Raw genomic sequence first — 55,454 nt, 5'->3', positions numbered from 1 at the left:
TCGCTGTACAGTTTGCTCTATCTCCTCTAATTCCCACGATCATGTAACATACAAATCACTCTCCATTATTAATCGATATCTAAAATTTTTAGGATATCTAAGAAATGCACTTTGTGAATATTCATGTACTTATCTTTAATATGGATTAATTTAGTGTTTGCATCCATTTTTGAGACGGTCCCTGATAGCGAATCTTCCTGCTTATAAATGGTGAATACCTTTGTCTGATTACCCTGCATAGCTTCAGTTAGGGAGTTTGCGATTTCCTCTAAATCAAATTCATCTCGCTCGGGTTGTTTTGACTCTTTTTTTTTGTAGGTGTTTTTGTTTTAGCTGCCATTTTAACCTCTCCCTTAACAGAGCATTCGTTTGTATATATCAGAACATATATTCGCTTTTTAGCAAGATAAAATGGCTGGAAATAAAAAAGGCTATCGTATTTGATAACCTTTAAAATCTTTCTTTGAAATTGACAGCTATAATATTCTCATCTCTGTGGACCATTCTAATTACGTTGTAACCCTGTTCCTTTAAAAGGTTTAGAGCCACATCATCTTTTAGTGCTTCATGTACTTCGTGTGTTAGATGTAGCTTGATAAACCTATAATTGGTACATGGTCAGGTTCACGTTTAATAAAAATTTTACTGGTACTATTATATCGTAATTTTTAATCCACACCCCTTTACAAATAGTTCTACAGAGACAGTGAAAACCCTTCCAGTTAATTGATAATCGATTTATATATACAAAACATATCAAATTCCCTAAAATGGTAAATAGTAGATAGATAAATTGAGGTGGAAATTTATGAATAAATGCCCTAATTGTTTAGCCAGTAACCCTTTTAAGAAAGTATATAGAGATGGTTTAGTATTTGTAAAATGTGAATATTGTAATACAATCTTTGAAGATACTTCAACGAGAAAAACGAGAGAAGTGTCAGAGAGAGTACGAAACGAAGTCCAAAATGATGTGCAAAAAGAAAAATCTTCAGGTAAGGCTCTAGCAATTGGGATAGGACTTATGATCCTTTATTTTATTATTGATACTATATCTAAACTTTATTAAATTATAAAATAAAAGTTTGTTATATGAACAAGGGTATTTATGCTATCTCGGTCTTTCTGTTAAAAGAATGAAAAAAGCCCCCATAAAAGTTAGATTGATGTCTAACTTTTACGTGGCAGTTCAAGTCGTTATTAAAAAGAATAATTTATTTTAAACAAACTTCCTTATCATTCAACCAATGTGCAAATTTCAATAAAATGTCCATCTGGATCTGCTACATATGCAACTGTTTGTCCCCATGGTTTTGTAGCTGGTTCCTTTATGATTGGTACACCCTGTTCACGGAGTTTCTCGATTGTTGCAGACACATCTTCAACAACAAATGCGATTTCAAAAGTTTGAGTTGACGAAGTTAATTCAGGTACATCTAAACCTATTTCTTCTTTGACAGATTTACGCGTATTAATCGATAGAGTTGTTACACCAGTGTCGAATTCAACATATGTATCTTGTTGCATTTTGATTTGCAAACCTAGAATGTCTTTGTAAAAACTCATCGTTTTTTCAAAATCATTTACGTAAAGAATGATATATTTCATAGTTAGTTTCACTTGCTTCTCTCCCACTTTTGGTTTAAATACCAGATTATAGTTTATTAACCATATAATTAAAGTATTGCTTGGACAAGTATAACATTCGATATTTATTTCTTTCAACTTGCAGGCATTTTTAGCCTTTTATATTAATTAAGATACCTAATCTCTTAAAAAAATATGGGCTGGCCATGTCTGTCATGCTCCGAACAAGTTTGTTCAGCGCAGGTCGGTCGTCGGTCGGTCTTTCTCTAATATTTTGGTTTTTATAAATACCAATATAGGAAAGCCTTACCGGGCCGACCTACTTCCTAGCTTACATCATATTTTTTCTTTCACAAAACATGATACATGTTTTCATTTGTTCCTTTTGTTACATCTGTTCCTTTTGTTACTCAATCGCGCCCGATTGTTGAAGATCGTTTCACCTAAACCACCAGCAATTGTAATATAGGATTGAGAAGAATACAGATTTAGAAAGTCTCCATATACAGGTTTTTATTCATATAACATCCCTACAATGTTTTCTGCAAAATTTTGAAAAGTCTTATTGTAAACTCTCTTTATATACCTTTGTATAAAAAATGTATAAACAATATCCAATGAAAAAGCCAAGTAACGTTTGTTTTACAGCGTTTCTTGGCTTTTGTGTCTACCCAAACTTTTATTTGGGAACGTTATTTCGTTATTGGATGTACAGATATACAGCTCAACTTCTTAACATTCATCTTGATAAATTTGAACTGTTTTAGGTTTTAAATTAACTATATTTTTAAATACTTTAAGATTTTCTATATGTCTAAAAAATTCATCTAAGCTTTCAAAATCCATTGACCATTCTGTAACTTGTAATTTTTTAAATTCATCAATAGGAGTAAATAATAGTTTGCAATGAAGCTGGCTCATTCCTAAATATTCATCATCTTCGTATTCAGTAAACTGGCGTACAAACGAAAAATGAAACATTTCTTTACGGTAAGTACCACATTCGAATAAAATTTCCTTTTCATCTTCTCCTACAATATCTTCCTCACAAAATTCTTTAAATGTTGTCCAAATTGACGATACTGAATCTGTATCAACATTTATTTTTCCTTTCAAATAACCTTCTACTTCTTGAATCCTCACTATTTATCGCCCCTCTTGTTACTTGTTCAACCTTTATTAAGAATAAAGAGCCAAGTCTAATTAAGCAAATAAAGTTACCAAAGCGTCGTTTGGTAATATATCTTTAAAAATTGTTATTCAATAATATGGCCCGATTGTTGAATAAATGTTTTAAAAAGAAGCAGCCTTTCGGCTACTTCATCATCTGACTCAAAATATTATTTCTTACTCTAAAAATTGTCGTGCTAGATAACCCCATATGCTTGCCAATTGCACGTATGCTATCCCCATCTAGCAATCTATGAAGGACTTCAACCTCTCTATCGCCTTCTACAAATGGAATGTGTTTCTGCACTTCTGCTATCTTTTGCTCATATTGCTTAATTCGAAAATTCAGCGAATATACACGACGTTGTACTTCTGTAAACACTGGATCACTAGTTCCACCACTTGCCTTTGGTAATGTTGCTTCAAGGCCATACATAGCTGTTTTAGCTCCAATGTAGCTATTGTTATTCATCTTCGCTACCGGCTGCTTTGCTTCCTCAATTGTTTCAACCATCCAACGATAATTCTCAATCCACTGAAGTAAATCCTCTTTCGTAACTTTAATTTGCCCTGTTAACATAGGTTTGCCCTCCTACGGTCAATATTTGAAATTTTTAAATTTTTAATCTTAAATTACTAGCCTAAAATTGACCTCCAATATTCAATTACTCGTGGTACAATAATCCAGCAAGGAGGTTTTTATACAGTTATGGAAATATTATTTGGAATTATACCTATTTTCTTTTTATTAGTTTTCTATCTTGTACCAATAGTATTTATAGTCTGGTTCGTGCTTAAAATCATTAATATTCAAAAAGAACAAACTGAAATTCTATTAAGAATTGCTGAAAAGTTAGAAAAGTAATGTAGTATGGAGAGCTTCTATAAAAAGCTCTCTAACTTCTCACAAACCGCAAAACTACCACTAACTTTGATAACTCTATAGTTTGGATACCTAGTCATGTATTCCAGTACCAAGCGTCTGATTTCATCGTTATCCTTCGCCTGTTGAAATATCCAAGCAGGCAGAAGGACTTTGTGGGGTACGTTACTGTTCAATGATCAATTCCTCTTGAGTTAGTTCATCTTCAATAACTGAGTAATCCGTAACATCGATAACATCGCTCATATCCTCGGAAACCTCTGTTTTAATCGTTTCATCAACCTAGATTGACTTAGGAGCATATTTCAATACTTCTTTCAGTACAGTTTTCTTAGCCATCGCGTCATAATTGGTTTTCCAAGGGCTTGTCCAACCTTTCTGAACTGCTTGTGAGAACTTGTGAGCATGCTTTTCAACACGTTCTCTTGTCCAGTAAACAAAGTCGTATCCACCATTTTTCAAGTGGTATACAGCGTAGTAACCGATTGGTTCACCCTGTGGGTTTTGAGACGGAACATGAACAAGATCTTTGTGTAATCCGTTTGAGTAAGAAAATTCATCTTCTTGGAAAACTTCATATGCATAAATTGCCTTGTATTGCCCACTACGTACTGCTAAATCGATTAAGCCTTTATAACCTAATAGGAACTAACTTGTTTGCCGTATGGGATTAGATAGGCTTGTCCTAGCCCTGTGTTTGGCTCCACTCCTAATTGAGCAGATTGCATAAGTGCAGCTAGAAGACTGAATTGGTCGCAGTCTAGTAATTTAGGAGTTATGTTCGAACTGCTGTTAAAGCGATTCGAGCAATGCGATCAGCATCCATGTGTTTTGGTAAAGCATGTTGGATTTCAGGTCCCATTTTTTAACAAAGCATTTCAGGATGTTTCAGGAGAAGCTTGCTTTGATACTTGATTTTGTGACTTTGCTTGATATGAAGAAAAGTGTATGGCGTCCTGGTACGTATATACATTATCAAGAGTCATATAACAATCATATAAAACCACCTATCGGCAATCACAAGTTACAAAAACCCACAAAAATGACTCTTCAAAGGGAATTAATTGATAAATTGGTTTCTTATAAGTTAAAACGTGCAACCATACAGGAGATATTTAGAGTTTTTAAGTCAGCTGTTTCATATGCTGTCGAGGAAGAAATCCAGCCGAAAGATTGTTTTACGAAGATGGATTTTAGCGCCGCACCTACTGGGGATAAAGCAAATTTTTATACTGAGGAAGAATTAAAAACTTTTCTATCATGCGTGAAAGATAACGATCCTACTACTAGATATACTGCTATTCTTACTTTAGCAATGACCGGAATGCGTAAAGGCGAAATGATGGGAATAACATGGAATGACCTTGATTTTAAAGCAAAATCTATTACGATAAACAAAGCTAGAACAAGAACAGGTCTTGGTCCGCCAAAAAGCGATAACGGTTATCGAAAAGTAAGTATGAATAATGAATTATATTCGCAGTTAAAAATTTATAAAGCCTGGTGTATAAAGAAGAAATGGGAAAACAGCATGCCATAAAGACGAGGATTTTGTTTTCATTTCACGACAAGGTTGTAATCCAATAGGATTAACTTATGTTGAAGATGCATTAGACATGATTTGTACTAAATATAACTTAAGAAGAATTTTTCCACATGGATTAAGACATACAGTTGCTTCCATTTTACTGGCACGTGGGGAAACACTTGTTACAGTGGCAAAAATACTTGGAGATAACTCAAATACTATATTAAAAGTATATGTACATTCATTTGAAAAAGACGAAATTAAATCTATCGATCTAATGAACCAGTTTGCAAATGGATAAAATAAAAGTTAATAGCGATTTCTCATCAAATTGGGGTACTTTTTGTGGTTCGCTTTTACTGTGACCCCTCCCCTCCCTTATATATCAACGTTTTATTCTTTTTTCCATCCAAATGATGTAGTTCGCATGGTAGATAACGCCCATTTGGTCTGTCTCTGCATATCGAATCTCAATCTGTTTTTCACTCACAAACATTTTCTTCACCTCGTCCTACATTATAGCGTAAAAATGTTGATTTGCTGTGGTTTTTGCTCTATTGATTAGAAGAAGTTAAAATATGTATTTCTACGAAGATTTAAAATTAGATCAAAAAAATATTTTTAAAAAATGTTGGTTTCCTTTTTTACCAGTTGTACACTGCTTAATTGGGGTACACTCGGGAACAAACATTAAAAAACGAAAGATGCTGGGCAGGTGCTAAAAATATAAAAATCACTTCTCTTAATGAGAGTGATTTTTATATTCTTTTTATTATAATGACAACATCTACCAGTGTTGATACAATTCATTCTCAAAGGATAAACTTTTACTAACTTTTTCTTTTTGTTCATTTAGCAGGAAGATTAGTATCTTTGATCAAACTTTCTATTAAAGCAAAATTATGCTTTCATAATATGAGTTTGCCTCCCTATAATTACCTCAGCAGCTTCCCTTGTAATCTCACCTAAAGTTGGGTGAGCGTGAAGTGTTAAAGATATATCTTTAGCAGTCATGCCCGTTTCGATTGCAAGACCCATCTCAGCAATCATATCAGATGCACCATCACCTACGATTTGAGCACCGATTAATACCTCATCTTTTTTGCGTACAACAAGTTTCACAAAACCTTCTGCTGTGTTTAAAGTTAATGTGCGGCCGTTTGCAGCAAATGGGAATTTTGCTACTTTCACCTCGATACCTTCTGCTTTTGCTTGCTTTTCATTGTAGCCAACAGTTGCAAGTTCTGGATCCGTAAAGCAGACAGCCGGGATTGCTAAGTAATCTACGATTGACTTTTCGCCAGCAATTGCTTCTGCAGCTACTTTACCTTCATAAGAAGCTTTATGCGCAAGTTGTGGGCCAGATATGATATCGCCAATTGCATAAATATTGGGTACTGAAGTACGGCATTGTTTGTCAACTTTTAATAAACCTCGTTCTGCGAATTTGATGCCTACTGCTTCAAGACCCATTTCATCTGTATTTGGACGACGGCCTACAGTGACTAATACATAGTTCGCTTCAACTGTTTTTTCTTCTCCACCAGCTTCATACGTTACAACTACGCCGTTTTCATTTTCTTCCACGCCTTTAGCTGATGCGCCAACAATAACTTCCACGCCTTTTTTCTTTAAGCCTTTTTTCACAACTTGTGTCATTTGCTTTTCAAAACCAGCTAAGATGTCTTTGCCACCTTCAATGATTGTTACTTGAGAACCTAAGTTAGCGTAAGCAGATCCTAGCTCAGTACCGATATAACCACCACCAATAACAACTAATTTTTGTGGTACTTCTAGTAAAGAAAGTGCACCAGTTGAGTTGATTACGCGTTCAGTGAATTTGAATGTTGGAATTTCAACTGGTCGAGAACCTGTCGCAAGGACTGCATTTTTGAATGTGTAAGTTTGTGAGTTGTCGCCGTCGATGACACGTACAGTGTTTGCATCTATGAAGGATGCTTCACCTTTCACGATATCAATTTTGTTGCCTTTTAATAGACTTTCAACACCACCTACTAATTTAGAAACTACGCCTTTTTTGAATTCTTGCACTTTTGTCCAGTCAAGTTTTATTCCTTGTGCAACAACACCCATATCATCTGAATGCTTTGCTTGCTCAAAACGGTGACCTACTGAAATCAGTACTTTTGATGGGATACAGCCGACATTTGAGCAAACTCCTCCTAAATACTCTCGCTCTACAATTGTTACGTTTTGCTTCATTTGAGAAGCACGGATAGCCGCCACGTATCCTCCTGGGCCTGCACCAATCACAAGTGTATCAATATACTTCATCTATTATTTCCCCCTCATTACTTGTTATAAAATGAAAAACATTATCCCAAAAAAATTCATCTTTCACACAATTATGGTGACCTTTTGTTACAACTTTAATTACTTGTTTAAAATTACTATCTTTTATTAGGACATCCACATTTGAAATAGGCACTTTTTTGTCCTTAATTGAGTGTATGGCTAGAGCTGGGGACTGTTGTGTTTTTAATATATTTTCTAAACACCATTCTCTTCTTGCTTTTAAAAAAACACCTCCCCGTAATAAAAACCAACTGACAAATAGCCAGCCAAAAGGAATATACGGTATTTTTACTTTCTCTGCCATTGATTTGCTAATACTTTTTAATGATGTAGGCATTGAATCGGTAATAAGTGCTTGTAACCTAAAATCTGTAGAATTCACAATACTTGCAGCAATCCCCCCCATTGAATGTCCTAAAACGTAGATCGCATTACTATTAATATCTGGTCTCGTCCATACATAATCTATCGTTGATGTTATACTTTGAACAAACGATGCAATACTTACTTGTTTTTGTTTTGACTCACTTTCCCCATGACCAATAACATCCACAATTATTACGTCATAACCGTTAGCTAATAAGGGATCGACATACCGCAACATGTCTGATTTATTAGAGCTCCACCCGTGAATCAGTAGAAAACAACCTCTTGCCTGCTCACTTTTAATAAGCCATCCTCGAACTGTCCCAATGCCGAGTTCTATTTCAATGTTTTCATAAGTCGAATTCGGGTATTTTTTACACTCTTTCATTTTCGGTGTAAAAATATGAAGAATGATATATCTCCTTAGAGAGAAAATAATTGTTATGAAAGCAACGAATAAGAAATATTTCATAAAAACACCTCCACACAAGATACCAAACGGTCTCTTTTTGATTATAAAAAAGACGGCTTTAATGCCGCTAGTTAGCAATCATTGCGATATATTGCCTCAAATTATTTATTATGATCTCTGTTAATTGTCCATCATTCTTTAATCTATCTAAGACGAGCCCGCCTTCAAGTGTTGACACAATATAAATCGCAGTGTCGTACGGCTGCACTGACTGCTTCAACTCCTGATGCTTAATTCCATCCTCTATAATATTCATTATCCACATTATCAACATATCCATAGCTTCTTTGATCGATGGCAGTAATGTACTCCCTTCTAAATCATCCATTTCTATAGCTGCGTTAAAAATAGGACATCCACCTACTATGGGTTTTCCTGAACTTAATTGTAGAAAAGCCTCCACAAATGCGATTAATTTATCTGTTGCATGTTCGTGTATTGAAACACTCATCTTTAAATGCTCCTGCATGATTTCAGTTGAAAAATGAAAAGACTCAACCATCAACTGCTCTTTATCCTTAAAGTGTCGATATATCCCCCCTTTTTGAATATTTGTTTCCTGAATAATGTCACTCATCGTTGTTGTCATGTAACCTTTTTTGTTAAAAATCGCAGAAGATTTTCGAATAATATTGCGCCTAGTTAATTCACCTTTTTTCATTTAAACCTCCAAAAAGATACTCTTTAGTCTCTTTTAATATATAAGAACTTGAATATAATTTCAACAACTATTTAACATGCAAGATGTGATTTATCAATCAGCTTTTTGTACACTGCTTGTTTGAGATAGTCACGAACTGCAGCTTTAAGTGTTTTGTTAGTAAATTTCATAGTATCATCATCCTTTTCAATTAAATCATTTTTCTCATTCATAGCATTTTCAATTCGTTTCAAGAAACTATCCCACCGTTCTTCACTTAATTTTCGATGTGAACAATATTCCCTGACCAATCCTGGTACTTCTTCACTCGCTCAATACCCAGCCATACTGTTTCAATAATGTTGAAATGCCTGAACTGCATTTTCTTCTGCAACTCCATTACGAACACCACCACTTTTGCTGTAGCAAATTTCTACCTCAATAGAAATACGATTACCTTTCTTTAAAGTGTTAGGATCATTACTGCCACCGCCGTCTCCGCAATGCCAAGCGTTACGATTGAAAGGAATTGCTTAAATAACCTCTTTATCATCAACTGAAACATAGAGAGACTTTGAACTTGCTTGTTTACTACGTATGAAATTGGATTACCGAACATGTGGCCAACCTTTGTATCTATTATTTCAGCATCTAAAGGATTATTAAGAGTATTGTTCACCTTGTCGTCAACACGAACTACATGGTCATTACCTTGCGCATAATCGGTTGGTTTACGTGTTAAAATTGGCACTGCTAATAGTTCAGCTTTATACCAATTGTAGTAGAGTAATCATTTGTTACGTTCTGCTTTTGTTTCTGAAATTAGCTTATCGAGTAAAAGAGGTGTAACGCCTTTCTCATCGATATAAGCAATGTATTCGTTCACTGTACCACTTCCTTATTTTGAATTGACCCCTTTCACACTGGCAACATCATAATCATCCAGCCCATACCACACTTATTCTCATGATCTACAACCATGCGTAATAAAGCATGTAGCCAGATAACCCTAAGTCTTCTATGATCTCTGTAAACAAAGAAAACATACTTTCTCTATGCGTATCGTAAACTTCACGGACGACAAGAGCTGTACGTTTTTCTTCTAACAACCTTAAAAGTATTTTGAGTGCCACACGATATGATTTAGAAGAACCATACCCACCGACTAAAAGTTGAGTTTTGCAACTCCAGTCGAATAGGAAATCATCCCTTCTCACTTTCTCTTGATGACAATTTCCATAGGTCCTTCACCTTTTTCATCAAGCTTTTCCATTTCAGCTTTAGTCTTATCAATGTTCAACTGCATCTGCTCAAGTTTAATCCTGAGCTCGTCATCCTGATCTGCCCTCTCAACAAACTGACGAATAGAAGAACGCAACTCCCCAACTGCTCTCGATTGAGCAGTGAGTAGTTGCGCCTGTCGTTCCCCTTCGAATTGCAAGTTGTATTCTTCTTCGATTGTAGCTTGCTCCACACCACCACCTTCTTCCTTAGAACGTGGGTAGTATTCGTACTTTGCCTTTTTGAGCTCCTTAATCATTTCACCTTTATCTGTAACGTGCATGATTCGTTGTGCCCTTATGATTGCAGCATACTGAATCTGTATTTGATCCCAGATTAAATCAGCTGGAGAACATTCGTTCATGGCTTCCATGATTTCAAGTGTTACTTCGGGCAGGAACTTTTGAAAGAAACCGTGTGTAACAGCATTCTTATTTTGCTTAGGTGCACCATAACCCTTTGCATTGTTGTTGCCTACAGGAGCACCCCTACTACGTTTAGTAACGTTACCATTGGATTTGGTAACGTTACCTTTCAATTGATCATCCCATTTATCTTAGTTTTTCCACTTTCGAATTTGCGAATCGGATAATTCTAACTGCTCTGCAATATCCTTCAGGAGCATTTGCCCTTTGCTTTCAAGCCACATTTGAAATGCTTCATCACGTTTCGGATTTCTTGGTCTAGCCATATCTCATACATCCCCACCTCGCGCCGACCTCCCTCCGAGTTTACATCATATTTTTCCTATCACAAAACATGCTACATGTTTTACATTTGTTCCTTTTGTTATATTTGTTCCAAACGTTACATTAACAACTTTATTAAAAGCTTCTGTTAGTTGAATACGGATGTTGGTATCCCTAACCAAAAATTTGTGCAGCAATAGCAAACAACTCTTTATTCCTATATGGCATTTTAATAGAGTTCTTTATCATTATTGGAGGATTACTAACTTTAATAAATCCACTTTTCTCCAAGAAGAACATTAACTCGTCATTACTGGATGACACATCAATCCTTATCTTTCCTTGATGATTAATAACTAACCCATCTATTATTAAAGCAGCTGTTTGTGAATTTGGTGCTACAATAGGTCCTATTAATAGATTTTCTGGACCTAATATAGATATTCCAAATCCAATAATCTTCCCCTTTAAATTTCTAACAACTAAACATTGTTTGGATTGATTTATCCTGTTAAGAAGCAAATTCCCCCTCTTATCTCCAAATGCAGCTGAATCTAATTCAATAATTTCATTAATGTCTTTCTCTTGGTAGCTCTCTAGAGTAATTTCTTGAAGATTATTAAACAATCTAGTTGGAATATAATTATCGCTTAAATACTTATGTACAGAATCGACAGTAATAAAACCCAAATTTTCATATAAAGGTTTTCCATTATCTGTTGAAATTAACATTATAGAGGTATTTTGAGAAACACTGTCTATACACTTCTGAGTAGCATTCTTCCCTAAGCCTAAACCTCTATATTCTTCATTAACAATAACCATACCTATTGAAGCTAAATCAGTATCATAAGGTATTATTGCAGCACTCGAAACAATTTTCCCCACAGCATTTTTATGTCCGTATATTTTACCAGATGACAAAATAGTTCTAATTTCCTGTTCATCATAATCCCAGCCAACTGATGTAGAAAGTTCTACTAAGCCTAAGACATCATTTTTATCAAATTCCACTAATTTCAAAACTTTTTTATTGTCTGTATACATTAGAAATCCCCCTACTTTATTTCTATTCTTATCATAATTTACCATCTACCCTTGTTCAACTAAATTGCTCCTTCAGTTGAAGAAACAATACTTTTAAAAATAACAAAAAAGAAGTAACCTTTCGGCTACTTCATCATCTGACTCAAAATATACTTCCTTACTCTAAAAATTGTCATACTAGATAATCTCATTTGCTTTCCAATTGAACGCATGCTATTCCCATCTAGTAATCTATGGAGGACTTCAACCTCTCTATCCCCTTCTACAAATGGAATGCGGTTATGCACCTCCGCAATCTTTTGCTCATATTCCTTAATACGATAATTTAGCGAATATACACGATGTTGTACTTCTGTATACACTTGATCACTTGTACCTCCACTAGCCTTCGGTAATGTCACTGGATCCTCACCAACTATGGCAACAACGAGATCAAAAATATTCATCAGTTTTCTCCCACCTTACTAGTCTAATTTTTTATTCTCAATTTACAACTATACAATTCATGCTGAGTTTCCTAAAATAGTAATTAGAAGAAGAGATTGAGAGGTTAAAAACTAGTATATTTAGAAGGCAAAATTAGTGAATACCTATACTTTTTCGTTATGTACGCACATAATAAGATTGCTTAAAATGGTAAATGGCTCATCAAAAGTTAAGGAGAGGGATTTATGAAAAATTGCCCTAACTGTTTAGCTGCAAATTCATATAAAAAATTCTACAAAGAAAATATAGATATATACGTATGTGAATATTGTGGTGCAGTTTCAGAAGATTATACAATAATAGAAAAAGAAACTTATTTAGAATATAATCATTCAGAAAAAGTCAGAGAGTCAGAAAACAAAACCTATTATTATAGAGAGGTAGCTCCATCAAAATGGCCTAAAAAAATCGCCTTAATTTTGATTAGTATAATAGGGTTATTGATAATCGGACAATCGATAGAAATGATCTTTTCAGAAGAGGTAAAACCGACAAAACAAGTTTCAACCATTACGCCCGAAATGTTTCAAAAGCTCAAAATTGGTATGAGTGAAGATACCGTAAAAGAAATCGTAGGATATGGTGCATTGCACAAAGATGAAAATAAACTTAATTATAGAGGAAAAAACGGTGTAGAAGAAAATTCTATGGTAAGTTTAGAATTTAATAATGGCAAGCTAGAAGCTATTTATGAATTTGGATTGATTACAAAAAGGAAATATTAATATGGATATCTATAAATCATTTCTTACAATACATATAGAAGAAATTTTTTATAATTAAGACCACGACGGCATATCATTTAGCTGTCTTGGTCTTTGTTGATCTGTAGCCGCATTTACAATTCTTTTCTATACTATTCAAAGCTAATTTCCAATACAAAAAAGAGCACCAATTTTGGCACTCTAAAGACTCGTAAATCTTCTTTCGTTATTGGAGAGATTGTAATAATTTGAATTAAATAAGTTTGCATTAGGTTCATTAGTAACTTCCAAAGATATATATTTTTGTCCATCATTCTTTTCATAAGCAAAAATTAAATACTTTTCTATGACAGTGCTCGTTTTTTCTTTTGCTCGTCCACCAATTATAGCACCTAACGAACCAAAAACATTATCCCCCGCTATAGCTCCTCCAGCACTACTTACCCAACTTTTTTGAATCTCAACATCTGTTTTTATTAGAATATCGGTAACTTTATTTATATCTAACTCGATTGTGTCTTGACCCCTTTCAAAAATGACTTTATCTGTGCATCTGTACACAAAGATTTCAGCACCTTCAGCAATTGGTAAACCAGCTGTATGTTTTACTTTAATACATAAATCTGCATTGAAAAGTTGTTGTCGAGCTCTTGAACCAAGTACTTTACTCTCTGCATCAAATTGTTCTCTCTTTCTATTAGCTTCTCTTTGTTTGCGTGCTTTTATAGCTTCAGCACTATAGGTTCTTCCATAAAGTAGAATTAAAAATCCCCCAAATAGAGCAACAAGTACCAATACAATAGCTGAAATTATAATGTCCGCACCATTATATCCTTTGGTGTTTAAAAATGTGCTAGATAAACCATACAAGAAATATATTCCAACTAATGAAATGATTATTAGGTGAAGAATTCTTTTCATCTAATCCCTCCTTATACACAAATATACATAATTCGGGGAGAATTCACCAGAGCTGTAATGATAGTTACAATAGCTAAATTTATTTCTTTGATATATCAGCTGATGGAAATTGGACAATGACATTATAATAAGTAGATAAATTGTAGTTATCTTCTAAAATGATAGCGTTAACATATGTTCATTAAAAAATGCCCTGGCTCAAAATTAATTGATTGCTGGGCATTTTTTAACACTGTAGTTGGGAATTTTTCAGATGTTAATAAAAATCATTACGCTTATGAAACGATTAAGTGGGATAGTTTTCAAACCTTCAAAATCACTATTTTCATTGTTTCATTATTGAATGTCTCCAACATAAATACAGCCGAACTCACAGATTTTTTTGCAATTGCACTTGTGATTTTCATTTTATATGTCTATATGGGGCATTGTTATTCTGACAGCTAATTCTACAACGGGCTTTGAAAAACATTTTGAATAATCCGATTTTTCTAATCTCCATAGTCGTTTGCAAGTACAAAGGATGCCTCTCCTATTCGAATCCAATCTAATTCATCAGTACCCTGTAAAGCACTGATAAAATGATAATCCGTACTATATGTATCAAAGCCGTCTTTATTAGGAAATTCTCTCCAGACTTCTGCTTCTTTTGTAGGGTCAAACCTAAATATTTTAAAATCCCTTGACTTGCATGTTGAATTTGCTTAACAAAAAGTTGATAATCCTCAACGACCTTGATAATTGATTAGGGTATATCATTTGAAAAGACTTAGGCATTCGAATTAAATATTTTCCCTTGGGGAGCCCAAACATTGGGTTACTTCCGTCACCCAGCTATCAACACTATCTTCATCATAAATATACGCTGCGTATCCATGCAATAAGCCATCTAAAGTTAATGACCACCCAAGTTAATATCCCCTATTCAACTTATTGCTTCTACCCTGTAACCTCATAAATGGGTTTTCTTTATAGTCCAAATACAACTTTTTGCGGTGATTGCGCCACTTCTTCCACTTCTTGGGATGCTATTGGTTTGTTACTACGGGGCGAAACTTAGTCTGTCCTTTATTGACATGTCTAATGAGCTTTCCAAGCCCAATCGGCTGTATAGTTCGGAATAATATCAATTAGTACGAAAATAGACAAATTTAAATATTTTATTAGAATTTATAGCTTTTTTTAATAGAAATTAGCTTATTAAAATAACATTTTCAGCTAAACAAGCACTTTATACCTACATTATTACAAAAATGTTTTTTTGTAAAATAAAACTATTGTATTATTTATCCGTAGTTTGAATAATTATTAATCTATTGCTATCATACTAGTCGCAATACAATTTCAAAATAAGGAGACGATGGATGATGAACACTAAATTTACAAAATTAAGCAAAAAAGGTCTGAGTGCTGCCCTATTAGCAGCCGGAATCATAGGGATTTCGACAGCTCCAAATGCATATGCACATGGATTTGTTGAAAAACCAGCTAGCCGTGCAGCCTTATGTACTCAAAATTATGGGGCACTTAACTTAATGTGTGGAAGCATAATGTATGAACCACAGAGCCTAGAGGCGCCTAAAGGATTTCCGCAAAGTGGACCGATGGATGGAAAAATTGCATCTGCAGGAGGTCTTTTTGGTGGTATCCTTGATCAACAAACGACAGATCGCTGGTTTAAGAATACAATTACGGGAGGTCCCAATACGTTTACATGGAAGTATACTGCACCACATTTAACAAGCAAATGGCACTATTATATTACTAAACATGATTGGAATCCTAATAAACCATTAACCCGCGCTGATCTTGAGCCAATTGGAACTGTAGCACATAATGGTTCTGCTGCATCGACTAATTTAACTCATACTATTAATGTGCCAACAGATCGTAGTGGCTATCACGTGATCCTAGCCGTTTGGGATGTCGCTGACACTTCAAATGCGTTCTATAATGTGATTGATGTAAATTTGGTGAATAATGGTGGCAATGTAGATACGGAAGCCCCAACTCAGCCAAATGGATTACATACAACAAAAGTTACTTCTACTAGTGCCGAGCTAAAATGGAACCCTTCTACAGATAATGTAGGTGTGAAAGAATATCAAGTATTACGTGATAGCAAAGTAGTTGCAACTGTTCCAGGAACGACATTCACAGATAAAAATTTGAATTCCAATACAAAATATACTTACTCAGTAAAGGCAGTAGATGCAGCTGGGAATGTTTCTACAGTAAGTGAATCTCTAGTTGTAGAAACATTGCATGCTGCTCCAGATACAGAATCGCCTACTCAACCAACTTCACTACATACAATGGGAATCACTTCTTCAAGTGTCGACTTAATGTGGGGTGCTTCAGAGGATAATGTAGGCGTTGACCATTATGTTATATATAGAGGGACCACAAAAGAACAAATGACTGCTGTTGGGACTTCAACAATCACATCATTTATGGATATGAATCTTCAATCAAATACTTCCTATATATATGCAGTAACTGCTGTAGATGTAGCTGGGAATGAATCTATTAAAAGTTCCATTTTAACTGTAACAACTAAAGAGCAAAGTACTTCTTATGAGCAATGGAGTCCATTCAAGGCATACAAAAAAGGTGATAAGGTAGAGTATCAAGGTAAGAATTATGAAGCGGTTCAAAGCTATCAAGGCTATGGAGATCCAAATTGGATAAACGCTTTGTCTTTATGGAAAGAAATTAAATAAAAATTAGTTTTCTAGTAAGAGAATTCAGTATCGTTTTGTTCCAATAGAAATTATTGAAGTAAAAGCAGCTTGCATGCAAGCTGCTTTTTACACGCTAATAATCCAAGGAGATTACACAACAAGTTCGCTACATATAATTTCAATGAAGAAACCGTTTGATGATTGAAAAGAGTTTTCACCGCAACGTTTAGACTATTGCTGTAAGAAATAACCCCATCAGCTGAGGTTCATCTAAATTAATTATGGAGCTGTAATTTCTACCAAACTCCATGTTTCAGAAACTTCATTGTAAATTGCTTTATATATGCTTATTGTACTATTTACTTGTTGAACACCAAATAGGAGGCTAATTTCACCAGTAGTTGAATGGATGTCCACTTTAAAATCAAAGTTATTGTATGGAACTGTCTCATCAGGACGAAATTCTTCTTGTACCATTAAGCCAGACCATCCTGCCAATTGCATATGGACTGTTTCTGAAAATAATACAGAAAAGCCATCTTTATTATTTGTTGTTCCCAAAGTAACTAAAGGTGCACCTGGCACGCTATTCTCGTCTTATACATTTAGATGCTTTATAACGAGCCTTCACCGTACAGGCGACTTTCATCGCATACGGCGATCCGTCAACTATACTTCTATACTTATTTCCCCGTAAACATAGTAGTTTTATTTCTAAATATATTCAATAGAATTTCAACAAGGTAAAGAACTCTTTACCTTTAAAATCGTACTCAACCTTCTTAATACCATAAACAACATAACTAAGGTTGCCTAACTGAGGTAAAATAAAGCCCACCTAATTATTATAGGTGAGGCCACATTAAAAAAACTTATTTAACTTGGATCAAAAGTAGTTGTATAGGATTTTCAGAAGGTAAAGAATTTTTAACCTTTACCAAAATTGAATTTTTATCATCAACCTCACCTTTTCTGTACGACATTTAAATTTTATGAAAGAAAAACCCCACCTAATAAGGTGAGGTCCATTCTTATTCCCAATTAACTCCGTTGAATGTTGCAATAATGTCTCTTGTCATTTTATTACCAGATAAATTTTGTTTATTGCCCTTTGTAAATGTAATTTTTTGACCAATGCTTGCATTGTTGTCCAGTAAAACTACGATAGATTTATCGGTGTCATTCCATATTGCAGAAGTAATGAGATCTTGAGAGTCGTCATCAAAATGGCTAATCATATTAGATCCATCGATAACTTTAATTAGACTATGAGAAAGATAAATGTCTTCTCCTACTTCAAATGTAACTGAATTAGCACTAGTTCCACTTACAGAAGTTTTATCTAGCCCTACTAAAATGCTATTCTCGTCTTATACATTCAGATGCTTTATAACGAGCCTTCACCGTACAGGCGACTTTCATCGCATACGGCGATCCGTCAACAATATTTCTATACTTATTTCCCCGTAAAACATAGTAGTTTTATTTCTAGTTGAAATCAATAGAATCACCACAAGGTAAAAAATTTTTAACCTTCATTGGCGAATTCTCGATGCTGAAGGTGTATTACGGTCTCTTTTCAACAAATAACAAAATTAGTGTGGCGATTGGACCTAATATAAGAGAAAGTAAGAACCAATTTAACCCTCTTCTATTCTTCCCTTGCGCCAATCCAGCATTGATTAATGCTAATGTACCCCAACCTACGAAATATTGATTATCCATCATCTGTCCCCCTAATTCATTTAACATACTGACCGTTCGTAAACATTTTTCACAAATTTGATCATAACATATCCAAATGCTTCATATTGTGATTATGAACGTTTCGTTTTCAAAAGAATGTGATGGAAGAACAACTGACGAATGCGATGCTGGCTACCCCTTCATTTGAATGATTTTTTACGTTTTCCCTCCATTGCCTTTTCCCTATATCCCCCGCTAAATAATCAGAAAAAAATACCATTTTTGAGATAATTAAGGTAAATACAATAATGAACTGTTATACTATAATATCTTCTCCCCATTTTATGAAAGGTGGTACATTTATGAGTAAAACTCTTGTAAATTTACAAAATGAGCTTATAGCTGAAACGAAAAAAGGATTCCCCATTCTACTATCTGGCGTCCTAGTCTTTTTAATTTTCACCCTCATGTATTTTGTTCTTCCAATAGAGGCTGTCCGTTTAATTTGGATATTTGGTTTGGGCGCTATTTTCCCTATTGGCATGTTCATTGGTAAAATTCTCGGCGTCAGTTTAAATTCTACAGACAATCCTCTAGGAGTTTTAGGAGGAATAGTGGCAGCTCCTCAAGCTTTTTATATACCTGTATTTATCATCGTGTATATGAAAATACCTGAATACCTTCCCTTCACAATTGGTTTACTTGCAGGCTCTCATTTTCTTCCATACATATGGATTTATAAAAGTAAAGCCTATTTATTCGTTACTTTAGGAACCTGTTTTTCGGCCCTTATCTTAGGTGGTTTCTTTGTTGATTATGCTTTCACACTTGTACCTTTAGCTATTTCGATTGTGTATGGGATTGGCGTTGCTTTAATTCAAGGAGAACTTAAAGCCAAATCAGTATCGTCATCTGTTATAAGGTGATTTTTAAAGAAGAAACTATATAAGTAAATTCCGAAAGAGTTATTTGCTTTATCATTGTGCTTGATGCTATATTTTCCGATGATTTGTTGACTTTTTCCTTTTTATGTTTTATATTTACAATATCCATGTGCTGTTTAATCTCTAGTCAGATTAAGCAGCTTTTATTATTGCTATACTATGTATCGTTCTTGCATTCTCTTCACAATAGTCTCTTGTTACCTTTATATAAAAAAATTACCAGGCTCAAGTCATTGAGTACCTGGTTTTATTTCTGATGAGCGTAATAAAATTGTTAGTCCCATCCCCCACACGAAAATTACACCATAATAAAGTCTTTGTAATAAACCTGCTGGCAAAGGAAGGAAAAATAAAAGACCGATAAGGATAAGTAAAGCTATAAGTACTATTAAGTTTGAATAAGTCCACTTTTTACCTTTAACCAATGATTTTGCATAGATCCCCATTCCAATTAAAACAGTCATCATGCCTATTTGAGCTAAAATCGAATGCCAAAATAAATGAACATCTGCTGGTATAACACCAGAAACACTATTTCCTAGTGCAAAAATAAGAATACATACTGTTGCTAATTTATTGATTAAATTCTTTTCTAAGTATTGGGATAGATATAATATGCCAACTGAAAATGATAAACCATTTATAATAAACAATACATTCATCCAAAAATGATACGGCGAACAAATTTCATGTGGCGCAATTGCGTAAGTATATTTCCCACATGTAGTCACTCCTAAATCACTCATAGCTTGTTGCATCATATTATAAGGTACAAGTGAAGTCATAATAAAAATCGGCTCTATCACAAAATATAAAATGGTAACAATCCAACTCACTATTCCTATTTTTTTAGATACATATATAACATTCATCCCCCTTTTTATAATTATATAGTTATTTCTATCATTAATTACCAATAAATAGCCATTGCAACAATACGCTCTTCCTTCTTACCATATAAAAAAGGCCTTCATCCAAAGATGAAAGCTTCTATTTAGGCAAACTACGTTTTATATTTAGATTGATCAAGCCACTTAGATTGCATTCTAAAATTCCGTGGTTTCATTACCAAAACGGGCTATTTGCCTCTCTTTTCGTACATTTAACATTTGAGGTATGAAAATTCCCAATAAAATACATACAATTCCTAGCCATTGCAGAGGAGACACGACCTCATGTACAAGCGTAATTGAAGCGATAACGGCTGTTGGAAGCTCGACAGCTCCTAAAATTGTTCCTAAACCCGTCCCTACTTTTGGAATACCAATAGAAAAACAAATAACTGGTATAACGACACCAAAGAAACCTAGGATTAGCGCATATTTCCATAAACCAGCCTGCAATGTACCATCCATCAAGTATGTTGGGGGGAACATTATGCAAACAAAAAGTGTTGCACTCGTTGTCATAAGAAAGCTTTTTGAATAAATCGGAACTTCGGTAGAAACACGTCCACTTGCAAATATATATAAAGAAAAAGTTATAGCTGCTAGTAGTCCAAAGAGTATTCCTTTCATAGATAATTGTTGTCCTAACCCTTCAAAAATACCCCCAGCGAACATCGTTCCTACAAATAAGATAATGATCGACAAAACCTTTTCGCGACTTGGGAAAGTTTTATTAGCAATCGCTTCAATGAGAACACCCATCCATGTGAATTGAAATAACAGCACAATCGCAATAGATGCTGGCAGTTCTTTTACAGAAAAACCGTAAAAAATACTCGTTAAACTCATCGTTGTCCCAACCGCTAACAGTGATACTATATTTTTTAAGGATACTTTATGACGAGAAAAAGTAAGAACGAGTAATAATAGTCCAAACCAACCGAAAACATATTGTCCCCCTAAAAGTTCAGGAAAAGTATAGCCATTTGAAAATCCAACTTTCAGAATGGAAGATAGGATCCCATAGCTACAGGCACCTAATAAAACCACTAAAGAAAACTTCAACTTGTTCAAAAAATCCCTCCAAAAAATAAAAAATCTCGTCGTCTATAAATAGACGACGAGCGAATGAAACAGAGTGAAAACTCTACAAAATTCCGCCACTCACGAACTTGTGAGCGTTTGCTTATAAAATTAGGACAATTGTATAAAAAAAGCTTCGAAGTGTCAATACTATTCATTTTCTCTTGCTAGCAAATCCGATACTCCCCTTTGAAAATTATTTTAGTTACTATGATAAGCCAAAGCCTTGATACATATGGTTTTGGCCATTTTACTATTTCTAAAAATCTCCTTTCCTCCACTGAAAAATTCTTTTTCATCAGCCATGATTATCGAAAAAAAAGATTGTAAAATAGCAATCTGTGATTTATATTGGAGATTATGATTTTTTTTCTAAATCTCAAAATCATAACCAAATTCAATTTATATAAACGTTTTAGGAGGGAAGTGGATAAATGAAGATGTATCTTTATCCCCTACTAGTCATTATCGCAGCTAGTAGTTTTGGTATCGTTTCAACTATTATAAAACTGGCCATGCGTAGTGGGTTTTCTGTCTCTGAGGCCGTGACAAGTCAGTTTTTTATAGGCTTTTGTATAGCGGTATGTATCTTCTTAGTTACAAACAGATCCAAATTGAGCTTTAAAGGTGTTAAAATTCTTATATTCGCAGGTATTTTAACTGGATTAACAAACATTTTATATGGTCATTCTTTAAACTTCTTGCCCGCTTCGTTGGCAGTTGTACTACTGTTTCAGTTTACATGGATTGGTATGTTGATTTCTTGTATTACAAAACGACAATTTCCAAGTAGAATTGAATTAATCTCTTTAATCATATTGGTAGCTGGTACTATTCCGGCTGCTGGCATCATTGATGTTGATTTATCCCAAATCCCTATGCAGGGATGGTTATGGGGGCTAGCAGCTGCCCTTTGCTATTCCTTATTTTTATATGTGAATGGAAAAGCTACTGCCAGTATGTCCACATCTAACCGTTTAGTATTTGTTTCGTTCTTTGCCTTTATGATTACGGCGGTTTTTCAATCTCCAGAAATTATTTGGAATGGGACTTTGTTTAACGAAGGACTTTGGGTTTACGGATTGGCATTAGGATTATTTGGTATGATTATACCTGTGTTCTTATTCACTATTGCCGTTCCTAAAGTTGGATTAGGGATGTCATCCATTTTAAGTGCTGTTGAATTACCAATCGCAGTGATGGTATCCATTATCTTATTAAGCGAAACGGTTACAACTTTGCAAATAGCAGGTATCGTAACAATTATTATTGGTATTTGCTTGCCAACCATATTAGATAAAGATAGCTTGTTAAGAAACAACCAAACAACATACAAAAAATCAAGCAAAGAAATAGCAAAAGAATCTTCAATTTGAAGATCCTGACAGGCTTTAGGCAAACTCAACGCATTTTGAGTTTGCCTACAGTCTTTTTTCTTTTACCGTTGATTTCCACCACGCATTAGTCCTGGTTGAAATGTAGCAATTGCTTTAAGGGAATTTTTTCAAAAATATCATCATTTATCTTCCCCATATAAAACGTAAGATGGATATCACAATGAGCTAATGCAACATGATCCGTTAATTGTTTAGCAAACTGATCGATTAACTCTATATGTTCTTTTTTTACTTGTTTTTCGGAGTATACCTTCACCGTGATTAGATTCTCTCTTACATCCTCTTCAAATACCCTTGCATGAGGAGGCAAGTTCAGATCCTTTATTTCAGAAGCTCGGTTTTCATCTACTATAAACATTCTATAAATATCTTTCCCCAATCGAATATCCCATATTTCCATATCTTTAAATCTTAATTTCCGTTCAAAATAATCAATCATTTTAACCTCCACATTAAAATTTTACTATTTATATCCAACAGTTCATTTACATACATAATATCTTCTTCAACTACCCCGATTCGCAAGTACAAGTTAAATAATTTGTATACATATCCCATTTAGGAATGGTAACAATACAAATAGATAAAATCGTAAAGAGGTGTCTTGACAACAATATGAGAAAGGTATTAATTGTTTTTATACTATCCCTTGTTCTTACTCCTTCATTTCAACATTCTTCCGCTAAATCAACCGAGGACTCTGAAGAACTAAGGTTACAGGATATGCTTATGAATATGCTTGCTCCTTATATTGAAAAAGATTTGACTAATTTTTATTATCCAAAGATATCTAAGGAGTTTTCACCTCATGTCACCCCATGGAAAATTGACGTGATTGAAACAAGAAGAGTAAATGGTTTTCGTGGTTTTATATTGGAAATCACATTTGAAATTGAACCTACCGACGGCGGACATAATATCCCCATAGGAAAAGACCGTATGACCTATGAAATTTCTTACGGACCTGAAATTAAATTGATTCATCACACACACCTAAAAACATATACATTACCACCTGAATAAAAAAAATCTAACTTCAGCATTTAGAAAAAATCTTCTAAGAAATTTTATTAATTATTAAAAGCCACTGCTCATTACAAGCGTGACTCCTCATTTAGCGCGATATATTCACTTTTCAACATTGAAAAGAGGACCAGATCAACATATTTCCCTTTTTCAAATTCATGTTGTCTTAAAACACCCTCTTGGCAAAAATTTAATTTTTCTAGCAATCTGATGGATGCTTTATTTTCAGGTTCAACTTTCGCTTCTATTTTATTTATTGCCATCGATCTAAAGGCAAAATGAATAATCTTGCCTAAAGTCTCTTGCATGATACCCTGCCGCCAATAAGCAGGGTTCAAATCATAACCAATTTCTATACGGTTATGTTCTTTTTCATAATTCAAATAGCCACATGTTCCAATCACTTTTTTCGATTTGGCTTCTTCGATTACCCATCTTAAACCGATTTGTTCCTTAAAAATTTTTTCATACCAATTGATTTCAACCATTGCGTCTTCAACTGATTTAAATAAATTTAATGGAAGATACTTAACCACATTTTCATTAGCATAAAGCTCAAAAAGATCATTACGATCATCCACTGTGCCTTTTCTTAAAATGAAACGTTCTGTTTCTAATTTAGGGAAATCTTTAAATTCGAACCCACTTTTCATAATAACTCTCCTTTTCACCATAAAATAGCATAATTGAATAGGTACATATTCGATTTAGATAATTTATAAAATGATTGATGAACCTTACACTCTCTTTTAAATTTTAAATTCTTACATATTAAAAAGCCACATCTATTGTTGGATGTGACTTGGTAATTAATTATTTATAATAAACTTCGTGACTTAACATTGTTACCAGATACTATAAACTTTTCACTTTCTTCGTCAAAAAATAGATTGAATCTAAATTCGTTCATTATGCTTCCTGTATAATCACTAAGTCTTAATGTAGGACTGACCCAAAACACAACTTCATTTTCATCCATTTTCCAACCTTTTTCAAAGCCTTTGTGCTTTTCTTCAAGTCGTTCTTCAATAGATTGTCCGTTATTACTCATCGTATTTTTTACTAAATCAATAAAATTAGTTTGTGCCTTCCTATTCATTTACCTCACCCCCACTCACACTAATAATAGCGCTTATGGTATTATATGGTTACAAATGCAAAATTAAAACATTTAAGAACCTATATTCTGTAAAAAAAGCATCCATACCCATATTAGTGAAGTCGAACGATATTACCAAATGATACGAAATTTACGTGAAGATTGCATGATGACCAAAATAATTGTTATCCCGACAACGGGATACCATAATAGATGAGTAGGGACGATGAATATGAATACACCAAATAGTACAGCTGTTAAAGTGCTAATTGTAATGGCTTGGACATTCGTAAATTTATTTTGAATAAAATAATATAAAGTGAATGGTAGTGCTAACGTAAATATCGGAATATACATGAATACAATAAAATGTTTAATGAGCGATATTGAAAGTACCGCTATGATAAAACCTATTGATGTAGTAAGCGTGTGTCCTATAAATAGGTTACCTGTGAAATAGCTATATAGCAGAATAAGCATAATCGCTAAACAAGTAGAAATCCCAATAATTAAAACAAATGAATGGCCCATAAAGAAGGCTGCCATGGAGAAGCAAACTAAAGAGACCAATGGCAATAGTAATAGTAAAGGATTTTGTCCGCGTTCTATATTCATAACATTTGTAAAGCCTACAAGAAATAATAAAGTAAAAGGAATCGCCAAATACCCTAATTCGATATGGCTACTAAGATTAATATAATTCACCTCAAGACTACCAAACATTATGATGACAAGTGCAGCAAAAATTTGACTAATTAATCCCCAAATGCTTGATAATTTAAATGCTTGAGTAAGCTTATCGGCTATTATAATAACTACGATGCCAATTAATAGAGCTATATATAACAATTTTTCCCCCTCCTAAAATACATTTAAAAATTCGTATCTAGTTCTTCTTGAGTAACTTTATTCATGAGTGTTATTTTCCCTTCGTTTAGAACGCATACCATTTAATAAAGTGATTTGGCCCGAATGGAGAAATTGCTCATACTCTTCACTATTAACATCATATAGTGCAAGTTTCCCTTCATCGTCATAGTGAATTCCCCATCCGTATTTCTTTACTAAAGGTGAGGCTCTAAAACACGCTTTAGACTTTTGGAAAAAATTTTTTCTGATTTCATCTAATGAATCTGAGTCAATTTGATTTTTAATCAAATACGTTTGGAATTGCACGTCTTCCTCAGTGTATTTGTATGGGTTATGTCTAATTAAATCAAATTCAATTGAAGCTATAGTAGGCTTGTTGTTTCTTGGGACGGGGGTAACAGCCGAAGTGAATTCCGAATCCTCTGAAATTTTAATAAAGGTATTTTTATAACTCATCGAATAAACACTCCTTTATATTACCATAATTGTAAATAGTATAAAATTAGAATTTCATCTCTAATAATTTAATAAAGCTTTGAAACACTCTTACAGTATTCTTCTAACTCTCTCCGTGTATATAATGATGTAATAGGGTATTCGCTTGAAGTTTCTATCGAATAGGTTAAATGAACGACTGCGTATTTATTCATCTTTTCAATCCAAAAAATCACATCATCATTATCTTCTCTTCTAGCCACCGCAATTGCCTCTTTCCCATAAAGAATATGTTGTTGTGAAAGTTCTTTCTTTAACTCTTCATTTAATGATTCTGACATACTTTTTGAAATCAGCCACCACGGATCATTCATAAAATGATTGACACTTTCTCGCATCTTAGATCATCACCTCCGCTTATTAAATTTCATCTAGCCATAATTAAAAAGAAGCAGCTACTTGGCTACTTCATCATTGGTTTTCAATTTACTGTTTCTGCTACCAAACATCGTCATACTGCCTTACATAGCCGTTCCCATACATAAAGTAGGTCGTTATGTACTTGTCGCGTGAATTATTTTATTAATTGGCTCATAATAATTTCTTCGCCAATCCGTCCTAGTAGTCTCTTGTTCGTATCTTCAAATCCTACCTTTAAATATAACTTTTGTGCTGGTATATTATCTTTATCTACAACTAAGACAAGCTCATCACAATGTGGGAATTCTGATTGAACAAACTCAACTAGTAATGTCATTCCCTGTTTTGCGTAGCCTTTTCCTTGTTCAGCATGATTAATGGATAGTGCCGATAATAACAAAGCATTCGAATTATTAGAGTATTTCCTTACTCTTTCATTTGAATTCAAAAGAAAAAAACCAACAGGTGTATGGTCACTTAAAATGACAATACGATACTGTCCTTCATTGATTTCCTGAAAATTGCTTGGAAGCGCAGAGAATTGTTTTTGTTCCTCTGTAAGGACGAAAGAGTTTAACTCTTCCTTATATTCACTTGTGAAATGCTGTAGTTCAACCCTGTTCAATTTTTCCATATGACAATTCCCCCAATCACTTTTTCTATACTTTACCATCTTTCGTGATTTTGGTCATTCATTTATTTGAAATTTCTAAATAAATAATGTCGTTCCACTCCATTTATGACCTGTTTGGGATCCTCCCCGTTGACTTTCAGGAATACCGAAACACTTTTGCTTACTCAGTGGAACATCACATAGGTATTTGTCATATGCTATAGAATGTTCTTCTACTGAAGACAATGATTCCGCAACAAATGTTTTTTGTATGGTGGCCATCGCTAAGCCTAAGCCTCTTTCCCTACTTCACAATATCATTGGAATGAACACCTCAATCCAGTAATGGGATAGAAATTTAGATTTGCACACACTTTCCCTTAATATGAAAGACTTTTTATTTTATTTCTTTTTCTATAAGATAGGTGCTAACTACTTTCGAAGGGTGTGCTTATATGTCACATAATTTCCAACTTACATTGCCAAAAATACCTACTGATTTAGAAAAAGCCAATTTTCAAGATATTTTTTACGAGGAAGAACCTTTTTTATCAAATTGCATGATCGCAGATACAGTCATTGATAAGGAGGCTGTTGAGAGATTAATCGTATCTAAAGTTATTTTTAAAAATGTCACATTCATCAATTCTTCCTTTAAAAAAATGGATGTAACGGATGTCATTTTCGAAAATTGCGATTTATCTAATTTAAACTTAAAGGAAAGCCTTATACATAGAGTGGTTTTTAAAAACTGTAAATTATTAGGTGTGAATTTTTCCGAGGCTAATCTTGGAAACGTTTTTTTTGAAAATTGTATGGCAACCTTAAGCAATTTTCCTGAGGCTCGTTTAAAACAAGTAGTATTCGATAACACCAACCTACAAGGAGCGAATTATTTTGATTGCTTACTCAATAAAGTGGCATTCCATGAATGTGATATTAATGAGGTAGATTTTACTGAAACCTCTTTAAAGGGGATAGATATTAGTACGTGTACCTTTAAAAGACTTCAAGTATCTCTCGAAAGTTTGAATGGGTGTGAAGTATCTTCTGAACAAGCTATCGGGTTTGCTTCACTACTCGGGTTAACGGTTAAATGATATGACCAAGCAATGTTTTAAAACTACTCAAAACAGCCTAGCATTTAAAAATATTCATTTTACGTTACAAGTAGCCATTGAAATTTATTTCCTTTTGGCTACTTTTTGTTTTATGAAAAAAGCATTTCGCCTTTTATTATAAGGTAATCCGACTATTAGGAGGTATCATAATGACCCTAAAGATTATTAAAACACTTTTATCTATTATTATGGTGTTCATGTATTATTTGGGCTTTTGGACAGAAACCTTCACAATAAAAATAGTTATTTTCTTTCTTATGCTCATCTTTATTTTTGAGGCAGGAATGGAATCGGGGAAGAAACAAAATAACAGCATGTAATCAGAAAGTTTAAGGTACTTTCCTTCCCCTACCCACCTATTCAACAAGTTCACATCAAGAAAAGAACCTGTTGCTTTTGTATGAGCTATATTTTCATTATTGTTCTTTTAGCTTTCTTTATAATTTTTGATGTTTCTTTTGTATCAGATTCTTTACTCCATTTTTCACAAAGCATCATGACGAAATCAGGTTGAGTTTTACTGGCATCATTTAACCAATTCCCTACAGAATCTTGTACATACTTTGATGGATCTGATTTCAGTTGATTTAAAATAGGAAGGGCTTTACTAGGGTTCTGTTTTAAATCTTCGATATGCTTGGCCCAAACACCACGAGGACGAATAACTTCCATGGAAAATCTCCGTATATTTTCATCCTCTTCTTTTGCCCATTCGGTTAGCAACTCAATACTTTCATCAAGGTGTTGCGCTATATCCTCTCTAATAGACATCCAGGAAATTTCTCGAACTCCAAAATGATGATCGCCAGCAAATGGATAAATATAAGCTAATTTTTCTTTCAAAGAGGTGCTTCCATTTTTATTCATAAACGCTGCCCAACAGCGAACACTATCTGAAGGATGCGTCGCAAATTTTTTAATAATTTCTTCTTTCATTTGGTCATTTTCTTCCTCTATAGCTGTATTCAATAGTTCGCCAGTTAAACGAATAGCTTTCATTCCCGATTCAGCATTCTGTTTTAACATTTCTTCTACTATATTTTCTAATTGATGAGATAACCCTACTTTAGGTAAAACATGTTTTACTAACGTAATATGATTGATCCCCAACCATTCAGTTAAATTAACACTCTCTATTTCTCCTTCATTCAATAACGTTAGCACCTCCTCAGGGATTTCACTAACCTTTCTAGCCCCTTTTCTGTTTCCTATGTCTATATGAATTTGCATGAAGACATCCTCCCACTATAATCAATTTTCCAAAGTAAGTTTATTATACTAATAATTTCTAATAAATTTAAACAAATTCATTCATTCCCTAGAAAGAAATGACTTACATATGGACAAATAGAGAAAAGCTTTTGACAAAGTAAAAAAAGATTAGGACTCAAATTCATTGAGTTCCTAATCTTTTTTATAGTTTTTCCTCATTGGGCTCCACATGAACATGAACTTCATATACGCCCTGCTCATGAATCATTTTATCTTCAACATGACAAGCTACATCATGAGCCTCTGTAATATCTAAATTTGCATTGACTAGAATGACAACATCGATCACTTCGTTATTGCCATAATTTCTGCCTCTAATTTCTTTAATCCCAATAACACCGTCTAACTTTAAAATAATATTTTTATAGTTTTGAAGGATTTCTTCATCAAATCCGTCAGATAGTTCATGAGAAGCTTCTTTGAAAATATCCCAAGCGGTTTTACAAATTAAAAAACCTACAATAATAGCTGTTACTGTGTCTAACCATGGCATATGTAATTGTGATCCAAATATCCCTACTGCTGTTCCAATACTTACCCAGGCATCTGATAAGTTGTCTTTGGCAGCGGCCATAACGGCTTTACTATTTATCTTTTCAGCCAATTTTTTATTATAACGATATACAAAATACATGACCAATGCTGATCCAAGGCCTACATACGCTGCGAAAATGTCAGGTGATTCTTTTCCACCTTGAAAAATGGAAGTACATGCACCAAATAATACTTGAATACCTACTGCCATCATAATAAACGAAGCTACCATAGAGGCAATGGTTTCACTTTTCCAATGACCATATCGATGATCATGATCGGCAGGTTTTTGTGAAAGCTTAAGGCCTATAAGTACAGCAATCGAGGCAATAATATCAGTCGTATTATTTAGCCCATCCGCCTTTAAAGCTTCTGAGTTACTCATGTAGCCAATTCCAACTTTTATTACGGACAAAATTATATAAGCAATAATACTTATAATGGCACCACGTTCACCTAATTTAAGATTATTGTATTTTTCTTCTTCCAATTCATTACCTCCCACTTACGTACTTTTTTATAATAACAGCCCTACCCCGAGTAGGTCTACAGCAACCTTTTTGCCTAAGCCTACATAAGTGGAAGGGATATAAAAGAGTTGTTTGCAGGAAAAAATCATTTCCTAAAGAAGCAGTCTTCGGTCACTCCAACATTTATTTCAATATATTATTTTTACCCTTAACTTTCTTCGTATGGATCTCCTCTTATAACTAAAGGTTGTTGTAGTTTTTTATGCTACAATTTACATATACTGCATCGAGAGGTGATTAGATGGATAACAGAAAATTAGTCTGCAAGGCTTGCGGGAAAGATTCTTTTGCAACCGGTCAACTTGGTCATGGGAAATTATCCACTGATAGTAATGTCAGACCTATAGGCTCTTTTATGGCTTCGGGCTCCCCACTTATTTTGTCATTTTGTAAAAATTGTGGTGAAGTGGCATCATTCAAGGTAGCCAAGCCTGAAAAGTTTTGATTTGAGGAGCTTGTGTTGTGTGATAAATGAATGGATTTGGGGGTATCACTCAATTCTTTGACCATACACTACTAAAATGTTAACGATTTTGTTTATCAATCCAATTTAGGCGTTCACAAAGTAAAGAGGGAGCAAAACTGATAAAAGCCATCGAGAATTGCTTCTTCTCGATAGCTTTTGTTTCAGGAGACAGAGTTGTCTGTCCTTCTTTATGTCGTATTCTTCTATTAAAGGCAAGACGGGGCATTTTACATAAACTTTCAAGTAGCCACTAAGATGAATTTCTTTTTGGTTACTTTTTTCATTAAAAGGCTAAATCAATCCTTTTCTATTGATTTTTTTCTTTCAACTATCGCTTACCCCATCTAGCAAATGATTCAACTGCTCAAGCTCTTTCCCTATGCTCCGCTACTCCAGATGTAATCAATATCTTTCAATCAATTTTCCATACCCAATCAATTTGTCTCAGTTTGTCACAATAAAATTTCTTTTTTATAGCTCTATAGGTCTGGATAAATACCTTTAAACTTCCTATAACGATACATACTATACATATAGAGAGAAAGGAGGGATACTTTATGAGTTATTACGGAGGCAATAACGGCGGCGGTTACGGTTCAACATTCGTTCTAGTTGTTGTTCTATTTATTCTATTAATTATTGTCGGCGCTTCAGTTTTATACTAATCTCCCATTACTCATTTGTCCTATATAGGAACAAATCATAATGATAGATAGCCCTATTAGAGCCATTTATCCATCCCAAATCATCTGACTAAACATCTATTCCCCCTTCCCCCAACCATAACAATATTTTCACATTTTCATATGACCCTCTATTCATGAACAATTAGAGATTGGGCGAAGGGGATTAGGGTAATGGTTATGATTATGGCTCTAAATCAGCATTCAGTTTAATTATTATCGATGCAAGCTTATGTTCAAATAGTAAAACCATCCAACACTTCTCTGATGATATTGTTCGCCTCTAATGTTCATAACTACTAATACCATTCATTGTGTAAAGGGTCACATTCCTCTTTGTGGCCCTTTTTAATTCAAACCTTAACAGTTCATTAGCTCTAGGAATATCAAGCATTTACATCCGTTATGGCAGGGACATTAATTTCCTTGACACATGAAGCGGGTGATAAATTAACCACACATTGCACAATAGCTACAATATCTTGGACAGGGATACGTGTACCTTCATATAATTGGATGGCCTTTTCGGCTCCTTCCTCATAAGGGACTTCTGCTGCTAGCTCCCCAGGATTAATGCAAGTGACAGAAATTCTGTCTTCTCTTAAATGTTCACGTAAAGCATTTGTAATGCCTCGTAAACCGAATTTAGATGTGACAAATGAAACCTGTGCATTGTTTGTATGGTCTAACCCTGCCGTTGAACCAATTAAAATAACCTTTCCATTTTTCGCTTGTCTTAAATTCGGTAAAAGTGCCTGAATATATGTAATAGTGGACGTTAGATTGATATTGATTAAATTTGAAATATCCTCGACTTCATCTCTATCAAATGAATAATCATCCTCGAAGCCACGCTTTTCCCAAACCCCAACATTATAAATTAATACATCTATAGCGATATCTTTTAATTGTTCTTTTAATGACGGTATTTGTTGTTGGCTAGACAAATCAATAGAAAGCCATTGACGATTTACGCCATCATTGATTTCTAAGCTTTTAGGTTGTGTACGTGAAACTACCCATACAGTATCCCCCTTGGCAGGTAAGCCTTTTACAAAAGCGTCGCCTAACCCCTGACTTGCTCCAAATACAATAATATTTTTACTCATTTTTACCATCCTTTCCATATCAGCATTAATTAGTAGATTATAGTAACTTTTACATTAAGTCCATTATGAGCTAGACCTAGGTCATCATCATTAAAAACAATATGTATGAAATATGAACAAGCACATAGTCTAGGAGCCGCTATTTATAATGGCTTGGCAAATAAAGCTTAAAAATGTAAAAAACCAGGTACTCCGCAGAGCGCCTGGCTTCCTTGTATTAGATTGAGATTTAAACATAGTTATTGGGGTAATTCAGAGGATTTTTCAAACTCAAGTATATACCCATCTATTTTTGCTTTTTCTAATACTTCTATATATTCTTCTTTTCTTTCATCTAGTCTAGAATCTTGTGTGTTTTGATAACCCGGATATAGATTGTAATCTACTGGTTTACCCATAAGTCCACCTCTTATTCTCTATTTTTTTACTCATTATAGAATATATTGATATTTTCTGACAATTACTTTTGCTATTTTTGATTACAAAGACTGACATGACATCCCAACTGTCGCCTTATAGAAAACTCATATCTATACTTTATTACCTATACAAATTATATTTCAAAAGACTTACAACGCATAGGTTATGCCATGCTTGCTTGTCTTAAGGAAATGGGGTAATAGTCCAACCAACAAAAAATAGAACCGTCATAAACAAAATAAGATAGCCACCAATAAAGATTCCCCACTTGCCTAGAGAACGACTGGGTCTCGAAAGGATCGCAATGAATCCAAAAATGATTGTCAAGGTAATGAAATTCTTACTAGTAAATGGAGCACCATAGCCAATGATAATCCAACTATTAACCATGATAAGTGTCCAGAGGCCAATGCTAACACTAGCCCAGCCAAAAACATTGAAAATGGTTTGCTTTAACGTACCCAATTCCATAATTTAACCTCCCCTAGTTTCATATGCTTCATCATTGTTAAACTTTGTAGCTGTTCAACCTCAGCTTTAGGTCCTGTAACGACAACCCCATATGTTTTCATATCATGCTGTTTTAAATAATGGATTCTCTCTTTTAGGTCCAGATTTTTATGAGCGGAAACAGCAGTAGCCGTCTCCTCATAATCAACTAGAAAATTTAAGATGGATAAAAACGTTTGTTCATGAGAAGTAGCACCTTTAAATGGGGACCAATTTGTTTGATCTGGTTGTACAGGATAGCCAATAGGCGATACAACATTCCCATTTGCACTTAGCATGGTGTCTTCTACTCCTGTATAAATGGCTGCCCATGTGACATCTACATTTGGCATTTGCTGAATAACTTGATCTACTGTATATAAATCATTGAAAGAAAGATATGCTTCTACAACGGTTTCATTGGGTAATCCTTTTAATTTCCTTTGCTCCTCAATTGTATTAAATTCTCCTCGATTATTAGGATGTACTAGCCATTGATTCGTTTCTGTTGGATATTTTGGATACGATTTTTCCAGTTTTGAAGTAATCTTCTTTCCCACTAAATTATTTAACATAAAGCGTGTATCATAATGCTTCACTGGATAGACCTCGTCACCGATCTGCTTGTATTGCTCAAATGATAATCCCATTGAAAAGAGCGAGAATTCCATATCAAATTCAAGTTCCTCCAATGTCGTATTCGGTTCCGTTACATAAAGAGTCTGACTTGTCACATCCATTAAGGTTGTAGACTTTGTGCCAAAGGCATAGTACAAAAAAGTTAGCATATAACAAGTGGGGACAATTAAAAGGGCAATCGTCAGCGTTGTTACAATCAGCTTCCACTTGGATGATGCAATGGCTTTTTTTATAACATTTGTTGAAGGTGCATCCCCTTTTTCACTTTTCTTTGCTTGCTGTAATAATTGTTGATAAGAATCCACCTTTATTCCTCCCTTGTTATTAGTGTGCGCATTTTTTTGCGACCTCGCGCTAAATGACTTTTCACCGTATTCACGTTTAATTGCAAGATGTTTGCAGCTTGCTCATTTGTACAATCATGTACATCACATAACAAAATAATTTGCTTTTCGATTGGTTTAATTTGTTCAAGTAGGTTGATTAATTTCAAAAAAGCATCTTGTTCAACGATGATTTGCTCTGGTGTATTGGAATGCATTTGATCAATATTGTCGGAAGTTACATACCGCTTCTCTTTTCGTGTACTGTCGATATATGTATAGTAAGCTACTTTAAAAAGCCAAGGTTTGATGTCTTGAATTTCTTGACCAAGAAGGGTAATATGCGCTTTTGTAAATGTGTCCTGAAGCAAATCCTCCGCTGCACTATGATTTTTCGTAAGTGAATATAAATAGCGATATATATCATTCATATAGGTGATATATATTGTTTCAAGTTCCATCTCTTCCCACCTTTCAACCTACCCTCGTATATAGGTCACAAAAGGTTGCAAATAATTTAAATTTATTTTAAATGGTTACTTCAAAAAAGTGGTAACACATTAAAAAACGGCAAAAATCCATACATAATAAATGGATTTTGCCGTTTTATCTAACAAATGGTCTTTTATATAAATTTTACGTATAATTTGACAATAAACAGCCAATATAAAATGGCGTAGTGTCTCACTACTTAAAGAGCTACAGTGATTTCGATCGCTGTGGCTTCTTTTCTTTAAATGCTGGATCACTATTTAATTGAATGGTTACAAATATAAAGAGCTCCTAGTACTAGGCTTGTTCGATGAACGCCTATCTCAATAACTTCATGTATAAGTATTTATAAATGACACACACTATGTTGGAGTGTATCGCACGCACTATTTAAGGCTGTGGCGCTAGTTGACCGTCGCAGCCTCCTTAGAGTGATGAGTAGTACACCATTATAACTTACATAAGAGGTGTTTCGGTTGACCACATTAGCAAAATTATTGTATTTCGCTTTCCTTGTAACATTATTTTTAATCACTATGATTTGGGACTATTTCATAAATGATAATTGGGCTTTGCTCGAAAATTTATTCTTTTCCTTTTGGGTAGCGAGTTTTATATTTATAGCATTGCTACTTAGAAGTAAAAAAGTTGACACGGAAAAAAGCTAAAAATAGAAGCTGATTAGAGTAATTGAACTGCCCCGTGAAGGTTAGACATCTATCTAACCTTTACGGGGCAGTTTATAATATCTGATCAGCTTTTTTCTATCTCTATTCCCTCTTCATTAGTCGATAAATCTTCTACTAATCTACCCATCTATTTTTTAATCAAAGGTAGATGATGAATACAACTAGAGAGTGTAACAAGGAGCTACATATTATATCAAGGTAATCTGCAGATTATATATTTTTTAGTTGCAAGGAGGTGAATACATGCCTTTAACTACTGGTCCTATTGAAAACACAGGAAATCAACCAGCTAATGCAAGTAGTGTTCGTGTCAAAGTTCTTAATCTCACTGGAGGTTTACTAACTGGGGTAGTAAGAGTTTTTAGACTAAACGGTTCAAGACAATTATTGTCCACTACTCCTTTTGCGGCAGTTGCCAATGGTTCTACTTTTGTAACGCCAGGTGTTGGAAGCTCGCCTCAGTATGAAGTTGAAATCGTTCCCAATCAAAATGGTGGAATATATAGCGTTTATGGACGCACAGCTTCTGGTACTATCATTGCTGCCCAACGGTTTGTAAATTCGGAATTAACACAGACTTTCTAGATTTTAGTTCATGCCGAAAAGCCTTATACATTCGTATAGTATAGGGCTTTTCATTTTTCCTTTGTACCAAAGAATCGTCTTATTTTAAACATTTATTAAAAAGAATAAGTGGATGGCTGCAAGAATTCCCATCGGATAAATGATAGCTCTTGAAAACGAGTTTTTAAATCCATTTCGAGGATGTCTTTCAAATAATAAGTGTAGGATTGTATGTGTGATAAAGAATATATCGAGAACCCAAAACGTTATGGTTTGATAGGGGCTGAATAGTAAGGAAAGTATAATGACATAAAGAAAAAGATGAATCCCTGTGAATACTTGATAAGCCTTTGAATCTTCCATATCCTTTAATACGATAAATAATCGCCACTCCGAGCGCCTTATTGCATCCATTTCATGTAAAAGAAATATAGATAGGTTTAATAAAAAAAGGATTAGCAATAAATTAGGCATATAAAACCTCCTCCACCTTTATACACCCTATGTTACTATAAAACCATTTTTCAAATTTCAAGTAAATCCTCTAAAATATGTCGATATAAAGTCGCGAATCATGTTGAAATAGGAGTTTGAATGTCACATTCTCCTTTTTATGATACAATTTACATATATTACATAACGAGGTGATGGCGTGGAAGATAAAAAGTTAGTTTGCAAGTCCTGTGGTAGTGATTCTTTTACGATTGGACAAGTTGGTGGCGATTTTAATCAAGGTAATGTTAGGCCTATTGATTCTGTCTTTTCAGTTGGCTCCCCATTTATTTTTAACTTTTGTAAAGACTGCGGAGAAGTAGCCTCCATTAAGGTGGAAAAACCGCAATATTTTAAATAATCCCTAGTGAAATGGGGTCACTCCCATCTCAGTGACCCTTTAGTGGTTTATTAGCCCCTATATTTCTCTCCAGTACTTTCATTAAAATCGCTCATCCAATCTGTATGCTTACTTTAGCGTTCAACGCAAAACTCTGTTGTAGCTAGCTCTTTTCCATTTATTATTACCGCTAGCTTATGTTGACCTGGATAATGCTTTCGGGTTGTTAAATCTTTAAAATGGTGATTTCGTGTGTATCGGTGACTCTCTTTTTCGAAGGTGCGTTCCGTAATTTTGAATAGCTTTCTTGAAGTTGCTCCATTTGCTTTAACAAAATCTATCGCATATTCGATTCGAAGCTTCTGTGGTGCTGTAGAATTAGTTTGAACCGTAAATGCAAAATCAAGGGTTTGTCCAATCGCCAACCTAACTTTTCCTAGCGCTAACTCATGGATTGTTACATCTGGAGAGATGTCAAAGCCGAACAAGAAAAGCACCTCAGCATCTCCTTTTCGCAATAAACCTCGACATCCATGCTTAATAATCCAATCTGTGATTGAGCTCTCTCCGTGCCATTCATGAGCAAGTCGTTTCACTAGTTCGGGATGATCCTTGGCAATATCATTTAAATTATTGGCGACACTTTTCTGTACATAGACAGATGGATCCTGTTTGAGCAGGTTCAATATCGGTAAGATTGGTGACGGGTCCAATTTGTATATTTCCAATGCCGATGCCCAAGGTAACCTAGGGCGACACCCCTCACTAGCTAATCGTCTAATATGAGGATTAGCATGGCTCGCCCACTCTAACATTTGAGCCATCATCTTCTGAGGATCTTTTAAAATAAAAGGCCGAACAGCGAACTCTGCGCTGGAGAATTCCGTAAACACCTCTAATCCATGAATGGAAGCCTGCCAATCATCTAGTCCATATACTTCTACAAAATCAGGCAAAAATAAATACTCCACTCCCTTACATGTAGGTGCAATTTTTATCAATATTGATAATGCCTCACAGTAGGATGTCGGCAAGGTTGCCCGTAATGAAGTACTGATATGCCTAATACGCTGTTTGAATTTTTTCATTTCCCAATCGTCATCATGTATTAAATTCATGAACTTATGTGAATCAAAGGCAGAGTATTCAGCCTGTACGATATTGATAAATTGATGGAAGAAATCTGTTGTATATTTACCCTCAAATGTGTCAGCCATGACCCATCCCCCTTTTCGCTAACATAACTTCCACTTCAAAGTTGTGTTTGTCTTGTGCCATTTTTTTCTCCTTTTATGCTCTTTATGACGTGGTCAATGTACTTTTTATTAAAAATTCATAAACATTGACTTCAAGTTTTACTATACGGGATAATGGTGACAACTACTGTCACTATTAATTTTGTTTTTAAGGAGGAGCTTTGATGCACAAGGCGCAAAGACTTATTCAGCTCATGATGAAGGTCAACGAACGTAAAAAGTTTACCATTCAGGAGATGGCTGATGAATGTGGTGTTTCACGCCGAACAATGATTCGTGATTTAATGGAACTGAGCGAACTAGGTGTACCGCTTTATTCCGAAGTTGGGCCTAATGGTGGTTATCGTGTTTTGCGTGAAAAAGTGCTACCACCTATTAGCTTTACCGAGCATGAGGCAATTGCATTGTTCTTTGCTTGCCAATCATTACATAATTACAAAGCTCTCCCCTTCAAAAATGAAGTAAATACTGCATTGGATAAATTTTTCTACTATTTATCAGGTGAGCTCAAGCAAAAGATTGAAAGTATGCAGCAACGTCTTTTATTTTGGGTGCCTCCTCATGAATTAGAAGTGCCCTTTTTAAAGGGATTACTGGAGGCTGCACTTGAACAGCAGGTTGTCACCATCTTGTATGAAGCGGCCACTACTAAAAATAGAACGATTCAGCCTCTTGGAATCTATACGATGAACGGGCTATGGTACTGCCAGGCTTATTGCTTCCTAGCTGAGGATTATCGAGTTTTTCGCATAGATCGAGTGAAAGATTTTTCTTTAGCTGAAGATCAAAGCCTGAAATTGGACATGACAAATGAGCACATTAAGTCATGGATCGTGCCAGCGGATGAAGTACATATGTTAGATCTTGAGGTAGAGTTAACACCAGAAGGAGTAAGACGTTGTCAATCAGAACTATGGTTATCTCAGTGGATGGAGCTTCGTGAAAATGGATACGGGTCGATACTCGCAAAAGTGAACTCTTCCTTTACACCATGGTTAGTCCATTTTTTTCTAGGCTTAGGTATGGAGGCCAATGTCAAACATCCCCCAATAGTACGGGAACAAATTAAAAGTAAGCTACAGGAACTGATGAAGCAATACAATGAAGAATAAAAACCAGGTTCTCAGTTGAGCACCTGGTTTTATCTTTTTTTGCCGTAGCTTCAAATATTCATGCTCATTTTTCTACTTATCCCCTTCATTCCTAGATGCTCATAAAATGCAATGGCATTGGCATTAAACTCCCAAACATTTAATTCTATAGATGTAGCTCCCCCTGCTTTTGCCCATTCCTTACAACCTGTAAATAATAATCCTCCAACACCTTGCTTTTGTAGAGCCTTTCTCACACCAAAATCATGAATATAGCCATATTTACGTCGTACTAAAGATTGAAATGAAGGCGAATGTTCAATGCTAATTATTGCAAATTCTACGACTAATTCATCGTTCTTGGCGATAAAAATAGGACTGTTTGATCTTCAAGCAAGTCTTTAAAATAAGATTCAGGCATAACCGATTCAACGCTTTTAAAAATGGCTGGTTCTTCCCTAACATGCTCTTCATGCCCTTCTCTCACAAGGCTATTCACGGCATAATAATCATTGCTAGTAGCTGTACAAATAGAAATGCTCACAGTTATCCTCCTCCAAAATATCCCTTTTAGTATATTGTAACTTATGACTCATTTTGAACCAATCATTTATCGAGATAACGGATGACGAGCTTTTCCACCTGTGTTTTCAATGCCTGGTTAGCATAGCGGAGGACTACATCATTACCTGCCGTTGCAATTTGGACATCGCTAAAATATTCGTCCACACGATGCCAACCTACCACTCGTATATGTTGCTGGTTAAGCTGCCTTTTGAGATCAAAATATTCTTGGCGTAAATCTTTTAATAATGCATCCATTAAAGGTACAAACGCGATTTTCATTTTAAATTGTTCAGCAAATCGGTAATCATGCTGTACTGATTTTACAGCTAATTCCAACAATAAATACTTGTGTAATAGCTGGCGTTGTTCAGCTTTAATCATAATAATCAGCTTCTAGTTGAGCTGATTGAATATGATGGATTGGAACACGTCTCGTTGTCAGTAGTGTTTCAAGTAACAGTTCGTTTGTAGATAGGTTAATGGCATGGATGATTCCCGTCCAATGCATGATTTTTCCATCGTTCCAAACATTTAATTGAAGATCTTGCTGCTGATGATAGGCTATATCGATTGTTTGCTGTAACTCTTCCAGTTCCCATTCTGTCAGCTCTCTTGGTTGCGTTGTATAGACTTCTTTGCATTCCCTTAGCAGGTCCAAATGCTCCGGCATCATCATAGATGCCCATTTTATATTACCTCTGTCTTTTATCATCCAATCACTCCTATGCCAAATGACCACCAACTAAGCGATCACGCTTGATGGCTGTCCCTGCCCCAGTAAACGAAACCGCTCGTAACAAGGCTGTTGCTCCAAACCTGTTGCGTATGGCATCCATCGTAGGTCCGATGAGCTGCCGTTGTGGTTTTCTTTCATCAAATAAATCCAATTGGATACTATGCTCTCTCTCAAGATTAGATATCCTTACCGATAACTGCCTTGCCGGCTCTCCCGCAAAGTGTTCATCCAGCAATTCTATGCACGTTTTATACATGACAAGTGTTTCATTTGTTGGTGTATCAATCGTTCTAGATCGATGAAACCCTTTGGTCATCGCATTCCGACTATATGAAAGACCCAAGCTAATTGTACGACCAACAAAACCAGCATCTCTCGCTCGCTTCATGACATCCTCACACATTTCTAAAAGCACTACCGATAAATCTTTTCGTGTATGATAATCTCTCATTAACATTTGACCCTTTCCAAAACTTAATGCTCCATTAGTAATTAACGGTTCCCCTAGCTTTGATAGATCGATTCCCCATGCATGATGATATAGCTGATTGCCCATAACACCAAATTGCTCTTCTAAATCATTCAAATCTGCATTGGCTAACCCACCAACTGTTTGAATTCCCATCTTATTTAGGTTGGCTTCCATCTGTTTGCCGATTCCCCACATTTCGGACAAGGGTCTGACTGGCCAAAGCTTTTTCGGTATATCACCGTACGTCCATTGAGCAAAACCCGTTTTCTTTGCTTCAAGGTCCAATGCCAATTTAGCCATTAGCATATTGGGACCTAAGCCAACAGCACTTGGTACATTATATTGATCCAAAATAGCGGCCTGTATTTCTCGAGCCGCTTGTTCAGGCGATCCCCAAAGCTTTTCAGTACCTGTTAAATCGACAAAGCTTTCATCTACACTGTAAACATGTATGGCGTCTACAGGAACATAATTAGCGATGAGCTTAGTAATCGTCATGGACATCTGTATAAAAAAGGACATTTTAGGTTCAAATAATTGGATATCGGGATGTTTAGGAATTTCGAAACGACGACTACCGGTCTTGATTTTATATTTTTCCTTCATCAATGGTGAGGCAGCAAGGACTACACTGCCTGGTTGATCGAAATTGGCTACTACAGCGACAGGTGTTTCTAAAATATCGATTCCATGTAGCATGGCGATACAGCTGGCATAAAAGCACTTCATATCTATACACATAATAGGTCTATTCGGCATTTCCTCATAGTTCATACAACCTCACGCTCTTTTCGGAAAACAGGAGTAACCGCGAGAACATTTCTGATGATAAAGGAACGCTTTGCTTGCCTCGTAAAACAAAATGCTTGAAATGAATCGCCAACAATTTTAATGACTCTTACACGTCTTTTTGTTACGGAACCATTTTTGGCTATATACATAATGTCCACTAATTGATTGCGTTGCATAGCTTTAATCAGTTGCTCTCTCATCGTAGTTTCCTCCACTATCTCTCAAAATTTGATTTGATGTACCTTTCATTTCCATTCCTACAACTGTGCCTTTTAGTAACAGCTTCAGGCAACCTGAATTTATCCAAATTTACGAATAGATTTCCCTTCACTTATCATATGTAAGAACACTTGTTTGTATACATATTAGAACAAACATTTGCTTTTTAGCAAGATTAAATTTTTGGAAACAAAAAAATGGAAAAATAAAATTTTAACATTCATTTTAATTTGTAAGATGATACAGGGATTAAAGGTGAAATTACAGAAAAATATGGAATAAAAGAAGCGAAAGTAACGTTGGAGATGAAACGGCTTTGGAGTTCACCATTTGCTCAACGCAAACATGTGACGTGGAAAAAGAATGGATCATCCATTCATTAGATCATATCGTGAAGGCTGATTTTCAATTAAATAAAAAAGTAGAAATGCTGGTTTATCAACATTTCTACCTACTATTGATTCATTTTGAGCAAATCCTTTATATTATTCTGCGAAGTTGCCCATAGCAATCGAGATTCTATTCCAGCTGTTGATTTGGTTAATTAGAATTACTAAATCTACATATTCTTTCTCTGTATAATAATTACGAACTCGTTTATATAAATCATCAGGTACACGCATTTCAGACACTAAAGTAATGTGTTCGGTTAACTCTAAAGCGACCTTTTCTTCTTCTGAATAGAATGTACATTCTCTCCAAGCACTTAGACAAAATAGACGCTGTTCAGTCTCCCCCATTTTTTTGGCATCAGCGGTATGCATGTTCAGACAGAAGGCACATCCATTTATTTGTGAAGCACGGATTTTAATGAGCTCACGAAGCTTTCTATCGATACCATTCTTTTTCGTGTATTTCTCCATTTCCATCATTATCTGCATAGCATCAGGTGCAATATTATAATAATCTATACGTTGTTCCACGTTACATTCCTCCGATTCAATTAAATTCCTTGATGATAGTTTAGTAAAATTCATTCTTATTCCATCATGCTATTCCTTGGGCATGAAGAAATGGAAAACCATTTGTTCCGATTAAATTTACTGATTATACTGACTCCCCCATACAAAATTAAAGACAAATATAATCGTCGATTAATTTAATCGTTGATTATATTTGTCTTTAATATATGCCTGTTTTTAATTTTTGTCAAATTGATTTAATTTAGATGAAGTATTTTTGAGGTATGATAATATACAAGATACATGTAAGTTTTCTAAAGGGATTAGAAGTAGGTGAATAAATGAAATATAGTGTCATGGTAGAGTACGCATTACACAGCCTTGTCTATTTAATAGATGTACCACCAGAGGAAAGTATTGGAATAAAGGATTTATCAGAATTTCAAGGGCTATCAGAAACCTATTTATCAAAAGTATTAGGTAAGCTATCTAAAGCCGGGATTGTCAGTTCAGTATCTGGTGTTAAAGGAGGATATAAGCTTAGTAAAAAGCCTGAAGATATTTCTTTTTGGGACGTTGTAAAAGCTGTAGAGGGTGAAAGTCCCATATTTCACTGTAAGAACATCAAAGCAAATTTTGCCAACCAAACTGAAAATTGTGATTCCTGTGCATCAGGTACATCCAATTGCACCATTAATATAGTGATGTTAGAAGCTGAAGAGCAAATGCGGAACTATTTACGAGGTAAAACAATTGCATGGTTAGAGGAAGAGCTTAATCGTACCTTGCCAAGTGAACGTATAGCAATGGCAAAGGAATTCTTCCACAAGAAAAATAATTAAATCAAAAAAGCACCAATACCAAAACAAAGCACAGCCTCCTAGCGACTGTGCTTTGTTTTTGCTTAATTATTTATCCCGCAATGAGCGAACTGCCTAAAAATTATTGATTAAACCTTACAAGGCGATCAATTGGAAGACGTGAAGAACCGTAAGCAGGTGCCGCCGCTTCACCAATTGCTAATAATAAAATAGGTATTTCATTTGCAGGTAATTCCATGTACTCCGCAAACTTAGCTTTATCAAACCCACCCATCGGAACTGTATCATAACCCATTTCTTTCGCTAATAACATAATTTGCATCGTTACTAGGCCAGCATCAAAGTGGACGATGTTCTCTAATGTTTTTGTCGAAGCTGACCCATACATTGTTAATGCGTCCTGTGCCAGTTTTTTCGCAATTTCTTCTGGCATATAGCCTAACTCCACATTTTTTGCATAGATTTCCTCAGCGTTTACATACATCTCCATATCTCCAATGACAGCAATAATAGCAGAGGCTGTTTCGATCTGCTCTTGATTAAATGAAAAGAAATTAATATTCTTTTGGATTTCCTTATCATCAATGACGATAAATCGCCATGGCTGCATATTGCTCGAAGAAGGCGCTGAAATAGCGTCTTGTAGTAGCTGCATAATGGTTTCACGAGATATTTTAGTATTCGCATTATATTTACGAACAGATTTACGCTCCTGCATAATTTGTTTTAATGTTGAAGTTGATAACATATGATTTCCCTCTTTTTCAAAAAATTTAAACTGCTTTAATTGTTACATCAATATTTCCCATTGTCGCTTTTGAATAAGGACATACCGTATGTGTTAGCTCTAATAATTGCTGTGCCTCTTCCAGCGTTACTCCTTCAATATGTCCTTCGATATTTACAGCAAGTACATAGTCAAAAGTAGCTTGCTCCATTAACTTAACGGTAACTTGAATAGTTGATGCATGTTTAAGCTTTTTTTGGCGTTTAATCAAATCTAATGCACTATTAAAGCAGGCACTATACCCCGCAGCAAATAATTGCTCTGGATTTGTCACATGGTCTAATTTTGAGCCTGGTGGTGCAATTTTTAAAGATAGGGATTGATCCTCTGCATAGGATGTGCCACTACGGCCACCCTCATTAATCATAGTCGTTGAGTATAATTCTTTCAAATCGAAAACTCCTTTTCTATATCCTTTATTTTAAATTGTGCACAATTTAATTTTTACAAATTGAATTGTACACAATTTAATTGCGTTTGACAAGTAGGAACTTTATTTTTAATATAAATGTTAATAGAAGAACATAAAGAGGGGATTTTTATGCCTAATCATTTAGATAATCAACTATGCTTTCTTTTGTATGCCACATCCAAGGAAATCATTAAACACTATACATCATTATTGAAGCCATATGATTTAACTTATACAGGCTATATCACCATTTTAGCGTTGGAGGAAAACGAACAAATAACGGTGAAAGAATTAGGACAACGTTTATTTTTGGATTCAGGTACCTTAACACCATTGCTGAAAAAATTAGAGGCAAAGGGTTATATTTGTCGTGAGCGTTCCAAAGATGATGAACGACAAATGCAAATCTATTTAACAGAGGTAGGCAATGATGTTCGTCGCAAGCTACCTGAGGTATCGCGTCAAGTCATGCAACAATCGAATATTTCAGAGCAGCAATTTATACAACTAAAAAATGTTCTTCAAGACATCATACACAATGATTGGACCATGAAAGATAAAAATTAAGCAATGAATAGTATCACCTAAAACTTTTGATTCATGCTAGTGACAATCATTTTATACCATTAACAGATAGAACCGTAATTGGACACTGCATCTCATCCAACTACGGTTCTTTTAAACATCTGGGCAATTTGTAAAATACATTCACGTATGTCCCCTCTCTTAATTCGGCGATTCATACCCTAGCCGAAATAATGGCTTCTTTTTTGTCAGCATATCGATGCTCTCGTAAAATATCTAATTATTATTGGGCTCATGGACAAAATCAAGTACTATAATGATAATAGGACGTTTTTTAAAGGAAGATATACATGAAGAATAGATTTTCAATTGGAGAAATGGCTAAGCTCCATAAAACAACTATAAAAACCCTTCGATATTATGATGAAATTGATTTATTAAAGCCTATGCACACAGATAAAAACAACGGCTATAGATACTATTCAACAGAACAATTTGAGCAATTAAATACTATAAATTATTTGAAGGAATTAGGTTTTTCATTAAAGGAAATTAAAGGACACTTAGATCACAGGGATATCGATGACTTTTTGCATCTCTTAGAGGAACAGAAACGATTAACCGAAGAAAAGATTCAAGAACTGGAACGAATTAATCGCAGGTTCCAAGATCGAATTAAGGATATTAAAGTGGCACGAGAGATAAAGGCATTGGGAGTCCCATTCATAATGGAAAAACAAGAGCGAAGAATCGTGCGATTAATGGAAAAAATCAGTTCCGAGCCTCAACTGGAAGTTTCTCTGCGACAATTAGAAAATTTGTCGAATATGAATTCTTCTATATTTATTGGAGGCGTTGGCCTAACCGTAAGTATTCACCATCTATTAAATAACCAGTTTCATGAATACAATTCGATATTTATTTTAGTCGAGGAGGAGGATAGGCAAAGTCCTTTATTGGCCACGCTTCCTGAAGGAAAATATGCCTGTATTTATTTTAACGGCAATCATAATCATTCTCCCGCACATTATAAATCCTTACTGAATTTTATTAAAGATCAAGGTTTCCAAGTGATTGGAGATTCCATTGAAAGAACCATAATTGACCATTACATTTCAGGAAGTAAAGAAGATTATTTGACAGAAATACAAATACCAATAAAGTATTGACCCTCCCCTTACCGGAGGGTTTATTTTTTTACGTAAGGACAATTTTTTAAGGAGAATGAATTATGCTAGGAACGATATTTAATACAATGATGATTATAGTCGGAAGCATCATTGGAAGTATTTTTAAAAATGGGATAAAAGATGAATACCATCAAATCCTCATGCAGGCCATGGGATTAGCAGCGATGGGATTAGGAATAAATGCTCTAGTTCAACATTTACCCTCCAGTAAATATCCGGTACTTTTTATTGTCAGTCTAGCTATAGGCGGATTATTAGGTCAAAAACTTAATTTAGAATCAAAATTTAATGCTTTAGTGAATAAATACTCTAAGGGGAATTTAGCTGAAGGATTATCGACTGCAATTTTATTATTTTGTATTGGGTCATTATCTATACTAGGTCCTATAGAGGCTGCATTAAAGCAAGATTATACATATCTGCTCACGAACGGCATATTGGATGGAATTACTTCGATTGTTTTAGCCACTACATTTGGTATTGGGATAGCTGTTGCAGGTATTGTATTATTTCTATGGCAAGGCTCCATTTATTTAATAGCTAGTTTAATGGAGAATTCCATCAATAATGATCTTCTAAATGAATTGACGATTATAGGAGGTATATTGATATTAGCATCCGGTTTAAGTATTTTAGGCATAAAAAAATGCAATACCTTAAATCTTCTGCCCTCATTAATAATCCCTATTATTGTATTTTTATTTATACATTAAAAAGTGATCTAAATGTTGCTTTGAAATAAAGTTTGAGCAAAAATGCCTCGCGAATCCCTTATTTTACGTTAAATAAGAAGAATCCCTTTTGAAAAAAGATTGATCAAAAGGGATTCTTTTTTAGCAGTTTTAAGTTAGGTTTTATAAAAAAGTTTGATTATTTTCTACCTGTGTTGCTCCACAATCGCGCCCGATTGGTGAGTAACAATGAATCATTAATTAAACAATGACTTTTTCTTATATTTCGAGGCAAAAGGTAATCCAGTGTCTTTTTTGACTGGTAGTGCATCAATGTCCGTTCTTGACCCAATTATTGGATGGTCTTTATTGTCTTATAACATTGCGATTAATCCAGTTCCAAGGTACTGGTGAAAATGATGTCTTAATCCGATCGTATAATCTTTGTTTTCATTAGTTAGGTTCTTTACATTCATCTGTTATTCTTCTTTGTTTGTTTTATTCAATTGAATTGTCAAATTAAGTACAATACAGATATGCCTCAAAGGAAACTAAAAGACATGTTTTCTGTTAGACTTTAGGGTTCATGCCTTTTAAGGATTTTATTCAGTGTCTATTCTAACGGGCTTGACATTTAACGGCGTTTCTTTTTTTGATTGATTAGCGAAATGCATAACCCCTTACATACTCTCTTTGCGACAATGAAGCAAAATGAAAATCTAGGGTCTTAATATTTCTCCCTTGTCCCATGAAACAATTAATCGATTCAATCTTCTTAGCCGAGTTTCTTCTTTTTTAGCACTCATTACCCACCAAATAGAATCTCTTCTGTACGAAGGTGGAAGCTGATTAAAAAATTTCCAAGAACTTGGATGTTTTCTAATTTCATCCTCATATTCTTTCGTTAAAGTAACGTTCCTATGAACGGAAGAATAACCTGTTTGATCATTTCTTTGATTGAAAACAGTCAATCCCTCAGGCCTCATTTGATTGTGTTCTATCAGTTTATGCACCTTTTGCACATTAACTTTACTCCAGAGGCTATTAGGCTTACGTGGAGTAAAGCGAATTTTATAGCAATCTTCATCAACTGTTTTTCGTATCCCATCAATCCAACCAAATGACAGTGCACAATCTACTGATTCGGACCAAGTGAGACTTGCTTTATTGGTCTTTTTCTTAACAAAAATTACCCAAATTTCACTAGCTGTTTGGTGATGAATATCCAACCAATCAATAAATTCTGTTTGATTACTAAAAAATAGCACTTCACTCATTTTTCCAGCCATTCTAAAATCATTTGATTAAGCTCTTCAGGTCTTTCTTCTTGAATCCAATGACCAGTGTTTAAACTCTTAATGTCTATATTAGGTACAAAATCTTTTATATTTGGAAGCGGCGGAATAATATCTTTCTCACCATAAATCATCAATGTTGGCTGATGAAGAATAGGAGATACGTCACCCAATAAACCCCAATTACGATTTAAATTTCTGTACCAATTGATGCTTGGAGTGAAACCTGTCTTATTGAAGGCTGTGATATAAACAGAAAGATCATCATCGCTCATAACAGGTTCACCTAACGGCTGGGTTGCTTTAGCTAGATTAATCATTTCCATTCCTTCAACAGAGCCTTGTGATGGAACATTCTTTCGATATAAGTTACGAAGAAATTGGGCTGCATTTTCGTCTAATACAGCATCTGCAACACCTGGTTGTTTGTTAAAGTGAACAAAATAGTAATCATCGCCAAAAGCTTCTTCCATAAAATCAATCCAAGGTCTCTCTCCTCGAACTTGGTAGGGCAAGCATAAGTTAATCATTTTATTAACACGTTCTGGATGCAGCAAAGCCATACTCCAAACAACACTTGCGCCCCAATCATGGCCCATAAAAATGGCATCTTTGTATTGGTAGTGATCCAAAAGAGCAACAAGATCACCCGTTAAATGTTCAATATCATATTTTGTGACTTCTTTTGGACAAGAAGACTTTCCATACCCTCGTTGATTAGGAATAATAACGTGATAACCTGCTTCTACAAGAGGAGTCACTTGATGTCTCCAAGAAAAGGCATGCTCTGGCCATCCGTGGCAGAGAACGATAGGTTGCCCCCCATTTTTTTGTCCAGCTTCAAAAACCTCTAGCTCCACACCGTTACCCGAGATAAGTGTTGGTGTTGGAAATTCATAATTGTTTGTCATTTAACATCCTCCTAATTAAAATAAAAGTATCTTACAATGAAAATATTATCATGGACGTTTGACAACGGTCTGTCAGCTTTGAGAAACTCACTTAATGATATTTGTCAGCCATCAATCTGAGTTTGGAAGCAATTTTTTTGCGCATTTCTTTTGGAGCTAAGACCTCTATATGCTCTCCAAAACTAAATATGAGAGAGAACAACCATTCTTTTTCGGGGAATGTAGCTGTAACAAGAAGTTCACCTGTTTCTAACACCGCAATATCTTCTTTATTAAAAACATCCTTCACACGAGACTTCATTTGAGGGGAAACTTTTAAGACAATTGTTGTCATTGTTGTTTGTTCATTTAATAATGCCATAATCTCGTGATAGGATTTTTCTCGACGTTCAAATGAGTGATTTTCAATGTGAAAATCACTTATACGGGAAACTCTAAATATTCTGAAGTCTTCTTTTAAAAGACAATAAGCAAATAAATACCAAGTATAATTTTTAAATATGAGCGACATAGGCTCAACTTGTCTTTTGCTGACGATATTATCATAATTTCTGTAGTCAATAGTCAGTAAATTAGTCTGTGTAATAGCTTTCCTTAGCGTCTTAACTAATGCTTTTTGATTTGGAGAGTCTCCATAAGGATGTAAATCAATGATGATTTGTTCCATATGCAGCTTTAGATAATCTACCTTGTTTTCAGGAATGATATTTTGTAGTTTTTCTATGGATGATTCTAACTCAATGTCGTCAACTGTGAAATTAATATCCTTGAGAACAGAAAGAAGGGAGGACAGGTTATTAAGAGTTAGTACTTGATGATTTAATTTATAACTCTCATAAATGCTGAATCCACCATTGTTTCCAGAATGGGAAATGATGGGAATACCAGCTAGATTGATTGTTTCAATATCTCGGTAAATAGTCCGGACCGACACTTCAAATTTCTCAGCCAATTCATTTGCTGTTACACGATTTCTATTAAGTAACATCACAATAATGGTTAACATACGTTCTATTTTCATCTTGTTCTCCTTAAAAATATAATTTTATATTATGTAGTAGAATCAATTTCATAATACGCACTTTTAAAAAATCATAAAGAAACAGAATTTCGATGATTTCTTAAAAAAACGTATAAATAGCTAATTATGCTACAGAAAGTTGTAGTTGGGAAAGCCGATCAACCGACCTTTTCATCACAACATCTAGGATTGGATGAATGTCAATACCGGATAAAACCGAATTAAAACGTTGAGTAGGTTCCAAATCGATAAAACTTGCATGTCAAACAGGCTTTCTTGTCGTATAATGGACATAGGGGATATCTCTCCAGTCTGTTAATATGTGTGTCGTAACTCTCATTATACAGGATTTGGGGAGGTACCCTATTTTTTTGTCGTTTTAAACTTAGAGCCCAAAGGGCTCAGAGATATGAAATTGATTCATCTACATTTAAATTTTAAACTAACCTGCTTCGTTAGTTTAAGTACATTAATTCACAATATAACCTAAATCTTAACATAATTCCCCTGAATTTCCTTGACGATGTTATTCAACAAACGGGCCCTTAAATGAAGAAAGACGCATTCCTCCTTACTAAAGAAATGCGCCCGATTGTGGAATAACATTGACTTATACTTTATTTACTATACTTTCCGAAAAATTTCTCTAAACGTTCTTCATCAATTGCATACTCTCCACGCCATGCAGCTAGTGGAAGAATAATATCGGAACGTGGGGAGCCTTTTGCCTTCTCATAAAGTTTCATTTTTTCAACGGTATCTACGAATCTATCAACCATTGGCGGATACAAATCATTTGGCATTATTCCAAATTCCGCCAAGGATAATAGCTGCCCACGAACACTATATTTACTGAACTTAGGAAATACTTTTTCCGATTTAATTCGTTGTTCTAACTTTCCTGGCGTTTCTCCTTGCGGGGCATTTCTGATTATATCTATTAACTTTCTAAATATTGCTATATCTTCTTCTGTTGGGGTTGGAACCTCTAGCTGTGAAAACTCTCTTAATTCTATCAGCATCAATTCAATACCTTCATTCCAAGAACCACCATAATAATGACTGAATAACCCTTCTCCCACATTTAAGTATTTTTCTTTTTTAACACTGCATTTTTGGCAGTACTCTGTATCGCTTAGGTAGGAATGATTTTTACACTGATTGGCATAAAGATAGCTTAATATTGGTTGTCTTCCCCTTGGAAAACTTTTCATACCTGCTACATAAGCTTGAAGTGCTTTATCCATCGTTACATTGAAATTTTTGGTTAATATCTTAAATTCATCGATCACTTTATCGTGAGTAAAATGTTCAATCTCATTTAATGGATAAAAACTTTCTTCCAAATATGTCTTTTCCTCATCTTTTAAATTATTTGTTGAAAAAATATAAACAGCTCTTTCATTATCCCAGACATCTCCATTATCAATTTCACGATAATAACCTTTTTCGTCTTTTTCATATCTCTTTTTGTTATAAACTTTTTTTAAGATTTTTAATAGTTTATCATTCACTTGATAGTTCATAGATTATTTCCTCCACTATTTTTATTTGAGTATAATCCTACATTTTGTGGTACGTTTTCGTTGGGATTGATATAGTAGGTTCCGAAAGGTTCATTATAGATACTTTTATAATAACATTTCACAATGGATTTCTAAGATTTACTGGATATTTTGGATAAAAAAAAAGAACATCAACAATCCTGCTCTTTAGTAAATTATTCAACAAAAAAAGCGTAAATCCTTGTTGGATAAACTCCCTCCGTTAGTTGAATAAAAAACGGACCCAAAGCGTCCTCCATCAACAAAAAACAGCGACAAACACCGATTTAACAGTGTTTGTCGCTGTTTGAAATGTTACCAAGCTTGCATTTGGGAACGTTATGTAGGTTTGTTTTGTATACTTTATTCAATAGTTAAAATTATGTTGTCTCCTATTGATGGAGTACAACCATCAAGTTCATAGCTTGTTTTTTCTTTATCTTCATTCACTATAATTGAAGTACAAGTTTTATGAATTATTTTACCTTGACCATATCCATCTCTTCTTGTATCAATTGTTACGTTTATAACTTCATTTTCAAATTCATAACCATAAATTATTGGGTCACCCTCTGTTGTATATTTAACCACTCTGATACTATCGTCTCTCTCTTGTTGTACACTGTTGAAAAATTCATCAAATCGCTCTTTATTTTCTAACTTACCATTTGTATCTATTATATCGTCTAATGTTTTAATATAAGGTGGAGGGTTATCGTCTGTATACATATAGATATCTTGTGATGTTTGTCCACTATTACAACCAGAAACTAAAAGTATAAAGAATAAAATAAAAAATCCAGCTTTCATTCTCAAGGTAAATATCTCCTTTGAAATTATTTGGACGTTCTATTCTAATTTTTCGATATAAATCTGCATTTCCCTTTTCTCGCCAGAAACTACTACTTTCTTCAAACCCAAAAAATCTTCCCAAAGCGTCGTTTGGAACCTTTTTTGTTAAAGAATGTTATTCAACAATCTGGCCCGTTTGTTGAACAAAAACATCCTGCATATCAACACAGGATGTTTAATCAAACTTTAATATAAATTATCGAACTTTGTTTTAAATGATCAAACTTTTTTATAAAACTATACTAAATCCTTATGAACAATCCAATTTATTATCTAATTATACGAACAAGCTAACTGCCCAAGCACAAAATAATTGCGTGCTTGGGCTTTCCCTTTTCTTAAGAAATCTTCATAAATATTCTCTCTAATTATTAATAATTTCCATTTACAATAATGAAGGTCGACATTACGTATAGCATTTGAAAATCATCATCAGAAAAAGGAGCATCACACCTTGGGAATTACTGAAATCATGAGCAACATCAAAATTTTGATGCTGCCCGTCATCATAATTATTGGCCTTGAATTTTTACTAATTGGACTTTATTTCTTTTATTATCAAAGACGACGATCCGATCACCAAAAACAAATTCCTGTAAAGAAGCTTCTGCTTGGCGCAATTTTTATCGGATATATTGTCTTTGTTTTGGAGCTAACAGTGATTGGTCGTGGCACTTCACATTTCATGCAGTTGAACCTTCAGCCATTCAGTGGTTATATAGACGCGTGGAAAAAATACTCTTTACGTGATCTTCAAAATTGTCTTTTTAATATATTGATGTTTGTGCCATTAGGAATGTTTTTACCTTTACTTATGGCTAAATGTAAAGAGTTTAAGTGGCTTCTCCTAGTAGTTGTAGGTGCAACAGCCTCCATCGAAACGTATCAGGCACTTTCAGGAGCAGGGATTTTTGAGCTTGATGATTTAATCAATAACTCACTTGGCGGTATTATTGGCTACCAATTATACAAACTTATCGCTTCTATGGCCCATAACAAAAAGGTAAAGGTAAAAAGTCTGATTGGAAACCTTGCCATACCTCTATTGATGGGCTTAATCTTTATCGTTATGAACATTGTCTACGCCCAGCAGGAGTTTGGTCACCTAGCAATTAACGCTTATACAAAATCAAAAATGTCAGATGTTCATGTATCCACATCATTGGAATTAAGCGCAGCACCAATCGTTGCTCCTGTCTATAAGAAAATCATTCAAGAGGATGACGTAAAAGACCTATTACAACAGAAACTAGGATTATCAGAGATGAATGTATCTGATGTCAAGGACAATGACGAAACGCTAGTGGAAGATAAAAATGGGGTCGCGTATACATTGGTTACAAATAATTCAGAGGGACAATGGTGGTTAACCGAGAATAATTATACGCCGGAGCAAATTTCAGCTGTAGAGCAAGAAGAAAAGGCGAAGTCATTGATGGATGAACTTTCTATACTACCTCAAGATGCAGAATTTACTGTACAGGAGAATGGTGAATTTGAATGGACCTTACCAGACCGTCCTGATGTAACTAAAGATTACTGGACTGGAGATGTCAGTCTTGGCCTGAAACCGGACGGTCACATTTATTCATTAACCTACAGTCTTCATGAAAATCAATTTATACGAGAGGTAAACATACAGTCTCCTACAGAAATATATGAACGAATAAAGGAAGGCGATTTTCCTCAAATAAAGTATAACGCACTCGTACAGGAGGAAGACCTAATTATAAAAAAAGGAGACCAAATTGAAATTGAATCGATTGAGCTTTCCTATATGTATGATACAAAAGGCTTCTATCAGCCCATATACAATGTTTCTGGCAAGTTCAACGACAACGATTGGTTTACTTTAATTCAGGCAAGAAAGTAACACCTCGTTCCAAATACTTAAGCAAAGCCCAGGCTCCAATTAATGAACTGAACCCTATAAAGTAGACAGTTTAATAAAAGACCATTTGCTACATTAAACAGCGATTAAATGACTTCGGTA

Annotated in this window: 69 protein-coding genes and 3 pseudogenes; 20 read left to right on the top strand and 52 right to left on the bottom strand. The window is 34.7% G+C overall.

The features are described 5' to 3' along the window. Positions 1–68: 68 nt before the first annotated feature. Positions 69–302: pseudogene (locus AC1Q6O_RS17380) on the bottom strand (YolD-like family protein); the annotation flags it as partial. A gap of 506 nt (positions 303–808) precedes the next feature. Here AC1Q6O_RS17380 and AC1Q6O_RS17375 point away from each other — a divergent pair. Beyond that, positions 809–1,069 (top strand): hypothetical protein, encoded by a 261-nt coding sequence (locus AC1Q6O_RS17375; RefSeq protein WP_008177390.1) that lies wholly within the window; start codon positions 809–811, stop codon positions 1,067–1,069. A 167-nt stretch (positions 1,070–1,236) separates the two neighbouring features. Here the strand turns inward: AC1Q6O_RS17375 and AC1Q6O_RS17370 are convergent, their stop codons facing one another. From AC1Q6O_RS17370 to AC1Q6O_RS17350, 5 genes are all read right to left on the bottom strand, one after another. Then, a complete protein-coding gene (locus AC1Q6O_RS17370) occupies positions 1,237–1,608 on the bottom strand; it encodes a VOC family protein (protein WP_043990323.1) in 372 nt (123 codons plus the stop codon). 711 nt (positions 1,609–2,319) lie between these two features. Beyond that, complete coding sequence (locus AC1Q6O_RS17365; protein ID WP_089986980.1) at positions 2,320–2,730, bottom strand: hypothetical protein; 411 nt, start codon at positions 2,728–2,730, stop codon at positions 2,320–2,322. 172 nt (positions 2,731–2,902) lie between these two features. Beyond that, positions 2,903–3,337 (bottom strand): helix-turn-helix domain-containing protein, encoded by a 435-nt coding sequence (locus tag AC1Q6O_RS17360; protein WP_107922692.1) that lies wholly within the window; start codon positions 3,335–3,337, stop codon positions 2,903–2,905. A gap of 585 nt (positions 3,338–3,922) precedes the next feature. Next, positions 3,923–4,228: a recombinase RecT gene (locus AC1Q6O_RS17355; protein ID WP_492401920.1), complete on the bottom strand. Its 306-nt coding sequence runs from the start codon at positions 4,226–4,228 to the stop codon at positions 3,923–3,925. A gap of 50 nt (positions 4,229–4,278) precedes the next feature. Continuing rightward, positions 4,279–4,368, bottom strand: a complete 90-nt coding sequence (locus tag AC1Q6O_RS17350) for a hypothetical protein (protein WP_492401821.1) — start codon at positions 4,366–4,368, stop codon at positions 4,279–4,281. Between the two features lie 176 nt (positions 4,369–4,544). Between AC1Q6O_RS17350 and AC1Q6O_RS17345 the strand changes: the two genes are divergently transcribed. Further along, the gene (locus tag AC1Q6O_RS17345) at positions 4,545–5,180 is read left to right on the top strand and encodes a site-specific integrase (RefSeq protein WP_164908720.1); all 636 of its coding nucleotides are present in this window, start codon (positions 4,545–4,547) and stop codon (positions 5,178–5,180) included. 19 nt (positions 5,181–5,199) lie between these two features. Further along, positions 5,200–5,469 carry a tyrosine-type recombinase/integrase gene (locus AC1Q6O_RS17340; RefSeq protein WP_492401918.1) on the top strand — a complete coding sequence of 90 codons (270 nt, stop codon included), beginning with the start codon at positions 5,200–5,202 and terminating at the stop codon, positions 5,467–5,469. 599 nt (positions 5,470–6,068) lie between these two features. Here AC1Q6O_RS17340 and lpdA read toward each other — a convergent pair. From lpdA to AC1Q6O_RS17290, 10 genes and pseudogenes are all read right to left on the bottom strand, one after another. Further along, positions 6,069–7,463, bottom strand: a complete 1,395-nt coding sequence (gene lpdA / locus AC1Q6O_RS17335) for a dihydrolipoyl dehydrogenase (protein ID WP_008177380.1) — start codon at positions 7,461–7,463, stop codon at positions 6,069–6,071. Continuing rightward, positions 7,450–8,322 carry an alpha/beta hydrolase gene (locus AC1Q6O_RS17330; RefSeq protein ID WP_043990298.1) on the bottom strand — a complete coding sequence of 291 codons (873 nt, stop codon included), beginning with the start codon at positions 8,320–8,322 and terminating at the stop codon, positions 7,450–7,452. The genes lpdA and AC1Q6O_RS17330 overlap by 14 nt, the downstream gene beginning before the upstream one ends. 67 nt (positions 8,323–8,389) lie before the next feature. Further along, complete coding sequence (locus AC1Q6O_RS17325; protein ID WP_008177378.1) at positions 8,390–8,983, bottom strand: TetR/AcrR family transcriptional regulator; 594 nt, start codon at positions 8,981–8,983, stop codon at positions 8,390–8,392. Between the two features lie 71 nt (positions 8,984–9,054). Next, positions 9,055–9,216, bottom strand: coding sequence for a hypothetical protein (locus AC1Q6O_RS17320; RefSeq protein WP_237068888.1), 162 nt, complete (start codon positions 9,214–9,216; stop codon positions 9,055–9,057). 209 nt (positions 9,217–9,425) lie between these two features. Then, positions 9,426–9,713 carry a hypothetical protein gene (locus AC1Q6O_RS17315; protein ID WP_175445554.1) on the bottom strand — a complete coding sequence of 96 codons (288 nt, stop codon included), beginning with the start codon at positions 9,711–9,713 and terminating at the stop codon, positions 9,426–9,428. Positions 9,714–9,972: 259 nt separating this feature from the next. Continuing rightward, a pseudogene (locus tag AC1Q6O_RS17310) lies at positions 9,973–10,179 on the bottom strand (phage terminase large subunit); the annotation flags it as partial. Then, a pseudogene (gene terS, locus AC1Q6O_RS17305) lies at positions 10,176–10,787 on the bottom strand (phage terminase small subunit); the annotation flags it as partial. The pseudogenes AC1Q6O_RS17310 and terS, both read right to left, overlap by 4 nt. Positions 10,788–10,799: 12 nt before the next feature. Further along, positions 10,800–10,934: a phage terminase small subunit-related protein gene (locus tag AC1Q6O_RS17300; protein ID WP_107922697.1), complete on the bottom strand. Its 135-nt coding sequence runs from the start codon at positions 10,932–10,934 to the stop codon at positions 10,800–10,802. Positions 10,935–11,106: 172 nt separating this feature from the next. Continuing rightward, positions 11,107–11,979 (bottom strand): GNAT family N-acetyltransferase, encoded by an 873-nt coding sequence (locus AC1Q6O_RS17295; protein WP_089987257.1) that lies wholly within the window; start codon positions 11,977–11,979, stop codon positions 11,107–11,109. A gap of 125 nt (positions 11,980–12,104) precedes the next feature. After that, positions 12,105–12,425 (bottom strand): helix-turn-helix domain-containing protein, encoded by a 321-nt coding sequence (locus AC1Q6O_RS17290; protein WP_107922698.1) that lies wholly within the window; start codon positions 12,423–12,425, stop codon positions 12,105–12,107. 225 nt (positions 12,426–12,650) lie between these two features. Here AC1Q6O_RS17290 and AC1Q6O_RS17285 point away from each other — a divergent pair, with 225 nt between their 5' ends. Continuing rightward, complete coding sequence (locus tag AC1Q6O_RS17285; RefSeq protein ID WP_089987256.1) at positions 12,651–13,190, top strand: hypothetical protein; 540 nt, start codon at positions 12,651–12,653, stop codon at positions 13,188–13,190. 180 nt (positions 13,191–13,370) lie between these two features. Here AC1Q6O_RS17285 and AC1Q6O_RS17280 read toward each other — a convergent pair whose 3' ends face one another. After that, the gene (locus AC1Q6O_RS17280; protein ID WP_089987255.1) at positions 13,371–14,090 is read right to left on the bottom strand and encodes a hypothetical protein; all 720 of its coding nucleotides are present in this window, start codon (positions 14,088–14,090) and stop codon (positions 13,371–13,373) included. Positions 14,091–15,457: 1,367 nt separating this feature from the next. Here AC1Q6O_RS17280 and AC1Q6O_RS17275 point away from each other — a divergent pair. Beyond that, positions 15,458–16,813 carry a lytic polysaccharide monooxygenase gene (locus tag AC1Q6O_RS17275; RefSeq protein WP_342551128.1) on the top strand — a complete coding sequence of 452 codons (1,356 nt, stop codon included), beginning with the start codon at positions 15,458–15,460 and terminating at the stop codon, positions 16,811–16,813. A 240-nt stretch (positions 16,814–17,053) separates the two neighbouring features. Here AC1Q6O_RS17275 and AC1Q6O_RS17270 read toward each other — a convergent pair whose 3' ends face one another. The 3 genes from AC1Q6O_RS17270 to AC1Q6O_RS17260 all read right to left on the bottom strand — a co-directional run bounded on the left by AC1Q6O_RS17270 (position 17,054) and on the right by AC1Q6O_RS17260 (position 18,502). Continuing rightward, positions 17,054–17,335 (bottom strand): hypothetical protein, encoded by a 282-nt coding sequence (locus AC1Q6O_RS17270; RefSeq protein ID WP_128472294.1) that lies wholly within the window; start codon positions 17,333–17,335, stop codon positions 17,054–17,056. Positions 17,336–17,805: 470 nt separating this feature from the next. Further along, positions 17,806–18,012 carry a hypothetical protein gene (locus tag AC1Q6O_RS17265; protein ID WP_089987253.1) on the bottom strand — a complete coding sequence of 69 codons (207 nt, stop codon included), beginning with the start codon at positions 18,010–18,012 and terminating at the stop codon, positions 17,806–17,808. 328 nt (positions 18,013–18,340) lie between these two features. Beyond that, positions 18,341–18,502, bottom strand: a complete 162-nt coding sequence (locus AC1Q6O_RS17260) for a hypothetical protein (protein ID WP_155269804.1) — start codon at positions 18,500–18,502, stop codon at positions 18,341–18,343. A gap of 320 nt (positions 18,503–18,822) precedes the next feature. Here AC1Q6O_RS17260 and AC1Q6O_RS17255 point away from each other — a divergent pair, with 320 nt between their 5' ends. After that, entirely contained in the window at positions 18,823–19,386 is a 564-nt protein-coding gene (locus AC1Q6O_RS17255) for a DUF7010 family protein (RefSeq protein ID WP_089987252.1), read from the top strand. A 248-nt stretch (positions 19,387–19,634) separates the two neighbouring features. Here the strand turns inward: AC1Q6O_RS17255 and AC1Q6O_RS17250 are convergent, their stop codons facing one another. Together AC1Q6O_RS17250 and AC1Q6O_RS17245 are read right to left on the bottom strand one after the other, a co-directional pair. Further along, positions 19,635–20,276: a DUF998 domain-containing protein gene (locus tag AC1Q6O_RS17250; RefSeq protein ID WP_089987251.1), complete on the bottom strand. Its 642-nt coding sequence runs from the start codon at positions 20,274–20,276 to the stop codon at positions 19,635–19,637. Positions 20,277–20,450: 174 nt separating this feature from the next. Next, a complete protein-coding gene (locus AC1Q6O_RS17245; RefSeq protein ID WP_043990292.1) occupies positions 20,451–21,365 on the bottom strand; it encodes an EamA family transporter in 915 nt (304 codons plus the stop codon). A 449-nt stretch (positions 21,366–21,814) separates the two neighbouring features. On the opposite strand from AC1Q6O_RS17245, the gene AC1Q6O_RS17240 reads away from it, so the two are divergent. Next, positions 21,815–22,750: an EamA family transporter gene (locus AC1Q6O_RS17240; protein WP_008177346.1), complete on the top strand. Its 936-nt coding sequence runs from the start codon at positions 21,815–21,817 to the stop codon at positions 22,748–22,750. A gap of 85 nt (positions 22,751–22,835) precedes the next feature. On the opposite strand, the gene AC1Q6O_RS17235 is transcribed toward AC1Q6O_RS17240, so the two are convergent. Continuing rightward, positions 22,836–23,210 (bottom strand): hypothetical protein, encoded by a 375-nt coding sequence (locus tag AC1Q6O_RS17235; RefSeq protein WP_043990291.1) that lies wholly within the window; start codon positions 23,208–23,210, stop codon positions 22,836–22,838. Positions 23,211–23,386: 176 nt separating this feature from the next. Between AC1Q6O_RS17235 and AC1Q6O_RS17230 the strand changes: the two genes are divergently transcribed. Further along, entirely contained in the window at positions 23,387–23,794 is a 408-nt protein-coding gene (locus AC1Q6O_RS17230; protein WP_090002744.1) for a DUF3888 domain-containing protein, read from the top strand. Between the two features lie 71 nt (positions 23,795–23,865). Here the strand turns inward: AC1Q6O_RS17230 and AC1Q6O_RS17225 are convergent, their stop codons facing one another. The 6 genes from AC1Q6O_RS17225 to AC1Q6O_RS17200 all read right to left on the bottom strand — a co-directional run bounded on the left by AC1Q6O_RS17225 (position 23,866) and on the right by AC1Q6O_RS17200 (position 27,255). Beyond that, a complete protein-coding gene (locus AC1Q6O_RS17225; protein WP_089987249.1) occupies positions 23,866–24,450 on the bottom strand; it encodes a GNAT family N-acetyltransferase in 585 nt (194 codons plus the stop codon). A gap of 164 nt (positions 24,451–24,614) precedes the next feature. Next, positions 24,615–24,896 carry a hypothetical protein gene (locus tag AC1Q6O_RS17220; RefSeq protein ID WP_089987248.1) on the bottom strand — a complete coding sequence of 94 codons (282 nt, stop codon included), beginning with the start codon at positions 24,894–24,896 and terminating at the stop codon, positions 24,615–24,617. Positions 24,897–25,028: 132 nt separating this feature from the next. After that, the gene (locus AC1Q6O_RS17215; RefSeq protein ID WP_171365015.1) at positions 25,029–25,745 is read right to left on the bottom strand and encodes an MraY family glycosyltransferase; all 717 of its coding nucleotides are present in this window, start codon (positions 25,743–25,745) and stop codon (positions 25,029–25,031) included. Between the two features lie 57 nt (positions 25,746–25,802). Then, positions 25,803–26,222, bottom strand: a complete 420-nt coding sequence (locus tag AC1Q6O_RS17210) for a DUF6157 family protein (RefSeq protein WP_239354745.1) — start codon at positions 26,220–26,222, stop codon at positions 25,803–25,805. Positions 26,223–26,290: 68 nt separating this feature from the next. Continuing rightward, entirely contained in the window at positions 26,291–26,599 is a 309-nt protein-coding gene (locus tag AC1Q6O_RS17205; RefSeq protein ID WP_239354747.1) for a hypothetical protein, read from the bottom strand. 176 nt (positions 26,600–26,775) lie between these two features. Then, positions 26,776–27,255 carry a GNAT family N-acetyltransferase gene (locus tag AC1Q6O_RS17200; RefSeq protein WP_492401813.1) on the bottom strand — a complete coding sequence of 160 codons (480 nt, stop codon included), beginning with the start codon at positions 27,253–27,255 and terminating at the stop codon, positions 26,776–26,778. Positions 27,256–27,689: 434 nt separating this feature from the next. Here AC1Q6O_RS17200 and AC1Q6O_RS17195 point away from each other — a divergent pair, with 434 nt between their 5' ends. After that, the gene (locus tag AC1Q6O_RS17195) at positions 27,690–28,334 is read left to right on the top strand and encodes a pentapeptide repeat-containing protein (protein ID WP_239354751.1); all 645 of its coding nucleotides are present in this window, start codon (positions 27,690–27,692) and stop codon (positions 28,332–28,334) included. A 170-nt stretch (positions 28,335–28,504) separates the two neighbouring features. Beyond that, on the top strand, positions 28,505–28,675 hold the full coding sequence (locus AC1Q6O_RS17190) for a hypothetical protein (protein WP_164908721.1): 171 nt from the start codon (positions 28,505–28,507) through the stop codon (positions 28,673–28,675). Between the two features lie 85 nt (positions 28,676–28,760). On the opposite strand, the gene AC1Q6O_RS17185 is transcribed toward AC1Q6O_RS17190, so the two are convergent. Then, entirely contained in the window at positions 28,761–29,585 is an 825-nt protein-coding gene (locus tag AC1Q6O_RS17185) for a DNA alkylation repair protein (RefSeq protein WP_239354753.1), read from the bottom strand. Between the two features lie 184 nt (positions 29,586–29,769). Continuing rightward, positions 29,770–30,651, bottom strand: coding sequence for a cation diffusion facilitator family transporter (locus AC1Q6O_RS17180; protein WP_043990286.1), 882 nt, complete (start codon positions 30,649–30,651; stop codon positions 29,770–29,772). A gap of 281 nt (positions 30,652–30,932) precedes the next feature. On the opposite strand from AC1Q6O_RS17180, the gene AC1Q6O_RS17175 reads away from it, so the two are divergent. Both AC1Q6O_RS17175 and AC1Q6O_RS17170 read left to right on the top strand, forming a co-directional pair. Beyond that, on the top strand, positions 30,933–31,136 hold the full coding sequence (locus AC1Q6O_RS17175) for a hypothetical protein (protein ID WP_008177326.1): 204 nt from the start codon (positions 30,933–30,935) through the stop codon (positions 31,134–31,136). Positions 31,137–31,714: 578 nt separating this feature from the next. Then, positions 31,715–31,822: a YjcZ family sporulation protein gene (locus AC1Q6O_RS17170; RefSeq protein ID WP_080695207.1), complete on the top strand. Its 108-nt coding sequence runs from the start codon at positions 31,715–31,717 to the stop codon at positions 31,820–31,822. A 404-nt stretch (positions 31,823–32,226) separates the two neighbouring features. Here AC1Q6O_RS17170 and AC1Q6O_RS17165 read toward each other — a convergent pair whose 3' ends face one another. The 5 genes from AC1Q6O_RS17165 to AC1Q6O_RS17145 all read right to left on the bottom strand — a co-directional run bounded on the left by AC1Q6O_RS17165 (position 32,227) and on the right by AC1Q6O_RS17145 (position 35,281). Beyond that, on the bottom strand, positions 32,227–32,949 hold the full coding sequence (locus AC1Q6O_RS17165) for an SDR family NAD(P)-dependent oxidoreductase (RefSeq protein ID WP_043990285.1): 723 nt from the start codon (positions 32,947–32,949) through the stop codon (positions 32,227–32,229). A gap of 239 nt (positions 32,950–33,188) precedes the next feature. Next, positions 33,189–33,347, bottom strand: a complete 159-nt coding sequence (locus AC1Q6O_RS17160; protein ID WP_008177317.1) for a hypothetical protein — start codon at positions 33,345–33,347, stop codon at positions 33,189–33,191. A 205-nt stretch (positions 33,348–33,552) separates the two neighbouring features. After that, positions 33,553–33,840: a hypothetical protein gene (locus AC1Q6O_RS17155; protein WP_089987242.1), complete on the bottom strand. Its 288-nt coding sequence runs from the start codon at positions 33,838–33,840 to the stop codon at positions 33,553–33,555. Then, entirely contained in the window at positions 33,822–34,802 is a 981-nt protein-coding gene (locus AC1Q6O_RS17150; RefSeq protein ID WP_089987241.1) for an anti-sigma factor, read from the bottom strand. Before AC1Q6O_RS17150 ends, AC1Q6O_RS17155 begins: the two co-directional genes overlap by 19 nt. A gap of 2 nt (positions 34,803–34,804) precedes the next feature. Continuing rightward, positions 34,805–35,281 (bottom strand): sigma-70 family RNA polymerase sigma factor, encoded by a 477-nt coding sequence (locus tag AC1Q6O_RS17145; protein WP_008177314.1) that lies wholly within the window; start codon positions 35,279–35,281, stop codon positions 34,805–34,807. Positions 35,282–36,244: 963 nt separating this feature from the next. On the opposite strand from AC1Q6O_RS17145, the gene AC1Q6O_RS17140 reads away from it, so the two are divergent. Beyond that, positions 36,245–36,586 (top strand): hypothetical protein, encoded by a 342-nt coding sequence (locus AC1Q6O_RS17140; RefSeq protein ID WP_036148714.1) that lies wholly within the window; start codon positions 36,245–36,247, stop codon positions 36,584–36,586. An 84-nt stretch (positions 36,587–36,670) separates the two neighbouring features. Here the strand turns inward: AC1Q6O_RS17140 and AC1Q6O_RS17135 are convergent, their stop codons facing one another. Next, complete coding sequence (locus AC1Q6O_RS17135; protein ID WP_008177302.1) at positions 36,671–37,039, bottom strand: DUF6713 family protein; 369 nt, start codon at positions 37,037–37,039, stop codon at positions 36,671–36,673. Positions 37,040–37,217: 178 nt separating this feature from the next. Here AC1Q6O_RS17135 and AC1Q6O_RS17130 point away from each other — a divergent pair, with 178 nt between their 5' ends. Continuing rightward, a complete protein-coding gene (locus AC1Q6O_RS17130) occupies positions 37,218–37,418 on the top strand; it encodes a hypothetical protein (RefSeq protein WP_008177300.1) in 201 nt (66 codons plus the stop codon). Between the two features lie 113 nt (positions 37,419–37,531). Here the strand turns inward: AC1Q6O_RS17130 and AC1Q6O_RS17125 are convergent, their stop codons facing one another. Continuing rightward, entirely contained in the window at positions 37,532–38,614 is a 1,083-nt protein-coding gene (locus AC1Q6O_RS17125) for a DNA alkylation repair protein (RefSeq protein ID WP_090002746.1), read from the bottom strand. 203 nt (positions 38,615–38,817) lie between these two features. Here AC1Q6O_RS17125 and AC1Q6O_RS17120 point away from each other — a divergent pair, with 203 nt between their 5' ends. Next, entirely contained in the window at positions 38,818–39,765 is a 948-nt protein-coding gene (locus AC1Q6O_RS17120) for a helix-turn-helix transcriptional regulator (RefSeq protein WP_342529592.1), read from the top strand. 50 nt (positions 39,766–39,815) lie between these two features. Here the strand turns inward: AC1Q6O_RS17120 and AC1Q6O_RS17115 are convergent, their stop codons facing one another. The 7 genes from AC1Q6O_RS17115 to AC1Q6O_RS17085 form a co-directional block, all read right to left on the bottom strand. Then, positions 39,816–40,067 carry a GNAT family N-acetyltransferase gene (locus tag AC1Q6O_RS17115; RefSeq protein WP_239354768.1) on the bottom strand — a complete coding sequence of 84 codons (252 nt, stop codon included), beginning with the start codon at positions 40,065–40,067 and terminating at the stop codon, positions 39,816–39,818. Between the two features lie 23 nt (positions 40,068–40,090). Continuing rightward, on the bottom strand, positions 40,091–40,288 hold the full coding sequence (locus AC1Q6O_RS17110; RefSeq protein ID WP_239354757.1) for a hypothetical protein: 198 nt from the start codon (positions 40,286–40,288) through the stop codon (positions 40,091–40,093). A 62-nt stretch (positions 40,289–40,350) separates the two neighbouring features. Then, positions 40,351–40,692, bottom strand: a complete 342-nt coding sequence (locus AC1Q6O_RS17105) for a YhjD family protein (RefSeq protein ID WP_008177296.1) — start codon at positions 40,690–40,692, stop codon at positions 40,351–40,353. Continuing rightward, positions 40,685–41,023 (bottom strand): YolD-like family protein, encoded by a 339-nt coding sequence (locus AC1Q6O_RS17100; protein WP_171365026.1) that lies wholly within the window; start codon positions 41,021–41,023, stop codon positions 40,685–40,687. Before AC1Q6O_RS17100 ends, AC1Q6O_RS17105 begins: the two co-directional genes overlap by 8 nt. A gap of 10 nt (positions 41,024–41,033) precedes the next feature. Next, positions 41,034–42,293 carry a Y-family DNA polymerase gene (locus AC1Q6O_RS17095; protein ID WP_008177293.1) on the bottom strand — a complete coding sequence of 420 codons (1,260 nt, stop codon included), beginning with the start codon at positions 42,291–42,293 and terminating at the stop codon, positions 41,034–41,036. Next, positions 42,290–42,511, bottom strand: a complete 222-nt coding sequence (locus AC1Q6O_RS17090) for a transcriptional regulator (protein ID WP_025117591.1) — start codon at positions 42,509–42,511, stop codon at positions 42,290–42,292. The genes AC1Q6O_RS17095 and AC1Q6O_RS17090 overlap by 4 nt, the downstream gene beginning before the upstream one ends. A 504-nt stretch (positions 42,512–43,015) precedes the next feature. Then, entirely contained in the window at positions 43,016–43,453 is a 438-nt protein-coding gene (locus AC1Q6O_RS17085) for a carboxymuconolactone decarboxylase family protein (RefSeq protein ID WP_043990282.1), read from the bottom strand. A gap of 320 nt (positions 43,454–43,773) precedes the next feature. Here AC1Q6O_RS17085 and AC1Q6O_RS17080 point away from each other — a divergent pair, with 320 nt between their 5' ends. Beyond that, on the top strand, positions 43,774–44,274 hold the full coding sequence (locus AC1Q6O_RS17080) for an Rrf2 family transcriptional regulator (protein ID WP_008177282.1): 501 nt from the start codon (positions 43,774–43,776) through the stop codon (positions 44,272–44,274). Between the two features lie 100 nt (positions 44,275–44,374). Here AC1Q6O_RS17080 and AC1Q6O_RS17075 read toward each other — a convergent pair whose 3' ends face one another. Together AC1Q6O_RS17075 and AC1Q6O_RS17070 are read right to left on the bottom strand one after the other, a co-directional pair. Then, on the bottom strand, positions 44,375–45,001 hold the full coding sequence (locus AC1Q6O_RS17075; RefSeq protein WP_008177281.1) for a nitroreductase family protein: 627 nt from the start codon (positions 44,999–45,001) through the stop codon (positions 44,375–44,377). Between the two features lie 25 nt (positions 45,002–45,026). Then, positions 45,027–45,431 carry an Ohr family peroxiredoxin gene (locus tag AC1Q6O_RS17070; protein ID WP_043990281.1) on the bottom strand — a complete coding sequence of 135 codons (405 nt, stop codon included), beginning with the start codon at positions 45,429–45,431 and terminating at the stop codon, positions 45,027–45,029. 117 nt (positions 45,432–45,548) lie between these two features. Between AC1Q6O_RS17070 and AC1Q6O_RS17065 the strand changes: the two genes are divergently transcribed. The 3 genes from AC1Q6O_RS17065 to AC1Q6O_RS17055 all read left to right on the top strand — a co-directional run bounded on the left by AC1Q6O_RS17065 (position 45,549) and on the right by AC1Q6O_RS17055 (position 47,880). Beyond that, positions 45,549–46,019 carry a MarR family winged helix-turn-helix transcriptional regulator gene (locus AC1Q6O_RS17065; RefSeq protein ID WP_008177278.1) on the top strand — a complete coding sequence of 157 codons (471 nt, stop codon included), beginning with the start codon at positions 45,549–45,551 and terminating at the stop codon, positions 46,017–46,019. 308 nt (positions 46,020–46,327) lie between these two features. After that, positions 46,328–47,146 carry a MerR family transcriptional regulator gene (locus AC1Q6O_RS17060; protein ID WP_090002748.1) on the top strand — a complete coding sequence of 273 codons (819 nt, stop codon included), beginning with the start codon at positions 46,328–46,330 and terminating at the stop codon, positions 47,144–47,146. Between the two features lie 62 nt (positions 47,147–47,208). Continuing rightward, positions 47,209–47,880 (top strand): DUF554 domain-containing protein, encoded by a 672-nt coding sequence (locus AC1Q6O_RS17055; RefSeq protein ID WP_008177274.1) that lies wholly within the window; start codon positions 47,209–47,211, stop codon positions 47,878–47,880. 677 nt (positions 47,881–48,557) lie between these two features. Here the strand turns inward: AC1Q6O_RS17055 and AC1Q6O_RS17050 are convergent. From AC1Q6O_RS17050 to AC1Q6O_RS17030, 5 genes are all read right to left on the bottom strand, one after another. After that, entirely contained in the window at positions 48,558–49,127 is a 570-nt protein-coding gene (locus AC1Q6O_RS17050; RefSeq protein ID WP_492401803.1) for a YdeI/OmpD-associated family protein, read from the bottom strand. Beyond that, positions 49,112–50,044, bottom strand: coding sequence for an alpha/beta fold hydrolase (locus tag AC1Q6O_RS17045; protein ID WP_427421840.1), 933 nt, complete (start codon positions 50,042–50,044; stop codon positions 49,112–49,114). The genes AC1Q6O_RS17050 and AC1Q6O_RS17045 overlap by 16 nt, the downstream gene beginning before the upstream one ends. Positions 50,045–50,135: 91 nt before the next feature. Further along, entirely contained in the window at positions 50,136–51,065 is a 930-nt protein-coding gene (locus AC1Q6O_RS17040; protein ID WP_010861406.1) for a helix-turn-helix transcriptional regulator, read from the bottom strand. A 617-nt stretch (positions 51,066–51,682) separates the two neighbouring features. Then, the gene (locus AC1Q6O_RS17035) at positions 51,683–52,591 is read right to left on the bottom strand and encodes a hypothetical protein (protein ID WP_216604827.1); all 909 of its coding nucleotides are present in this window, start codon (positions 52,589–52,591) and stop codon (positions 51,683–51,685) included. Positions 52,592–52,972: 381 nt separating this feature from the next. Then, positions 52,973–53,419 (bottom strand): DUF4362 domain-containing protein, encoded by a 447-nt coding sequence (locus tag AC1Q6O_RS17030; RefSeq protein ID WP_237068894.1) that lies wholly within the window; start codon positions 53,417–53,419, stop codon positions 52,973–52,975. 514 nt (positions 53,420–53,933) lie between these two features. Here AC1Q6O_RS17030 and AC1Q6O_RS17025 point away from each other — a divergent pair. Further along, positions 53,934–55,334, top strand: a complete 1,401-nt coding sequence (locus tag AC1Q6O_RS17025; RefSeq protein WP_253734821.1) for a VanZ family protein — start codon at positions 53,934–53,936, stop codon at positions 55,332–55,334. The last annotated feature ends 120 nt before the right edge of the window (positions 55,335–55,454 follow it).

This window comes from Lysinibacillus sp. GW823-FHT06C08 (assembly GCF_058795135.1).
The sequence above is the reverse complement of the archived record's forward strand: the minus strand, read 5'-3'. Positions and strand labels throughout refer to the sequence as shown.

Excerpts from the sequence above, each read along its gene's own strand:
- AC1Q6O_RS17195 (WP_239354751.1), top strand. The coding sequence starts at position 27,690 with ATGTCACATAATTTCCAACTTACATTGCCAAAAATACCTACTGATTTA.
- AC1Q6O_RS17125 (WP_090002746.1), bottom strand. The coding sequence starts at position 38,614 with ATGGCTGACACATTTGAGGGTAAATATACAACAGATTTCTTCCATCAA.
- AC1Q6O_RS17350 (WP_492401821.1), bottom strand. The coding sequence starts at position 4,368 with ATGCAATCTGCTCAATTAGGAGTGGAGCCAAACACAGGGCTAGGACAA.
- AC1Q6O_RS17280 (WP_089987255.1), bottom strand. The coding sequence starts at position 14,090 with ATGAAAAGAATTCTTCACCTAATAATCATTTCATTAGTTGGAATATAT.
- AC1Q6O_RS17080 (WP_008177282.1), top strand. The coding sequence starts at position 43,774 with ATGAAATATAGTGTCATGGTAGAGTACGCATTACACAGCCTTGTCTAT.
- AC1Q6O_RS17160 (WP_008177317.1), bottom strand. The coding sequence starts at position 33,347 with ATGGGTAAACCAGTAGATTACAATCTATATCCGGGTTATCAAAACACA.
- AC1Q6O_RS17095 (WP_008177293.1), bottom strand. The coding sequence starts at position 42,293 with ATGAACTATGAGGAAATGCCGAATAGACCTATTATGTGTATAGATATG.
- AC1Q6O_RS17200 (WP_492401813.1), bottom strand. The coding sequence starts at position 27,255 with ATGGAAAAATTGAACAGGGTTGAACTACAGCATTTCACAAGTGAATAT.
- AC1Q6O_RS17145 (WP_008177314.1), bottom strand. The coding sequence starts at position 35,281 with ATGGAACTTGAAACAATATATATCACCTATATGAATGATATATATCGC.
- AC1Q6O_RS17225 (WP_089987249.1), bottom strand. The coding sequence starts at position 24,450 with ATGAAAAGTGGGTTCGAATTTAAAGATTTCCCTAAATTAGAAACAGAA.
- AC1Q6O_RS17275 (WP_342551128.1), top strand. The coding sequence starts at position 15,458 with ATGAACACTAAATTTACAAAATTAAGCAAAAAAGGTCTGAGTGCTGCC.
- AC1Q6O_RS17105 (WP_008177296.1), bottom strand. The coding sequence starts at position 40,692 with ATGATTAAAGCTGAACAACGCCAGCTATTACACAAGTATTTATTGTTG.
- AC1Q6O_RS17050 (WP_492401803.1), bottom strand. The coding sequence starts at position 49,127 with ATGGCTGGAAAAATGAGTGAAGTGCTATTTTTTAGTAATCAAACAGAA.
- AC1Q6O_RS17360 (WP_107922692.1), bottom strand. The coding sequence starts at position 3,337 with ATGTTAACAGGGCAAATTAAAGTTACGAAAGAGGATTTACTTCAGTGG.
- AC1Q6O_RS17140 (WP_036148714.1), top strand. The coding sequence starts at position 36,245 with ATGCCTTTAACTACTGGTCCTATTGAAAACACAGGAAATCAACCAGCT.
- AC1Q6O_RS17255 (WP_089987252.1), top strand. The coding sequence starts at position 18,823 with ATGAGTAAAACTCTTGTAAATTTACAAAATGAGCTTATAGCTGAAACG.
- AC1Q6O_RS17100 (WP_171365026.1), bottom strand. The coding sequence starts at position 41,023 with ATGATAAAAGACAGAGGTAATATAAAATGGGCATCTATGATGATGCCG.
- AC1Q6O_RS17055 (WP_008177274.1), top strand. The coding sequence starts at position 47,209 with ATGCTAGGAACGATATTTAATACAATGATGATTATAGTCGGAAGCATC.
- AC1Q6O_RS17075 (WP_008177281.1), bottom strand. The coding sequence starts at position 45,001 with ATGTTATCAACTTCAACATTAAAACAAATTATGCAGGAGCGTAAATCT.
- AC1Q6O_RS17220 (WP_089987248.1), bottom strand. The coding sequence starts at position 24,896 with ATGAATAGGAAGGCACAAACTAATTTTATTGATTTAGTAAAAAATACG.
- AC1Q6O_RS17170 (WP_080695207.1), top strand. The coding sequence starts at position 31,715 with ATGAGTTATTACGGAGGCAATAACGGCGGCGGTTACGGTTCAACATTC.
- AC1Q6O_RS17155 (WP_089987242.1), bottom strand. The coding sequence starts at position 33,840 with ATGGAATTGGGTACGTTAAAGCAAACCATTTTCAATGTTTTTGGCTGG.
- AC1Q6O_RS17330 (WP_043990298.1), bottom strand. The coding sequence starts at position 8,322 with ATGAAATATTTCTTATTCGTTGCTTTCATAACAATTATTTTCTCTCTA.
- AC1Q6O_RS17205 (WP_239354747.1), bottom strand. The coding sequence starts at position 26,599 with ATGCGAGAAAGTGTCAATCATTTTATGAATGATCCGTGGTGGCTGATT.
- AC1Q6O_RS17175 (WP_008177326.1), top strand. The coding sequence starts at position 30,933 with ATGGATAACAGAAAATTAGTCTGCAAGGCTTGCGGGAAAGATTCTTTT.
- AC1Q6O_RS17285 (WP_089987256.1), top strand. The coding sequence starts at position 12,651 with ATGAAAAATTGCCCTAACTGTTTAGCTGCAAATTCATATAAAAAATTC.
- AC1Q6O_RS17265 (WP_089987253.1), bottom strand. The coding sequence starts at position 18,012 with ATGATTAGCCATTTTGATGACGACTCTCAAGATCTCATTACTTCTGCA.
- AC1Q6O_RS17325 (WP_008177378.1), bottom strand. The coding sequence starts at position 8,983 with ATGAAAAAAGGTGAATTAACTAGGCGCAATATTATTCGAAAATCTTCT.
- AC1Q6O_RS17370 (WP_043990323.1), bottom strand. The coding sequence starts at position 1,608 with ATGAAATATATCATTCTTTACGTAAATGATTTTGAAAAAACGATGAGT.
- AC1Q6O_RS17120 (WP_342529592.1), top strand. The coding sequence starts at position 38,818 with ATGCACAAGGCGCAAAGACTTATTCAGCTCATGATGAAGGTCAACGAA.
- AC1Q6O_RS17040 (WP_010861406.1), bottom strand. The coding sequence starts at position 51,065 with ATGAAAATAGAACGTATGTTAACCATTATTGTGATGTTACTTAATAGA.
- AC1Q6O_RS17235 (WP_043990291.1), bottom strand. The coding sequence starts at position 23,210 with ATGATTGATTATTTTGAACGGAAATTAAGATTTAAAGATATGGAAATA.
- lpdA (WP_008177380.1), bottom strand. The coding sequence starts at position 7,463 with ATGAAGTATATTGATACACTTGTGATTGGTGCAGGCCCAGGAGGATAC.
- AC1Q6O_RS17190 (WP_164908721.1), top strand. The coding sequence starts at position 28,505 with ATGACCCTAAAGATTATTAAAACACTTTTATCTATTATTATGGTGTTC.
- AC1Q6O_RS17035 (WP_216604827.1), bottom strand. The coding sequence starts at position 52,591 with ATGAACTATCAAGTGAATGATAAACTATTAAAAATCTTAAAAAAAGTT.
- AC1Q6O_RS17025 (WP_253734821.1), top strand. The coding sequence starts at position 53,934 with ATGAGCAACATCAAAATTTTGATGCTGCCCGTCATCATAATTATTGGC.
- AC1Q6O_RS17240 (WP_008177346.1), top strand. The coding sequence starts at position 21,815 with ATGTATCTTTATCCCCTACTAGTCATTATCGCAGCTAGTAGTTTTGGT.
- AC1Q6O_RS17030 (WP_237068894.1), bottom strand. The coding sequence starts at position 53,419 with ATGAAAGCTGGATTTTTTATTTTATTCTTTATACTTTTAGTTTCTGGT.
- AC1Q6O_RS17185 (WP_239354753.1), bottom strand. The coding sequence starts at position 29,585 with ATGCAAATTCATATAGACATAGGAAACAGAAAAGGGGCTAGAAAGGTT.
- AC1Q6O_RS17250 (WP_089987251.1), bottom strand. The coding sequence starts at position 20,276 with ATGAATGTTATATATGTATCTAAAAAAATAGGAATAGTGAGTTGGATT.
- AC1Q6O_RS17210 (WP_239354745.1), bottom strand. The coding sequence starts at position 26,222 with ATGAGTTATAAAAATACCTTTATTAAAATTTCAGAGGATTCGGAATTC.
- AC1Q6O_RS17065 (WP_008177278.1), top strand. The coding sequence starts at position 45,549 with ATGTTAATAGAAGAACATAAAGAGGGGATTTTTATGCCTAATCATTTA.
- AC1Q6O_RS17300 (WP_107922697.1), bottom strand. The coding sequence starts at position 10,934 with ATGGCTAGACCAAGAAATCCGAAACGTGATGAAGCATTTCAAATGTGG.
- AC1Q6O_RS17045 (WP_427421840.1), bottom strand. The coding sequence starts at position 50,044 with ATGACAAACAATTATGAATTTCCAACACCAACACTTATCTCGGGTAAC.
- AC1Q6O_RS17230 (WP_090002744.1), top strand. The coding sequence starts at position 23,387 with ATGAGAAAGGTATTAATTGTTTTTATACTATCCCTTGTTCTTACTCCT.
- AC1Q6O_RS17290 (WP_107922698.1), bottom strand. The coding sequence starts at position 12,425 with ATGAATATTTTTGATCTCGTTGTTGCCATAGTTGGTGAGGATCCAGTG.
- AC1Q6O_RS17375 (WP_008177390.1), top strand. The coding sequence starts at position 809 with ATGAATAAATGCCCTAATTGTTTAGCCAGTAACCCTTTTAAGAAAGTA.
- AC1Q6O_RS17060 (WP_090002748.1), top strand. The coding sequence starts at position 46,328 with ATGAAGAATAGATTTTCAATTGGAGAAATGGCTAAGCTCCATAAAACA.
- AC1Q6O_RS17135 (WP_008177302.1), bottom strand. The coding sequence starts at position 37,039 with ATGCCTAATTTATTGCTAATCCTTTTTTTATTAAACCTATCTATATTT.
- AC1Q6O_RS17165 (WP_043990285.1), bottom strand. The coding sequence starts at position 32,949 with ATGAGTAAAAATATTATTGTATTTGGAGCAAGTCAGGGGTTAGGCGAC.
- AC1Q6O_RS17090 (WP_025117591.1), bottom strand. The coding sequence starts at position 42,511 with ATGAGAGAGCAACTGATTAAAGCTATGCAACGCAATCAATTAGTGGAC.
- AC1Q6O_RS17295 (WP_089987257.1), bottom strand. The coding sequence starts at position 11,979 with ATGTATACAGACAATAAAAAAGTTTTGAAATTAGTGGAATTTGATAAA.
- AC1Q6O_RS17260 (WP_155269804.1), bottom strand. The coding sequence starts at position 18,502 with ATGATGGATAATCAATATTTCGTAGGTTGGGGTACATTAGCATTAATC.